61 protein-coding genes (1 of these 61 running past the window's edge) are annotated in these 57,671 nt (G+C 34.7%); 46 read left to right on the top strand and 15 right to left on the bottom strand.

Features of this window, described 5'->3' with window-relative positions; translation table 11 throughout:
• A protein-coding gene (locus tag LC095_RS21935; RefSeq protein ID WP_078434543.1) for a hypothetical protein crosses the window boundary here: on the top strand, nt 1-104 show its 3' portion. Its footprint begins 79 nt before the window's first position; 104 of the gene's 183 nt are visible here — the last part of the coding sequence; its start codon lies off the left edge, out of view; its stop codon occupies nt 102-104.
• Between the two features lie 26 nt (nt 105-130).
• On the opposite strand, the gene LC095_RS21930 is transcribed toward LC095_RS21935, so the two are convergent.
• From LC095_RS21930 to LC095_RS21915, 4 genes are all read right to left on the bottom strand, one after another.
• Nucleotides 131-295: a hypothetical protein gene (locus LC095_RS21930; RefSeq protein WP_226530203.1), complete on the bottom strand. Its 165-nt coding sequence runs from the start codon at nt 293-295 to the stop codon at nt 131-133.
• A 143-nt stretch (nt 296-438) separates the two neighbouring features.
• Nucleotides 439-825: a transporter gene (locus LC095_RS21925; protein ID WP_226530202.1), complete on the bottom strand. Its 387-nt coding sequence runs from the start codon at nt 823-825 to the stop codon at nt 439-441.
• 138 nt (nt 826-963) lie between these two features.
• Nucleotides 964-1,356 (bottom strand): hypothetical protein, encoded by a 393-nt coding sequence (locus LC095_RS21920; protein WP_226530201.1) that lies wholly within the window; start codon nt 1,354-1,356, stop codon nt 964-966.
• Nucleotides 1,357-1,473: 117 nt separating this feature from the next.
• Complete coding sequence (locus LC095_RS21915) at nt 1,474-2,760, bottom strand: NCS2 family permease (protein WP_226530200.1); 1,287 nt, start codon at nt 2,758-2,760, stop codon at nt 1,474-1,476.
• Nucleotides 2,761-3,099: 339 nt separating this feature from the next.
• On the opposite strand from LC095_RS21915, the gene LC095_RS21910 reads away from it, so the two are divergent.
• Complete coding sequence (locus LC095_RS21910; protein WP_226530224.1) at nt 3,100-3,750, top strand: glycoside hydrolase domain-containing protein; 651 nt, start codon at nt 3,100-3,102, stop codon at nt 3,748-3,750.
• Between the two features lie 170 nt (nt 3,751-3,920).
• Nucleotides 3,921-4,826, top strand: coding sequence for a chemotaxis protein (locus LC095_RS21905; protein ID WP_226530199.1), 906 nt, complete (start codon nt 3,921-3,923; stop codon nt 4,824-4,826).
• Nucleotides 4,827-4,953: 127 nt separating this feature from the next.
• Here LC095_RS21905 and LC095_RS21900 read toward each other — a convergent pair whose 3' ends face one another.
• The 3 genes from LC095_RS21900 to LC095_RS21890 form a co-directional block, all read right to left on the bottom strand.
• Complete coding sequence (locus LC095_RS21900; RefSeq protein ID WP_226530198.1) at nt 4,954-5,427, bottom strand: YkyB family protein; 474 nt, start codon at nt 5,425-5,427, stop codon at nt 4,954-4,956.
• 209 nt (nt 5,428-5,636) lie between these two features.
• Nucleotides 5,637-6,935, bottom strand: coding sequence for an MFS transporter (locus LC095_RS21895; RefSeq protein WP_226530197.1), 1,299 nt, complete (start codon nt 6,933-6,935; stop codon nt 5,637-5,639).
• A 102-nt stretch (nt 6,936-7,037) separates the two neighbouring features.
• Nucleotides 7,038-7,532: a L,D-transpeptidase family protein gene (locus tag LC095_RS21890; RefSeq protein WP_226530196.1), complete on the bottom strand. Its 495-nt coding sequence runs from the start codon at nt 7,530-7,532 to the stop codon at nt 7,038-7,040.
• Nucleotides 7,533-7,787: 255 nt separating this feature from the next.
• Here LC095_RS21890 and LC095_RS21885 point away from each other — a divergent pair, with 255 nt between their 5' ends.
• Nucleotides 7,788-9,266, top strand: coding sequence for a Ppx/GppA family phosphatase (locus LC095_RS21885; protein ID WP_226530223.1), 1,479 nt, complete (start codon nt 7,788-7,790; stop codon nt 9,264-9,266).
• Between the two features lie 141 nt (nt 9,267-9,407).
• Nucleotides 9,408-11,519, top strand: coding sequence for an RNA degradosome polyphosphate kinase (locus tag LC095_RS21880; protein WP_226530195.1), 2,112 nt, complete (start codon nt 9,408-9,410; stop codon nt 11,517-11,519).
• 160 nt (nt 11,520-11,679) lie between these two features.
• On the opposite strand, the gene LC095_RS21875 is transcribed toward LC095_RS21880, so the two are convergent.
• The gene (locus LC095_RS21875; RefSeq protein WP_226530194.1) at nt 11,680-12,540 is read right to left on the bottom strand and encodes a metallophosphoesterase; all 861 of its coding nucleotides are present in this window, start codon (nt 12,538-12,540) and stop codon (nt 11,680-11,682) included.
• 188 nt (nt 12,541-12,728) lie between these two features.
• Here LC095_RS21875 and fadH point away from each other — a divergent pair, with 188 nt between their 5' ends.
• From fadH to LC095_RS21855, 4 genes are all read left to right on the top strand, one after another.
• On the top strand, nt 12,729-13,493 hold the full coding sequence (fadH, locus tag LC095_RS21870; RefSeq protein WP_226530193.1) for a 2,4-dienoyl-CoA reductase: 765 nt from the start codon (nt 12,729-12,731) through the stop codon (nt 13,491-13,493).
• Nucleotides 13,494-13,641: 148 nt separating this feature from the next.
• Complete coding sequence (locus LC095_RS21865; protein ID WP_226530192.1) at nt 13,642-14,859, top strand: EAL-associated domain-containing protein; 1,218 nt, start codon at nt 13,642-13,644, stop codon at nt 14,857-14,859.
• A 64-nt stretch (nt 14,860-14,923) separates the two neighbouring features.
• Nucleotides 14,924-15,163, top strand: a complete 240-nt coding sequence (locus LC095_RS21860; RefSeq protein ID WP_226530191.1) for a hypothetical protein — start codon at nt 14,924-14,926, stop codon at nt 15,161-15,163.
• A gap of 430 nt (nt 15,164-15,593) precedes the next feature.
• Complete coding sequence (locus LC095_RS21855; protein WP_226530190.1) at nt 15,594-16,271, top strand: DUF3993 domain-containing protein; 678 nt, start codon at nt 15,594-15,596, stop codon at nt 16,269-16,271.
• A gap of 179 nt (nt 16,272-16,450) precedes the next feature.
• On the opposite strand, the gene LC095_RS21850 is transcribed toward LC095_RS21855, so the two are convergent.
• Nucleotides 16,451-16,684, bottom strand: a complete 234-nt coding sequence (locus LC095_RS21850; protein ID WP_226530189.1) for a glutaredoxin domain-containing protein — start codon at nt 16,682-16,684, stop codon at nt 16,451-16,453.
• A gap of 363 nt (nt 16,685-17,047) precedes the next feature.
• Between LC095_RS21850 and LC095_RS21845 the strand changes: the two genes are divergently transcribed.
• The 9 genes from LC095_RS21845 (at nt 17,048) to LC095_RS21805 (ending at nt 24,103) form a co-directional block, all read left to right on the top strand.
• Nucleotides 17,048-17,284 (top strand): YkuJ family protein, encoded by a 237-nt coding sequence (locus tag LC095_RS21845; protein WP_026562808.1) that lies wholly within the window; start codon nt 17,048-17,050, stop codon nt 17,282-17,284.
• A gap of 24 nt (nt 17,285-17,308) precedes the next feature.
• On the top strand, nt 17,309-17,461 hold the full coding sequence (locus LC095_RS21840; protein ID WP_226530188.1) for a hypothetical protein: 153 nt from the start codon (nt 17,309-17,311) through the stop codon (nt 17,459-17,461).
• Nucleotides 17,462-17,581: 120 nt separating this feature from the next.
• Nucleotides 17,582-18,100: a ribonuclease H-like YkuK family protein gene (locus tag LC095_RS21835; RefSeq protein WP_226530187.1), complete on the top strand. Its 519-nt coding sequence runs from the start codon at nt 17,582-17,584 to the stop codon at nt 18,098-18,100.
• A gap of 251 nt (nt 18,101-18,351) precedes the next feature.
• On the top strand, nt 18,352-18,810 hold the full coding sequence (gene cbpB, locus LC095_RS21830) for a cyclic-di-AMP-binding protein CbpB (RefSeq protein WP_226530186.1): 459 nt from the start codon (nt 18,352-18,354) through the stop codon (nt 18,808-18,810).
• 199 nt (nt 18,811-19,009) lie between these two features.
• Nucleotides 19,010-20,512, top strand: coding sequence for an MDR family MFS transporter (locus tag LC095_RS21825; protein WP_226530185.1), 1,503 nt, complete (start codon nt 19,010-19,012; stop codon nt 20,510-20,512).
• 159 nt (nt 20,513-20,671) lie between these two features.
• Entirely contained in the window at nt 20,672-21,553 is an 882-nt protein-coding gene (locus tag LC095_RS21820; RefSeq protein ID WP_226530184.1) for a LysR family transcriptional regulator, read from the top strand.
• Nucleotides 21,554-21,659: 106 nt separating this feature from the next.
• Entirely contained in the window at nt 21,660-22,370 is a 711-nt protein-coding gene (dapD, locus tag LC095_RS21815; protein WP_026562803.1) for a 2,3,4,5-tetrahydropyridine-2,6-dicarboxylate N-acetyltransferase, read from the top strand.
• 84 nt (nt 22,371-22,454) lie between these two features.
• Nucleotides 22,455-23,582, top strand: coding sequence for an N-acetyldiaminopimelate deacetylase (locus LC095_RS21810; RefSeq protein ID WP_226530183.1), 1,128 nt, complete (start codon nt 22,455-22,457; stop codon nt 23,580-23,582).
• Nucleotides 23,583-23,857: 275 nt separating this feature from the next.
• On the top strand, nt 23,858-24,103 hold the full coding sequence (locus LC095_RS21805; protein ID WP_226530182.1) for a YkuS family protein: 246 nt from the start codon (nt 23,858-23,860) through the stop codon (nt 24,101-24,103).
• A gap of 66 nt (nt 24,104-24,169) precedes the next feature.
• On the opposite strand, the gene LC095_RS21800 is transcribed toward LC095_RS21805, so the two are convergent.
• Nucleotides 24,170-25,000 (bottom strand): mechanosensitive ion channel family protein, encoded by an 831-nt coding sequence (locus LC095_RS21800; protein ID WP_226530181.1) that lies wholly within the window; start codon nt 24,998-25,000, stop codon nt 24,170-24,172.
• 380 nt (nt 25,001-25,380) lie between these two features.
• Here LC095_RS21800 and LC095_RS21795 point away from each other — a divergent pair, with 380 nt between their 5' ends.
• The 7 genes from LC095_RS21795 to LC095_RS21765 all read left to right on the top strand — a co-directional run bounded on the left by LC095_RS21795 (nt 25,381) and on the right by LC095_RS21765 (nt 29,663).
• On the top strand, nt 25,381-25,923 hold the full coding sequence (locus LC095_RS21795; protein ID WP_226530180.1) for a peroxiredoxin: 543 nt from the start codon (nt 25,381-25,383) through the stop codon (nt 25,921-25,923).
• A gap of 104 nt (nt 25,924-26,027) precedes the next feature.
• Nucleotides 26,028-26,639 (top strand): molybdenum cofactor guanylyltransferase, encoded by a 612-nt coding sequence (locus LC095_RS21790; protein ID WP_226530179.1) that lies wholly within the window; start codon nt 26,028-26,030, stop codon nt 26,637-26,639.
• A gap of 29 nt (nt 26,640-26,668) precedes the next feature.
• Nucleotides 26,669-27,949, top strand: coding sequence for a gephyrin-like molybdotransferase Glp (glp, locus tag LC095_RS21785; RefSeq protein WP_226530178.1), 1,281 nt, complete (start codon nt 26,669-26,671; stop codon nt 27,947-27,949).
• Nucleotides 27,928-28,452, top strand: coding sequence for a molybdopterin-guanine dinucleotide biosynthesis protein B (gene mobB, locus LC095_RS21780; protein ID WP_226530177.1), 525 nt, complete (start codon nt 27,928-27,930; stop codon nt 28,450-28,452). The genes glp and mobB overlap by 22 nt, the downstream gene beginning before the upstream one ends.
• Nucleotides 28,445-28,900, top strand: a complete 456-nt coding sequence (locus LC095_RS21775; RefSeq protein ID WP_413467529.1) for a molybdenum cofactor biosynthesis protein MoaE — start codon at nt 28,445-28,447, stop codon at nt 28,898-28,900. Before mobB ends, LC095_RS21775 begins: the two co-directional genes overlap by 8 nt.
• Nucleotides 28,897-29,130 (top strand): molybdopterin converting factor subunit 1, encoded by a 234-nt coding sequence (moaD, locus tag LC095_RS21770; RefSeq protein WP_226530175.1) that lies wholly within the window; start codon nt 28,897-28,899, stop codon nt 29,128-29,130. Before LC095_RS21775 ends, moaD begins: the two co-directional genes overlap by 4 nt.
• A gap of 320 nt (nt 29,131-29,450) precedes the next feature.
• Nucleotides 29,451-29,663 carry a cold-shock protein gene (locus LC095_RS21765; RefSeq protein ID WP_226530174.1) on the top strand — a complete coding sequence of 71 codons (213 nt, stop codon included), beginning with the start codon at nt 29,451-29,453 and terminating at the stop codon, nt 29,661-29,663.
• 26 nt (nt 29,664-29,689) lie between these two features.
• Here LC095_RS21765 and LC095_RS21760 read toward each other — a convergent pair whose 3' ends face one another.
• The gene (locus LC095_RS21760; protein WP_226530173.1) at nt 29,690-29,869 is read right to left on the bottom strand and encodes an H-type small acid-soluble spore protein; all 180 of its coding nucleotides are present in this window, start codon (nt 29,867-29,869) and stop codon (nt 29,690-29,692) included.
• Nucleotides 29,870-30,065: 196 nt separating this feature from the next.
• On the opposite strand from LC095_RS21760, the gene LC095_RS21755 reads away from it, so the two are divergent.
• Nucleotides 30,066-31,139, top strand: a complete 1,074-nt coding sequence (locus tag LC095_RS21755) for a phosphatidylglycerol lysyltransferase domain-containing protein (protein ID WP_319005831.1) — start codon at nt 30,066-30,068, stop codon at nt 31,137-31,139.
• Nucleotides 31,140-31,259: 120 nt separating this feature from the next.
• Here the strand turns inward: LC095_RS21755 and LC095_RS21750 are convergent, their stop codons facing one another.
• Nucleotides 31,260-31,547, bottom strand: coding sequence for a DUF6509 family protein (locus LC095_RS21750; RefSeq protein ID WP_226530171.1), 288 nt, complete (start codon nt 31,545-31,547; stop codon nt 31,260-31,262).
• A gap of 283 nt (nt 31,548-31,830) precedes the next feature.
• Between LC095_RS21750 and LC095_RS21745 the strand changes: the two genes are divergently transcribed.
• The 5 genes from LC095_RS21745 (at nt 31,831) to LC095_RS21725 (ending at nt 38,813) form a co-directional block, all read left to right on the top strand.
• The gene (locus tag LC095_RS21745) at nt 31,831-33,324 is read left to right on the top strand and encodes a glycine betaine uptake BCCT transporter (RefSeq protein WP_226530170.1); all 1,494 of its coding nucleotides are present in this window, start codon (nt 31,831-31,833) and stop codon (nt 33,322-33,324) included.
• Nucleotides 33,325-33,528: 204 nt separating this feature from the next.
• Nucleotides 33,529-34,797, top strand: a complete 1,269-nt coding sequence (locus LC095_RS21740) for an ammonium transporter (RefSeq protein WP_226530169.1) — start codon at nt 33,529-33,531, stop codon at nt 34,795-34,797.
• A 55-nt stretch (nt 34,798-34,852) separates the two neighbouring features.
• Nucleotides 34,853-35,842, top strand: coding sequence for a DUF294 nucleotidyltransferase-like domain-containing protein (locus tag LC095_RS21735; RefSeq protein ID WP_226530168.1), 990 nt, complete (start codon nt 34,853-34,855; stop codon nt 35,840-35,842).
• Nucleotides 35,839-36,543, top strand: coding sequence for an exonuclease domain-containing protein (locus LC095_RS21730; protein WP_226530167.1), 705 nt, complete (start codon nt 35,839-35,841; stop codon nt 36,541-36,543). The genes LC095_RS21735 and LC095_RS21730 overlap by 4 nt, the downstream gene beginning before the upstream one ends.
• A gap of 257 nt (nt 36,544-36,800) precedes the next feature.
• Nucleotides 36,801-38,813, top strand: a complete 2,013-nt coding sequence (locus LC095_RS21725; protein ID WP_226530166.1) for a methyl-accepting chemotaxis protein — start codon at nt 36,801-36,803, stop codon at nt 38,811-38,813.
• A 120-nt stretch (nt 38,814-38,933) separates the two neighbouring features.
• Here the strand turns inward: LC095_RS21725 and LC095_RS21720 are convergent, their stop codons facing one another.
• Nucleotides 38,934-39,125 carry a histidine kinase gene (locus LC095_RS21720; protein WP_226530165.1) on the bottom strand — a complete coding sequence of 64 codons (192 nt, stop codon included), beginning with the start codon at nt 39,123-39,125 and terminating at the stop codon, nt 38,934-38,936.
• A 334-nt stretch (nt 39,126-39,459) separates the two neighbouring features.
• On the opposite strand from LC095_RS21720, the gene LC095_RS21715 reads away from it, so the two are divergent.
• The 13 genes from LC095_RS21715 to LC095_RS21655 all read left to right on the top strand — a co-directional run bounded on the left by LC095_RS21715 (nt 39,460) and on the right by LC095_RS21655 (nt 54,533).
• The gene (locus LC095_RS21715) at nt 39,460-41,214 is read left to right on the top strand and encodes an ABC transporter ATP-binding protein (protein WP_226530164.1); all 1,755 of its coding nucleotides are present in this window, start codon (nt 39,460-39,462) and stop codon (nt 41,212-41,214) included.
• Nucleotides 41,215-41,222: 8 nt separating this feature from the next.
• Nucleotides 41,223-43,043 (top strand): ABC transporter ATP-binding protein, encoded by a 1,821-nt coding sequence (locus LC095_RS21710; protein WP_226530163.1) that lies wholly within the window; start codon nt 41,223-41,225, stop codon nt 43,041-43,043.
• Nucleotides 43,044-43,263: 220 nt separating this feature from the next.
• Nucleotides 43,264-43,422 (top strand): hypothetical protein, encoded by a 159-nt coding sequence (locus tag LC095_RS21705; protein WP_198025724.1) that lies wholly within the window; start codon nt 43,264-43,266, stop codon nt 43,420-43,422.
• 214 nt (nt 43,423-43,636) lie between these two features.
• Entirely contained in the window at nt 43,637-45,076 is a 1,440-nt protein-coding gene (locus tag LC095_RS21700) for an NAD-dependent malic enzyme (protein WP_226530162.1), read from the top strand.
• 295 nt (nt 45,077-45,371) lie between these two features.
• Nucleotides 45,372-46,043 (top strand): Yip1 family protein, encoded by a 672-nt coding sequence (locus LC095_RS21695; RefSeq protein ID WP_226530161.1) that lies wholly within the window; start codon nt 45,372-45,374, stop codon nt 46,041-46,043.
• Complete coding sequence (locus tag LC095_RS21690) at nt 46,043-47,161, top strand: efflux RND transporter periplasmic adaptor subunit (RefSeq protein WP_226530160.1); 1,119 nt, start codon at nt 46,043-46,045, stop codon at nt 47,159-47,161. Before LC095_RS21695 ends, LC095_RS21690 begins: the two co-directional genes overlap by 1 nt.
• Nucleotides 47,158-47,841, top strand: a complete 684-nt coding sequence (locus tag LC095_RS21685; protein ID WP_226530159.1) for an ABC transporter ATP-binding protein — start codon at nt 47,158-47,160, stop codon at nt 47,839-47,841. The genes LC095_RS21690 and LC095_RS21685 overlap by 4 nt, the downstream gene beginning before the upstream one ends.
• The gene (locus tag LC095_RS21680) at nt 47,842-49,035 is read left to right on the top strand and encodes an ABC transporter permease (RefSeq protein WP_226530158.1); all 1,194 of its coding nucleotides are present in this window, start codon (nt 47,842-47,844) and stop codon (nt 49,033-49,035) included.
• Between the two features lie 354 nt (nt 49,036-49,389).
• A complete protein-coding gene (pfkB, locus tag LC095_RS21675) occupies nt 49,390-50,301 on the top strand; it encodes a 1-phosphofructokinase (protein WP_226530157.1) in 912 nt (303 codons plus the stop codon).
• A gap of 13 nt (nt 50,302-50,314) precedes the next feature.
• A complete protein-coding gene (locus tag LC095_RS21670; RefSeq protein ID WP_226530156.1) occupies nt 50,315-52,174 on the top strand; it encodes a fructose-specific PTS transporter subunit EIIC in 1,860 nt (619 codons plus the stop codon).
• Nucleotides 52,175-52,300: 126 nt separating this feature from the next.
• Nucleotides 52,301-52,726: an organic hydroperoxide resistance protein gene (locus LC095_RS21665; RefSeq protein ID WP_226530155.1), complete on the top strand. Its 426-nt coding sequence runs from the start codon at nt 52,301-52,303 to the stop codon at nt 52,724-52,726.
• 192 nt (nt 52,727-52,918) lie between these two features.
• Nucleotides 52,919-53,479, top strand: a complete 561-nt coding sequence (gene lepB, locus LC095_RS21660; RefSeq protein WP_226530154.1) for a signal peptidase I — start codon at nt 52,919-52,921, stop codon at nt 53,477-53,479.
• Nucleotides 53,480-53,597: 118 nt separating this feature from the next.
• The gene (locus tag LC095_RS21655; protein ID WP_226530153.1) at nt 53,598-54,533 is read left to right on the top strand and encodes a DUF4349 domain-containing protein; all 936 of its coding nucleotides are present in this window, start codon (nt 53,598-53,600) and stop codon (nt 54,531-54,533) included.
• Between the two features lie 7 nt (nt 54,534-54,540).
• Here the strand turns inward: LC095_RS21655 and LC095_RS21650 are convergent, their stop codons facing one another.
• Entirely contained in the window at nt 54,541-54,801 is a 261-nt protein-coding gene (locus LC095_RS21650) for a hypothetical protein (RefSeq protein ID WP_226530152.1), read from the bottom strand.
• A 158-nt stretch (nt 54,802-54,959) separates the two neighbouring features.
• On the opposite strand from LC095_RS21650, the gene LC095_RS21645 reads away from it, so the two are divergent.
• The gene (locus LC095_RS21645; RefSeq protein WP_226530151.1) at nt 54,960-55,877 is read left to right on the top strand and encodes an aminoglycoside phosphotransferase family protein; all 918 of its coding nucleotides are present in this window, start codon (nt 54,960-54,962) and stop codon (nt 55,875-55,877) included.
• Between the two features lie 158 nt (nt 55,878-56,035).
• Nucleotides 56,036-56,923 (top strand): CPBP family intramembrane glutamic endopeptidase, encoded by an 888-nt coding sequence (locus LC095_RS21640; RefSeq protein ID WP_226530150.1) that lies wholly within the window; start codon nt 56,036-56,038, stop codon nt 56,921-56,923.
• A gap of 27 nt (nt 56,924-56,950) precedes the next feature.
• Here the strand turns inward: LC095_RS21640 and LC095_RS21635 are convergent, their stop codons facing one another.
• Nucleotides 56,951-57,373 carry a hypothetical protein gene (locus tag LC095_RS21635; protein ID WP_226530149.1) on the bottom strand — a complete coding sequence of 141 codons (423 nt, stop codon included), beginning with the start codon at nt 57,371-57,373 and terminating at the stop codon, nt 56,951-56,953.
• Nucleotides 57,374-57,671: the final 298 nt, after the last annotated feature.

Genomic DNA, 57,671 nt, shown 5'->3' with positions numbered 1-57,671 from the left:
TTTCGAGCGCACATGTTAAATTTTATAAAAATGAAATACAAACGATTATTTCACAAGCAAAACGAAGACAAGCATTTTTAACAAAATATGCTTATGAACTATAAAAGGTTAAGGTTCTCATAACTATGAATCATGTAGAGGAGAACCTTTTTTTAGTGTGATAATTTACTGATTTCGAGGACAAGTTTTTTTCTGCTTTTTTATTAACTGTTGTAAGATCTTTAGAAATTTCAAGATCTGTTATAGGTTTAGCCGACTGTAGTCCGGATTTTGTTTTAATATTGTGCTTTGTCATGATAGGGCCCTCCTAATAAATATTGGGCCTTGCAAAATGACTATGTACAGATAAAGGTGATTATATTTTAATAATTTTTACTTCTGACTCAAAATGAAAAATCATGAAGGTTGCACATATGACAAGCCTTCATGATTTTGCTGTTAACAACTAAACGAGCGGATTTGATCAAGGTCAATTCCAAAGTAAACCCAACGATATTGACGTCTTCTCCAACGGTAACCTGCAACTGAATTACGACCTACAAATGTAGGATAATACCAAAAGGCACGACCATTATTTAAACGAATGTACGTATAGCGGAATAAACATCTACGGATTCCACCGGGATCAACTGCAAAAGTTCCTATTTGACTTTGGGATTGCACTGGCGGTATCTCACCAGGTGGTGGTCCTTGTGGGGGACCACCTTGACCAGGTCCTCCTTGAAAACCCGGTGGTCCAAATGGTGGTTGTTGATCAAAGCCGCCGCCAGGAGGTCCAAATGGCGGGAAACCGGGAGTTGTAAACTGACGATTGTATGGATACATGTGTAATTCTCCTCTCATAAAACCTTCACGTTTACAATATGCCAGTGACAAAAATAGGTGAATGTCCACATAGAGAGTGATTGGAAAATAGTGAATGAAGAAGCTCATTTTGCATGAGCTGCCCCATTCACGAGAACATTAACGAACAAGTGTCTCGACGGTTCTAGTTTGTAAATCCACCATATACCAGGCTTCACTTTTTTCACGATTACCTTCAAGAGAGTAGACATGTACTATATAATTCCCATCTTCAACATGATCGTATTGGACGATGGTATTCTTATCTCTTCTAACTCCAAGCTTCTCTTTTACTAATTCCTCTGCTTGTGTAGGATGAAGAGGGTCACGGTCATTATCATAATTTACTTCTTCTCTTGCTTCTAAAAGAAGATCATCATTTGTTTTGACCCGATTATTTCCAGTTTGTAATAATCCCTCTTCTTGCTTCTCACCTATAGCCTCATTCTCGTTCACATTGTTGCACGCTGTCATCATTAATAAAGTTAATAAGAATACGACATATCTTCTCATGTTTCACCTCTAATATACTTTTTTCACAGTATCTATATTTTGTGAAAAGGAATAAATTTTATACGAAAGATGATGTAGAGGTTAAAGGTAATGAAAAAAGACAGACAAGTGTCTGCCTTAATGAAGAGTATGAAAAACAAAATTAAATAAAAATAGCAAAGCGATAATATAGAGAGCTGGTTTTACTTCATCTTTTCTGTTTAAAATGACTTTTAATATAGGATACATAATAAAACCAAATGCCATACCATCTACGATACTGTATGTGAAAGGAATTAAAGCGATGATAAGAAAAGCTGGAAAGCTTTCACTAAAATCATGTAAATCAATGTGCTGGATATTTTGTATCATTAAACTACCAATTAAAATAAGAATTGGTGCAATAGCACTATCCGGGATTATTTTGATAATAGGTAAAAATAACAGAGAACTTAAAAAGAGCAAACCTGTTGTAATAGAAGTTAAACCCGTTCTTCCACCTGCAGTAATGCCAGCTGCAGTCTCAACCGTACTAACAGTTGGGCTCGATCCGAAAATGCCTGAAGTGATAGTAGATAAGGCATTAGCTTGAAAAGAACGTTTGTAGCGATCAGGGCGATTGATCATATGAACCTGACCAAATACTAACCCAATATTTTCAAAAACAATAACCATTGTTAAAGAAAAAGTAGCAGTCCAAAATGCAAGATCCACTATCCGGCTAAAAGACATGGCAAATAAGACATCCTTGTAGACAAGAAAAGCCTCATGTGGTTTTGTCGAAAAATCAACTTCCAGCAAACCAAAGCATGCAGCTAAAATTGTACCGGCAAAAATACTGATTAGAAAATTTCCAGGCACTTGTCTGGTAAATAAGCCAACCGTAATGAGTAAAGTTAAAAGTGTCACGATCACTCCGGGTTGGCTAAAGTCTCCTAAAGCAACAAAGGTATCACTATTAAGAACAACAATTCCACCCTTTTGCAATCCAATAAATGTTAAAAAGAAACCAATACCCACTGTAATTGCTTCTTTTAATGAAAGAGGAATAGATTCTGATATAATAACAGACAGCTTTGTAAAGGCAATTAGAGTAAAAAGAATCCCGGATACAAACACAACTGCTAAACCTTCTTGCCATGTTAGTCCCATTCCCATGACAATTGTATACGTAAAGAGAGCATTGACACCCATGCCTGGTACAAGGATGATCGGAGTGTTTCCAAAGAAACCCATAATAAGGCAACCTGCTATTGAAGTCAGAACTGTTGCAATAATCCCAGCCTCTAAAGGTATTCCCGCATCTGATAATATAGAAGCATTTACAACAACGATGTAGACAATCGTAAAAAAGGATACTGTCCCTGCAAGTATTTCCTTTTTTATAGTGGTATTGTTTTCATGTAATCGAAAAAACTTTTCCAATGTTACCCTTCCTTATGTGTGTAACCCTCAACCCAACCCGTAATTTGTATTCAAACAATTTACAAATGGATTATATCAGGAGTGTTACAACTTTGCATTATTTTTAATCTATGAAGTGTAAAAATTTCATACATTTACATGTAGGATGGCATTAAAATAATCGAAACATGTACATTTTAGCAGATTGTATAATTTGTTATGACCTTAGTTGGTGTAACAAATGCAAAAATCAAAAAGCTTAATGTAAAAAAAGATCAAACTTTATTTGTTTGCATGCTTTAGACAACCATAGCCATACATATATATGTGTAGAGCTTGGAGAGAAAGGGCGTGATGTCTCTGGCACGTAAGGTTTGGGGAGTAAATTCTACTAGCCCGGTTAATCAGGATTTCTTCAGTTGGGTAAGAAAAAATTTAGGCTTACCAAAATATTGGGGGAGATATCTTACAGAAATCCCCAATGTGTCAAGTGGTTTAACAAAAAAGGAAATGAACTTTCTTAGAAATAACGGAATTAAGATATTGCCAATATATAATATCATTAGTGAAGAAATAGGCTTCGAACATGCTCAAGTTGCAGGTAGAAATGCAGTATATCATGCAAGGAGGTTAGGTTTTCCAAAAGAAACAGTATTGTTTGCGAATCTAGAGAATTTACATAATGTCGATGCCTTATGGATACGTGGGTGGGCGGAAACCCTTATTCCATCAGGCTATAGAGCAGGATTTTATCATGATTCAGAAAAAGGAAGTTTTGCTCAGGCATTTTGCCAGGCAGTAAAAGATAATAATGACATTGCAACACAAACAATACTTTGGAGTGTTGAACCTGAAGCGGGAACTTCAACTGAAAGGAAGGCACCAAGATTTAATCCTGCAACTCCAACTTGCAGAGCCAATGTCTGGTTGTGGCAATATGGTCGAGATATGAATAAGGGTCAGATTGATACAAATTTAGCAGATGAAAGAATATTAAATTTCTTATATTGACAAAAAAGGGTGGAAGTTAAACAAAGCTTTATTTATAGAAATACTTGTACAAACTAGAATCTAAATGCCTTCTTTCCTATCAATCATATTATATGAAAAAGAGGCTATAATTTTTCAATAAAATGCCGATATAAAATATACAAATGTATCTTCATGGAAGGAAGTTTTATATGGATCAACAAAAAGGTATTTTACTTGAAAGTGGCACAAATGAGCTGGAAATAGTCGAATTTAGTATTGGACAAAGTAAGTTTGGTATTAACGTAATTAAAGTTAAAGAAATTATTCAGCCTGTACAAGTTACTAAAATTCCACATTCTCACCCAAATGTGGAAGGAATAATAGAAATCCGGGGAGAGATTCTTCCTGTGGTGGATGTAGCGAAAGCTCTGGGATACCCTCAAAGTGATAGACCATTAGAAGAAAAATATATTGTAACTGAATTTAATCAAACGAAATTGGTTTTTCATGTTCATTCTGTTACACAAATCCACCGTATCTCTTGGGAACATATTGAAAAACCATCTGGAATGTACCAGGGGTTAGAGAGTCAAATAACCGGAGTTGTAAAAATGAATGATCAAATGATATTACTATTGGATTTTGAAAAGATCGTTGTTGATATAAATCCGGATTCAGGGATTAACATTGAAAATGTGAAAAAATTAGGTGAAAGAGAGCGGTCTGAAAAGAAGCTTGTCGTGGCTGAAGATTCACCACTTCTTAGGAAGTTACTTCAGGAAACGTTAAATGAAGCAGGTTTTGTGCATATTGAGTTTTTTGAAAATGGCAAGGATGCCTTATCCTATTTAAATTCAATTGTAGAATCTGGGAAAGCGATTGAAGATGAAGTACAGCTTCTCATAACAGATGTTGAAATGCCGCAAATGGATGGACATCATCTAACTAAGCAAATTAAAGAAAATCAGTCCTTAAGTGTTCTCCCGGTTGTAATTTTTTCATCGTTAATTACAAATGACCTTCGTCATAAAGGACAAATGGTTGGGGCTAGTGCACAAATTAGCAAACCTGAAATAAATCTTCTTGTAGAGCAAATAGACAAACATATCCTATAATTGAAAGGCTATCATGTTGTAATATACATGATAGCCTTTTGTCAAAATATAAAAAATTTAGGGGTGGTAGATTATATGTGGAGAATAGCCACTTATAATAGGGCGTAATTCAAAAGTGTGGCTATTATTACCTGTAACTTTCACCTAATCTTTTAAACACGGGCTTTTCGTATGTACGTGTTTTTTTTGATTGAAAGGATTGAGCTTTTTCTTCTTTCATACCAACATAACCTTGTAAGAGAATTTTAGCCTTTGTTAAAGACATATGTGCTTTGGGATTTCGATAGGTTTTATTTAATGAACCTAAATGTGGAAGTTTATCGAAGTCATCTTTTGTAGGAGGCATATGAAAGTAATACTCTCCAGCTGAAACTAAAACATCTGATTGCTGTTTGCTAAATTTAGGATTGTTTGAAAAATGTAGTCCTTTTTTTACAGCTTTTCCCTCGTGGACAAGTTTCAATAATGCTTTCTTCTTTAATGCATAGAGAAATTTAGGGTTTGGCGCAGTTTTTGCATGTCTATTTACAACATAAATAGCACGGGCGAGGTTTTCTGTAGATTGTTGATGACTTGGATCGAGTCGATTATGATCCTCCATTGGTTCTCTCCTTTTCGTTTTACACTCTCATTTTATAACTTTCTTACTTAAATTATACTTAGTAAAGAGTAAAATGCAACAAGTTACGGTATTTATTTTGAATAATTCAATAGCTATTTCGTATTATTATATAAATCGTTACAGTTGAAATGGTAAAAAATAAGAGTGTCTCTCCTCAATTGTATATCAGTTGAGTAGAGACACTTTGTTTACATAGATGGGATATTACTTGGTTTTTGTGATTTTTGTTTGCGTTGTAGTAGTCTTTGTTTCTTTTCAAAAGCTTCGCTTAACTTAGGTAAGGTAAAAGCATAGAATAGAGAAACCAATAATATAACAAATGCAATACCATAATATAAGTAATCAATTTCTTGAATAAACTTAGGGAAAAGGAGTGCAATTAATCCGAGTGTTGCGGATTGAGCGAACATCATTAAAGGATCAATCCAACCGCTGACACGTCCCATTAGCTTCGGATGTACTATTTTTGGCATCCACCCGCCTATAGCAATATTAATTGGTCCAAGGCATGTCCCAATAATAAACACGATGACAAGGAAGATAGAAAGTTTATCTGTAAAGCCTAAAAAGAAAATGAGTAAACTTGTTAAGAAAATCGGAAAAATCATTAATTGATGAGGCTTGAACTTTGAGGCAATCAAGGTCCCTAAACCACTTCCTGTTAATAATCCAAAGCCTAATGAAACAGCAAATAAAGAAGCGTACCATTCATAGTTCGTTGGTGATAACTCATATTTCATAGTGAACATTGGTAAAATGGCGAAAGCCCCGTTGAAAAATCCGAAAATAAAAAATCCGAAAATAAGGACGGAAAGCAATCGGTTTTTGACAATATAAAGAATACCAGCCTTAAAGTCTCCAAGTGATGATTTTATGTTTACATCTTTCCAGTCTACTTTCCCATTAGGCAGTCGTGCAGAAGTAGGAATTTTGCATGATCGGATTAACAACGCAGAGAAAATAAAACTTAAAAAATCTACAATGACCGCACCATGAACGCCAACTGTTTTATAGATAGCAGCTCCTAAACCAACTCCAAACACCATAAAGATACTAAAAAGCATTTGATTTAATCCAGCAGCTTGTGCATACTGCTCTTTATTTAATATTCCTTGAACAAGGCTGTTCTCTGCTGGGAAAAAGAATTTTGTAACAGCGCTTCTTAAAAATAATACAAGAAAAATAAATGGAATAGAATTGGTGAAAAGAGCTCCGAAAAGAAGAACTGTTAAGGCAGCTCGAATCCAATCGCAATTTTCAGCCACTTTCTTCCGATCAAATCGATCTGCAACAACTCCGACGATAAAAAACACAAGGATGGTTGGTAGTGAATACATTAATTCAGCTATAGTTGCGTAAGAAGGTTGATGACTAAAGTGATCTAAAAGATAAAAGGCAAAAGCCATGTTTCCAATCGTTGTACCCATTTGAGAGAAGAGGGCTGCAAAAAATAATTTTACAAAATTTCGATTACGAAAGATTTTCATTGGTCCGCTCCTTATATGACATCATTCCATTTGTCATTATAAGGTAATATTACTCATTTTGATACGTTAATTACAAAATCTTAATAAAATCTTAAGGTCTAATTAAGGTCTAATTGAAACTTTAGTTCCATTTGGAACCAGGGAAGCCAATTCTACTACATCTTCATTATACATTCTGATACAACCTAGCGATACGGCTTTTCCTATAGAAGCAGGGTTATTTGTACCGTGAATACCATAGTGTATTTTGGATAAAGAAAGCCACATTACTCCAAATGGTCCTCCAGGGTTTGGTTCCCGATTTACGATCACAAAGTCTCCTACAGGTGTAGCAGTAACCATTTTACCAACTGCAATTGGATATTGTTTCATTACCTGTCCGTTCATTATTAAAGTTAACCTTTTCAGTGAGATTGAAATTTCTATAGAATAGGGAATACTAGTAGGATCAGGTAGACCCGGTATTATAATTTTCTGACCTATAAATAGTAAGTTTGGATTGGAAATACTATTAACAGCTATCAGCTGTTGTAAAGATGTTCGATAATTAGCAGCGATTACGGCCAATGACTCTCCTCGTTGAACAGTATGAATCATTAACATCACTCCAATTGAAATTAAATTGCCCAAGGAACAGGGATTTTGTAGGTTAAAACTTAATATACCTTATGAATGAATATGTTATAATGTACATTAATTTATGACTGTTTATTTTTCTTTTTAGTTGACAATCTCTATAAGTTGAAGCTCAATGGCTTGTATGAAAAAGTAAATGTATTTTTTATTCTGAAAATAAGGGTGTTGAATTTGAATAGAGAAAAATATGCAATTGTTGATATCGGCTCAAATACAATGCGTTTGGTTATTTATTTACGTGAGAAAAGCGGTAGATTAAAAGAAATAGAAAATGTTAAGGTTGTTGCACGGTTACGAAATTTTCTTTCCGATGAAGGAGACTTAACAGAGGATGGGATTCGTATACTTATTGATTCACTATTAAGTTTTAGGGAAGTTACGAACCATCATTCTTTAGATGATGTTAAGTGTGTTGCAACTGCTACTATTCGACAAGCAAAAAATCAACAGCAAATTCTTGAACGCGTAAATAATGAAACTGAATTTACAATTCAAATCTTATCTGAATATGAAGAAGCTTATTTTGGTTATTTAGCTGTGGTCAACACAACACCCTTTCAAAGTGGAATTACCATTGATATTGGTGGAGGAAGCACAGAAGTAACGTACTTTCATGACCGGAAGTTAATTAACTATCATAGCTTTCCTTTTGGGGCTTTATCATTAAAAAAACAATTTATATCTGGGGAATTCCCCACAGAATCAGAATTAATAACCCTTCGTAAATTCATTAAAAATCAATTGGACCAGTTAGAATGGGTGAAAGATAAATGTCTACCTATTATCGGTATCGGAGGTAGTGCACGTAACCTGGTCCAAATTCATCAGGAATTCGTTTCCTATCCAATTGCCGGGGTTCATCAATATTTAATGAGCACAGAAGATGTTTTTGAAATGAATCAGTATCTACAGTCCCTTTCATTTAGTGAGTTACAAAAGGTAGAAGGACTTTCAAAAGATCGTGCAGATATTATTATACCTGCTGTTGAGGTGTTTCGTCAGTTAATGAGCATCGTAGGAGCGGACCATTTTGCCTTAAGTCGAAAAGGGTTACGAGATGGAGTTTTCTTTGAGGAATTAACAAGGGAATTCGGTATATCTGTTTTTCCTAATGTTATTGAGGAAAGTTTTTATGAGCTTGCAACAGACTATAACGTTAATTTGAATCATGTTTTTCATGTTACAAATAGTGCTGTAATGATAACGGAATTATTAAATAAAGCTGGAGTTATCTCAACATCAACTGAGGATAAGTTGTTTTTAAAACGGGGTGCATTTGTTTATAATCTTGGATCATATATTGATTCTGAATCAAGCAGTCAGCACACGTTTTATTTATTAGCAAATCGTACAATTGATGGATTATTTCATAAAGATCGTATGATTGTTGCCCTCATCGCTTCTTATACAAGCAAGTCAGGGTTTAAAAGATATGTAACACCATATAGTCAATGGTTCTCAAGAGAAGAGTTACAAACATATAGGATATTAGGGGCAATCTTAAAATTTGCTTACAGCCTAAATGCAACAAAAAGGAATATTATTAAATCAATTGATTTGCATACATATAAAGAAGGATTAACCTTTACTATTACATGTCATCATGACTGGAAACCGGAACAATATCAAGCTGAAAAGCAAAAAAAGCATTTAGAAAAACTATTGAAAAGGTCAATAACCATTATTTTTTCCTGAGGAGGACATTTTAAAAGGGATCATGACAAAACAGATTCTATTTACAAAAAATTAATAATAATTTACAAAATATTTACAATTGAATTAGTCCCTTAGTGCTATTATGAAACAATAGAAATTGTCGAAAAAGGGTGAAGGTACATGAATACAATCAATCAAAAAGCTTTGGATCTTCAAAGTCCGCTATATTATAACAATAGAGAATTAAGCTGGCTTGCATTTAATGAACGTGTTTTAGAAGAGGCTTTAGATGAGCATAACCCTTTATTTGAGAGGTTAAAGTTTCTAGCTATCTTTAGCTCTAATTTAGATGAGTTTTTTATGGTTCGTGTAGCGGGATTAAAAGATCAGGTAAAAGCTGGATTTAATAAGCCTGAAAATAAAGCAGGGATGACACCAAAACAACAATTAAATCAAATTGCTCATAATACACATAGGCTAGTTGGGTTGCAATATGATTCATACAATGATTTGCTTATCCCACAGTTACGGGAAGAAAACATCGAAATATTACATATGTCAGACTTAGCATCTGAACAATATAAAATTCTCGAGGAATATTTTGACGAGCAGATCTTCCCTGTCTTAACACCTATGGCAGTGGATGCATATCGCCCATTTCCGATGCTGCTCAATAAAAGCTTAAACTTGGCCATTGTTATTGAGGATAACGATGAGTTCGAGGAAAATCGCTATAAGACAGCAATCGTTCAAGTTCCTGCTGTTCTAGAACGATTTGTGAAATTACATACTTCCTCTGACCAAAATCGGTTTGTTTTATTAGAAGATATTATCAGTACATTTATTCATAAGCTTTTCAATGGGTATAAAGTAGTTTCAGTTTCAGTTTTTCGGATTACAAGAAATGCAGATATGACAATACATGAAGAAGGTGCTCGGGATTTATTGAAAGAAATTGAAAAAGAGTTAAAGAAACGTAAATGGGGAGCTGCGGTTCGGCTAGAAATTCAAAAAAATGGATTTGACCAAAACATCCTGCGTTATTTAACTGAAGAACTTGAAATCCATGAAAAAGATGTATATGAAATTGATGGACCTCTTGATCTGACCTTCCTATTTAGCTTTGCAAAGGAAATGTCAATACTAAGAGAAGATTTAATATTTGAAGCTCTCATTCCCCAGCCACCGGTGGACATTTCTTCTGATGAGGACATTTTCGAAAAAGTATCAGAACAGGATGTGTTTCTTCATCATCCATATGAATCATTTGAACCGGTAGTAGAGTTTATTTCGGATGCTGCTGATGATCCGGATGTATTAGCGATTAAGCAGACATTGTATCGGGTTAGTGGAGATTCGCCAATCATTGATGCATTAAAACGTGCGGCTGAAAACGGTAAGCAAGTAACAGTTTTAGTTGAATTAAAGGCTCGTTTTGATGAAGAAAATAATGTACAGTGGGCTAAGGAATTGGAAAAAGCCGGATGTCATGTTATCTATGGAATGACATATTTAAAAACTCACAGTAAGATAACACTTGTCGTAAGAAGAAAAAATAATCGGATTGAGCGCTTCGTTCATTTAGGCACAGGCAATTATAATGATCAAACAGCAAAAATTTATACAGATATGGGACTTATCACTTCCAAGCGTAAGTTCGGAATTGATGCAACAAACTTTTTTAATTATTTAAGTGGTTACACTGAAAAGCCCGACTTTCATCATCTTTCAGTGGCGCCTTTTGATATTAGAAAAGATTTTATAAAATTAATAGATCAAGAGATTCAATTTCAAAAGAGATTCTCCAACGGACGTATTATTGCAAAAATGAATTCATTAACAGATAAAGTGATCATAACAAAACTATATGAAGCATCAAATGCAGGTGTACAGATTGATTTAATCATCCGCGGAACTTGCTGCTTACGTCCAGGTATAAAGGGCGTAAGTGAAAATATTAGAGTTCGAAGCATTGTTGGTCGATTTTTAGAACATAGTAGAATCTATTTCTTTCATCATAATGGAGAAGAGAAGACCTTTCTTTCATCGGCAGACTTGATGACAAGGAATATGGAAAAACGTGTTGAAATTTTGTTCCCTATCTATGAGGGGCATATAAAAATGCGTCTAAACCAGGTACTGGCTCTAAACTTAGCCGATAATGTGAAGGCAAGAGAACAAGATCAACATGGTGTATATCATTACGTTAAACGTAATGAACAAGAAGCATTAGTTGATAGTCAGCTCACATTATTTAGCAAAGCCTATCAAGTGCTAGAGGATGAAGAATAAATGAAGATCCAGTAAGACACGACTTGACGCCAAGAATAGAGGGAGTCGCTGTCTTTTCTGATAACCTAATAAGTAAAAAACTTAAAGTATTAAAAGGACAATTTCTTAGAAATTGTCCTTTATTTTGAGGTAAGATATGAAATATGTTCTTGTGCTTTACTTATTCTGAATAAAGAGTTAATTGTGTAATCTCCGGAACAGATAAAAAGCGAAACGGAAGTCTTGTTGTTCCTAAGCCTCTATTAACATAGAGCTTCATGTTATCAATATCATACATTCCTTCAAAGTATTCAGTTGCGAATGGAGGGGTAATAAGAGGGCCGTAAAAAGGTACCTGAACTTGACCACCATGACTATGACCTGACAATTGTAAATGAACATGATATTTTTTTGACTCAAGAGCAGCATCCGGTTCATGTGCCAATAAAATATTAAATGTATGCTTATTTAAATTACCTAAAGTTCCTTCATAACTGGGTTTCCCTAACATTAGATCATCAATCCCGGAAACTGAAATTTTATGTCCATCTAACATGGAAATATTTTGCACTTGGTTTTGGAGTAATGTAAAACCTGACATTGTAATAATGTTTCGATAAATATCAGTTCCATATCCTCCATGGTCGTGATTTCCATAAACAGCAAATTTTCCAAATGGAGCTTCTAATTTTTCAAGTACAGGAACAATTTCATTCATTTGTGTATATTGATTAGGCTCATCCATTAAATCTCCAGTGAAAAACAATAAATCAGGTGATAGATCATTTATTTTATCGACGATTGTTCTTAATCTTCCAATCGTAAAGTATTCACTAAGATGTGTATCACTAAATTGGACAATTTTAAATCCATCGAACGATTTTGGGATCGTTGAATGTGTAATTTTTAGTTGATTTATATCTAAGAAACCAGGTTCAAAATATCGAGCATATGTATATCCGCCGGCTCCAGCCAAGATCCCTCCAATAGATATAGAAAAAAGTCCTTTAAGAAAAGATCTTCTTGAATAAAGTTTTTTCATTACATACCAACCATTCTCAAACATTTTTCAATCGATCATTTATTTTATACTAAATTATAGCACGGTTTTATGACAAAGTTCTAATTAAAAAGTAAAGATGAATCTTCAGTTTCATTAGATAATAGGGCTAAGTTATGATAAAATAGATGAATGAATCGTCATTCATAAATGAGGCAGGGGGAATGAAGATGAAAAATAAAGTGATAATTGTTACTGGTGGTTCTAGCGGTATGGGTAAAGTGATGGCAAAGCGATTTGCAAGTGAAGGGGCTAATGTTGTTATAGTAGGGAGAAATCAGAATAGACTTGATGAGGCTCGAAAAGATATCGAAGGAGAAGCCGGGAAAATTTTTTCTTTTCAAGCAGATATAAGAGAACCTGAAAAAGTATCAGAATTGATTCAATATGTTGATTCAACATGTGGAAGAATAGATGCATTAATTAACAATGCTGCAGGAAATTTTATTTGTCCAGCTGAAAAGCTGACAATTAATGGGTGGAAATCTGTCATTGATATTGTCCTAAATGGTACTTTCTATTGTTCATCAGCTGTAGGAAAATACTGGATTGATAAACAAAAAAAAGGTTCGATTATAAACATTGTGGCTACATATGCATGGGGAGCAGGTGCAGGTGTTATTCATTCAGCTGCTGCTAAAGCCGGAGTGTTATCAATGACGAGAACCTTAGCTGTAGAATGGGGAAAAAAATATGGAATAAGGGTGAACGCTATTGCACCCGGACCTATTGAAAGAACAGGTGGAGCTGAGCGATTATGGGAATCTGAGGAAGCGGCGAAAAGAACGATTGATAGTGTTCCACTAGGTCGTTTGGGTACGCCGGAGGAAATTGCAGCATTAGCATCATTTCTTCTTTCAAATGATGCAGCTTATATTAATGGAGAATGTATTACGATGGATGGTGCTCAATGGTTAAATAAACATCCTTTCTAATACTGAGAATTAAGTCTAATATCGTTGACACATTTATTAAATGAAGTGAAACCATTTTTCACAAAGTATAAATACATCTAATCATTCCCCTTAATATGCTATAATAATGTTGATACAGATACAGATAGAGATATGTGAGGGGATTGCAATGGATCCGTTAGATGTGTTAACGAATATAGATAAGGTTATACCTTACTACCAGGCCATTTTCAGCGCTGATGAACAAAGAATCATCGGATATGAAGTATTAGGAAGAATAAAACTAAATCATGAGATTATAAGTTTGGGTGAATTTTTCCAGGATGAAAACATTCCAGATGAATATCGGATTGAAGTCGACGACTCTATCTTACATACTGCAATAGATGAATTTCTGGAATTAAAGGAATCACATCTTCACCTCTTTATTAACCGTGATGCAAACTTATTAATGATGGATCATGGTGAAAGTTTTTTAAACATCTTACGGGAGAAAGAGGAAAAAGGGTTAAAACTTAATCAGATTGTATTAGAGATTACCGAACATAATTTTCGAGGTGATATTGAACAACTTTATCATCTTTTACTATATTACAGAACATACGGTATTAAAGTAGCGATTGATAATATAGGTAAGGCAAGCAGTAATCTTGATCGGATTGGTCTTTTATCTCCCGATATTTTAAAAATAGATCTACAGCCATTAAGATTAAGTTCTCCATCCCAATCATATTATGATGTACTTTATTCAATCTCCCTTTTAGCAAGGAAAATTGGGGCTACATTGCTGTATGAGGATATTGAGGTCAATTTTCAGCTTCAATATGCGTGGAAGAACGGCGGCCGTTATTATCAAGGATTTTACTTAAATAAACCACAACGGGAATTTGCACAAATTGATGATTGTAAAGATATGCTAAAATATGAGTTCCAGACCTATATATCCTCCGAGAAAAAGAAGCTTGAAAATCTTTATCTTTTTACGGAAGCCTTTAACAACCGTGTGCAACAAGTGCTTCATAAAATAGGGAAGCAATATATTGACTACGAAGACCTGCTACTACAGCTATCAAAGCAGCTAGATGACTGTAGTTTTAGAATTTATATTTGTGATGAAGATGGTTTTCAACAATCCGTTAACATTTTCAAACAGAATAATTGGCAAATTCAGCCCCAATATTACTTAAATAACTGGAGTTGGCGACCTTATTTCTTAGCCAACATTATGAGAATGAGGTTTGATCAAAAAGGGTTTTTAAGTGATGTATACAGTGATATTGAAACGGGAGAATTAATTCGGACATTTTCCTTTCCCTTAAATCAAAAGCATTACCTATTTATTGATTTGTCTTATGATTACCTCTATGAAGAAGAAGGTCTTTTATAAGTTTTTCCAAGGCATATTTATTTATTGAGTGAGTCATCCTATTTATAAAAGGAGTGACAGCAGGGTGACCTATTTAACAATGGTTCTTGGTGTAATCGCATTACTAATATTAGTAACAAGCTTAATATATACCTTTAAAATAGGTAAGCTTGTTAGTGAAAGAAAAGCGAAATATGATACACAATTAAATGAGAAGGTGCAGGATCATCCTTATTCACGTAATCCTGTTTTTCTGGCCTATATGATTGCAGCAGTTCTTTCACTAGCATATATTTTTTATTTGGCTTTTACAATATCTTGGTAAACAGTGGACAATGGTTCACTGTTTTTTTGTCGTCTGGGAATGATAAAATTCTTTGAACGGTGGATAAGTGCGCGACATTCCAGCTCCGAAGCACAGGACGTGCAAGTGCAGTCGTGGAGATGACGTCCCGTTCTCAGACTGCCAGTGGCTAGCCCCTCGAGGTCATAAGCCAATTTAGAGTTGAATGAAAAGAACGCCTTCTATTCTAAATCGTCTTATTTCACGAGGCTGAACAAGGCGCTTGCGCTTTTGTTCTGAATTTTAAAGATTGATTAGACCTTTGTCAAAATGGGTAGAGAATAATGAAAGTTGTTGTCATAATTTGATTGGATTTCACGAACGTTCATACCTCTATATTGACAAATTTGTTGGTAAAATAGGGAAGAGATAAAGATTGTCCAAATTATTAATGAGAAAGGATGGAATAAGAATGAGACAAAATAAAGTATGTTGCAGTTTGCTTATCATAGCTATTCTCCTATTGTTTTCTCATCCAGTATTAGCTTCAGACCTTGAAAATGTGAATAGAGAAAACATCTTATCTCATCTACAAGATGCCTTTAAAGCACAACAATCATTATCAGAAAAGCCAAGAGAAAAAGAGGAAATGGTCCAAATTCTTTCTGAATATTTTAATAAAGATATAACAATCCAATTTTTAAACAAAAATCTATTTGAAGAAGACGGGAAATATATTGTTTATGGTACTGACTTTCCAATTTACACGATTCCATTTTTTACCTATGACGAAGGAACAAAGATTGTTGAAAAAAATGACCAAATCGTTGTTTATGAATTTTTCCCTGCCTCTAATGATGGTCCTGTTAGCTATGATGACCATTATGAGTGGGTAAAATTAACGGAAACACAAAAAGGAATATTGGTAACTGATATTAAAAACTATGCAAAAAATTTAGAAGAAATTGGACAAAATAAAACAAATAGACAAGAAGTTAAAGGTACAAAAAATACAGAAGTGGATACACAAAAAACTGATGATCATAGTGAAAGAGAATACCTTTTAAATCAACACTTAAGCCAGATCTTGTTACCTTATTTTTACTCAAAAACAATTTTGCATAATTTTTTCTATGAGAAAATTATGTGAGTTTTTGAAAAAATCATTGACATTGAAAGTGATAATCATTATCATTATAAATGAGAAAGATAATCAACTACTTCCTATTGCTACGTAGGAACTTGATTAGTCATAAACTCTCGTTTTCCCCAAACCCCTTTAATAGAGCGAAAAAAGCTTGGCTGGTCACCAAGCTTTTTTCTTTTCCTTTACAAACCTAATAGTTCCTCTAGCTTTTTTAAATCAAACCCAATAACAACCTCGTCGCCAACAGTAACAGTTGGTGTTGATGATGATTGTAAATCTTCAACAAGGGTGTTCCATGCATCTTTATCGACACTAATATCTTTATCAATATATGTGATGTTGTGATGGTCTAAAAATTGTTTAACAACTTGGCAAGGAGGGCAACTTGGCTGAGAATATACAATTATTTTTTTCACGTTTATCTCCCCAAACAATAAATATTTCCTATGTAATCATTTATAACATATTTTATTAGAAGATAATCTGTTTTATGAACTTAATAGGAATATGTGTTACAATTATACAGGCTACTGCTTCAAGGGTAAATAAATAAACGACATTTTAATATAATATGTTGAAAAAGTGGACAAAATAAAGGAAGTTTTACATACTTTGATAATTTCCTTGGAAATCCCTACATACATAGTGTAAAATTGACATGGCACAAAAGTAAGATGCTGATTATTGAATCGTCGTTTAGTGGATAGAATGAGTGGTAGAGTAAACAATAAAACGAAGGAATTAGTTATACGTTAACTCTTCCGGAAGGGGGATATCTGGTGTCACAACTTTTAGGTATTATTACAAGACTTCAAAATCTTCAAGAAAATTCTGGTTCAGGAGAACCTGTTCAGCGCTTTTTTGAGGTTGAAGGTGAAAAACGTTGCAGTGTAAAATATTTTGACAAAAATAGTACGTTTGAGCTTGAGGTTTATCAAAAAGGTGAAAAACCTCAATCATATCAATTCGATAATATTGATATGATTGCTATGGAAATTTTTGATCTCCTTCAATAATAGTTTTAAAACTAAGGAGGCAAAATGAAAAAAGATCCTTTTATTATTTGTCCATTTTGTCAAGGAAAAGGACCACTTTCAGAATCATTAACAGCACAATCTAATCAAAATGTGATCTTTACCTGTACTCAATGTCAAGAGTCCATTAGAAACATTGAAACAAGTAAAGGGAAATAGTCATACCACCTGGTATGGCTATTTTTTATTCATATTAGGTCTTGTCTTCTTCATACAGTATAGTAACGGAAAATTTGCTTTCGAAAATACTAACAATGAAACATGACAAGGAGTTGTAAGATGAACGATTCTTTCACCTTTTATAATGTCTCTGAGAAGATGATGTCCTTTCAAACTGTACTTGAGCGTATAAAAGGCTTCATGTTAAAGGACCCACGTTCAGAATATGTATTGTCTATTGGGTCAGATTCACATGTTCATCAAACGGAAACAAAGTTTATTACAGCTGTTCACCTTCATAGGGTTGGCAAAGGTGCGTGGGGTTGTTTAAAAAACCAAACTGTGAAGCGGCCGATTACAAGCATTAGAGAAAAGATTTCAATGGAAACAGCACTAAGCCAGGAAATTGCTTCTTATTTTATGTCAAAATATTTAGTGGAATTATCAGATATTTTAATTCCGTTTGCAGATGAAGGAGCAGATTTAATTTTTGAGATACACTTGGATATTGGCAGAAGAGGAGTGACAAAGGAATTAATTCAAGAAATGACTGGAAGGATTGAGGCAATGGGAATCGAGGCAAAAATAAAACCGGAATCCTACACAGCTTTTAGTTATGCAAATAGATATACCAAATGAGAATTAAATAGTCTTGAATGTAGATACTCCTGGAAGAGTATCATTTTTTTGTCATCAGAAAAGCAAATTGTATAGCTGAATGTTTTGTGAATAACGCATCATAACAGTTAAAATAGTACGTTTTCTTATCTTTTTCAGAATATAGGAGAGTAAACGAAGAAATACAAATTCATTTTATGATATGATAGATTAGGAAACTTTAACACACCTCTTTGTGGATAAAAATAGCTTTTTTAGAGAGGAAGAACAACATGTTTAGCTTAGGTGCCAATGAATTGATGGGTTTAACTATACAAGATTTAATGATTTCAGGGGATAAAGTAGCACATGTCCAGATAGGAAATAATTTAGAGCATGCATTACTAGTATTAACAAAAACAGGCTATACAGCCATACCTGTTTTGGATCCGACTTTTACATTACATGGACTTATTGGGATGAACTTAATAATGGACAATATATTCGGATTGGAACGAATCGAATTTGAAAAGTTAGAGAATATGAAGGTCGAAGAAGTGATGAATACGGATATCCCAAGGCTGTATTTACATGATACCATTGAAAAAGGATTAGACCTTGTTGTGAATCATCCGTTTGTTTGTGTGATAAATGAAAACAACATATTTGAAGGAATATTCACAAGAAGAGCAATACTAAAAAAAGTGAAAAAACAAATTCAACTTGCTAATAATGGTAATGATAGTGAATAAATATGTAGAAAGATTGAATGATGAAAAAGGAGGACTGTCCACATTTTGCAACACAAAATGACAGTCCTTTTTATCTTGATTAATTACTTTTTAATACTTTAAGAAAGTTTAACTCTTTATAGGATAATAGTAGAGAAAAGACATCGCTTCCGTCATTCTTGGCGGTGTGACGTGTTTTTCTAAAAGGAAGGTAATATCAATGGGACAAGAACAATTAGTTATAAAATCAAAAGAACGTAAAACAAAGCGGCCCTATGTGCTTGCTACAGTAATGTTAGCCATGTTTATGGCAGCAATTGAGGCGACAATTGTGGCAACAGCCATGCCTGCCATCGTGGCAGAATTAGAGGATTTTTCCCTCTATAGCTGGGTATTTTCATCGTATTTATTAATGAATGCTGTTACTGTGTTGATATATGGAAAGTTATCTGATCTATTTGGCAGGAAGCCAGTCTTAACCATTGGTATTGTCATCTTTTTAATTGGTTCAATTTTATGTGGAATGGCTTCATCAATGGAAATGCTTATTTTTGCACGTTTTGTGCAAGGTTTTGGTGCAGGTGCGGTAATGCCGATTGCCACAACCATTGTTGGTGATATTTATACAAAAGAAGAAAGAGCGAAGATTCAGGGGTATCTTTCCAGTGTGTGGGGAATCTCAGCGATTATGGGTCCTGCTATTGGTGGATTGTTAGTGGAATTTGTTAGTTGGAGATTTGTTTTTTGGATTAATATTCCCCTAGGAATTCTAGCTATTATAGGATTGTATTTATTTCTACAAGAAAATATCGAAAAACGTAAACCTCAGGTTGATTACGGTGGGGCTATTTTTTTAACAATTGCTGTCACCTCCTTTATGTTTATCCTAGTAGAAGGCGGAGTTCGCTTTGCATGGCTTTCCTTACCAGTCTTATTGCTGTGTTTGCTATCATTATTCAGCTTTATTGTTTTTGTTTACTATGAAAAAAAAGTTGACGACCCGATGATGCCTTTTGAGCTTTGGAAAGAGAGGTCTATTTTAGTAGCAAATCTAACATCGTTAACTACCGGAGTTATCGTAATAGGATTATCGACATTCCTCCCAACGTTCGTACAAGGAGTTATGGAAGAAAAGCCAATCGTAGCTGGATTCACTTTAACAACAATGTCGATTGGTTGGCCAATTGCCGCAATGATATCTGGCAGAGCCATATTGAAGATTGGCTTTAGGACAACCTCAATATTTGGTGGAATATCACTAATTCTGGGAAGTATTGTATTCATTTTCTTATCAAGCGGTGATAGCCCAGTCTTTGCTGCTTTTGGTTCTTTTTTAATAGGTACGGGTATGGGACTAACTACTACAGCCTTTATTGTTTCGATTCAAAGTACGGTTGAATGGAATAAAAGAGGAGTTGCAACAGCGACTAATATGTTTATGAGAAATGTTGGCAGTACTATAGGCGCAGCTTTATTAGGCGGGATTTTAAACAGTCAGTTGATTTCATTCTTTAAAAGCGAAGGTGTAGATAATGAATTAAACCTTGATTCAACAACACTTATTTTAGATGATCAACAAAGAACATCACTAACTTCACAAGCGCTAATGCTCCTCCAAGAAGGCCTTGAAATAGCTCTTCATAATGTTTTTTTAGTTATATTAGGTTTTGCTGTTTTAAGCTTTATCTTGATCACATTTTTGCCTAAAAAGGAAAATATATAATGTGGACTGCCAAATCTGTTTGGCAGTCCTTCTTTTTTAATCTAATTCCTTTACAAAAATCACCTATAACCTTATGATACAATTGATATCTCAATAACTAAATTATTGTCATTTTGATTCTTCCTATAAGGAAAACTTATTATGTAAAAGGGTGAGTGGATGCAAACTTCTGAACTTAGAATGCTGGTTGTTTTAGCAGAAGAAATGAATATGAGAAAAGCGTCTGAACGATTGTTTGTTTCTCAACCAGCATTATCACAGCGTTTACAAACAATTGAAAAGTCTTGGGGATTACAATTATTTATCAGATCACAGAAGGGCCTTACTCTAACTCCAGCGGGTGAAAAAATTGTTGCTTATGCACGGGAAGTCGTTCTAAAAGAAGACAAAGTAAAAGAAGAAATACTAGCGCTGGAAGGTGAGGTACACGGAACATTAAAACTTGCAGTGGCTTCTATCATTGGACAACATTGGCTACCAAGTGTATTAAAAACATATGTTAGAAAATATCCTCATGCAAAAATATCACTCATCACCGGGTGGAGTAGTGAAATTTTAAAAAGTATGTATGAGGATCATGTTCATTTAGGAATTATACGTGGAAATCCTGAATGGAAAGGGATGAAAAAACATCTGTTAACAGACACGCTTTACCTTGTAGATACCGAGATACAGAATATTGAAGAAGTCCTCCATACTGAGAGACCTTTTATTCAGTTTAAAAGCGATTCCTCGTATTATCAAGAAATACAAGACTGGTGGCATCGCCAATTTAATACATCACCGAAGAGAACGATTGTTGTTGATCAAATTGAAACCTGTAAACAGATGGCGTTGAATGGAATTGGATATGCCATTCTCCCTTCCGTCACATTAAAGGATGAGGAACAAGAGGTGTTTAAAATACCACTTCTTGAAGAAGATGGGAAGCCTATTGAAAGACATACTTGGTTATTGGGTTTTGAGTCCTCCTTTGAATTAAAACAAGTAAAAGCTTTTGTCGAAATTGTTGAAGAACATCAAAGGTATGAATGTTATTAGAAAAATAAGAATTCGACAATATGACAAATTTAACAGATCTCTTGTCAACAGTTTGTTCCTTTGATACAGTAAAGAATGACTGACATAGTACAAGGAGGAAATACATATGAACATGATGGATGCAAATGAGATTATCTCATTTATACAAAACAGTAAAAAATCAACACCTGTAAAGGTTTATGTTAAAGGAAACCTTGAAGGAATTAACTTTGGGGATTCAGCTCAAACATTTATTACAGGAAATACAGGGGTTGTTTTTGGTGAGTGGGCTGAAATCGAAGCAGCATTAGAAAGCAACAAAGCAAATATTGAAGACTATGTGATTGAAAATGACCGTCGTAATTCAGCTATCCCTTTACTGGATCTTAAAGGAATTAAAGCACGTATAGAGCCAGGTGCGATTATTCGTGATCAAGTTGAAATTGGGGATAATGCTGTTATTATGATGGGTGCTTCTATCAATATCGGTTCTGTCATTGGTGAAGGAACAATGATTGATATGAACGCAACTTTAGGTGGACGCGCTACAGTAGGTAAAAACTGTCACATTGGTGCAGGTTCCGTATTGGCAGGTGTTATTGAACCACCTTCTGCAAAACCGGTTGTTATCGAAGATGATGTTTTGATTGGTGCTAACTGTGTTGTTCTCGAAGGTGTAACAGTTGGTAAAGGTGCTGTTGTAGGTGCTGGATCAATCGTAACAAAAGATGTTGAACCATATACAGTTGTATACGGTGCACCAGCCCGAAAAATCAAAGATATCGATGCTCAAACACAATCAAAAACTGAAATTATGCAAGAACTAAGACAATTATAAGAATGGTGAGGATGACTCTGGATGGTCTATATAGCAGACTATTTCATATAGTCATCCTCTTCTGTATAGAGAGGATTGGTCATTGTGGGGACAGAACACCTTATTCAAATACGCAGGGATCTACATCGCATACCTGAAATTGGTTTTCAGGAATTTAAAACACAACAATATCTTTTAAATCTCCTAAAACAATTTCCGGAACACCGTTTGGAAGTAAAAACGTGGAAAACGGGTATATTTGCTTTGGTGAAAGGTACCAATCCACAAAAGACGATTGGCTATCGAGCTGATATCGATGGTCTGCCAATAACAGAAGAAACAGACTACGATTTTAGCTCTGAACATCCGGGATTTATGCATGCATGTGGACATGATTTTCACATGACAATTGCGATTGGTATAGTAACATATTTTGTAAAGAATCCCATTTCAGATAATATCCTATTTTTATTCCAGCCTGCTGAGGAAGGGCCAGGTGGAGCAGAGCCAATGTTAAATAGTGATATAGCTAAAGATTGGAAACCAGATATAATCACAGCACTCCATATTGCTCCAGAACTCCCAGTTGGAACAATTGCAACAAAACCAGGCCTGCTTTTTGCCAACACCTCAGAGTTGTTTATCGATCTGAAAGGAAAAGGAGGACATGCTGCATATCCACATACAACAAATGATATGGTTGTAGCTGCGTGTTCATTAGTTACTCAGCTTCAAACAATTATCGCCCGTAATATAGACCCATTAGACAGTGCTGTTATTACTATTGGGAAAATAACGGGTGGAACGGTACAAAATATCATTGCTGAAAATGCAAGATTAGAAGGTACAATACGGACGTTATCCGTAGAATCTATGGAGAAAGTCAAGGAAAGAATCGAATCAATTGTAAAAGGGATTGAAATAGGATATTCATGTAAAACAATGATTGATTATGGTTCAATGTATCATCAAGTAGACAATGATGAGATGTTAACGAGAGAATTTATGGAATATATCTCAGATCAGACGAGCTATGATGTAAGAGAGTGTACAGAAGCGATGACAGGTGAAGATTTTGGATATATGGTAGATCAAATATCAGGCTTCATGTTTTGGCTAGGTGTAGGTTCGCCATATGGGTTACATCATGCGAAATTACAACCAGATGAATCAGCCATTGGAGTTGCAGTTGATATAATGTGTAAATATATTTCTTATAAAGCAAAACAATAATATGAAAAAGCAATCGGTGGGAACCAATTGCTTTTTTTGAGTTCATCCGCGGTGTGGGATTTTGATGAATGATGTCTAATAGTAGATAAATCATAAAAATCGAAGATAAAATTCAATAATCGGAGATAAAACCGGAGAATCGTTGATAAATCATTAAAATCAAAGATAAAAATCTTAAGGACTAATATATTTCGCTCATCGCCACATTTATCACCAATTTACAAAGTATATTTTATCCAACTGTGTACACAATACTTGTAGGAGGTGGATAAATGATGGCAAAAATCGGTGTAGAACAGTCATTATCTGATGTTACTTCAGCATTACAAGAAAAAGGGTATGATGTTGTCCAATTAAACAATGAAAATGATGCAAAAGGCTGTGATTTCTGTGTTATCACTGGTCAAGATTCCAACATAATGGGGATTAGCAATGCAGTAACTGCTGGTTCAGTTATTCAAGCTAGTGGTTTATCAGCAGATGAAATCTGCCAACAGGTTGAAAGTAAAGTAAATCGTTAATAGCAAAGAATGTTGCAAACTACAAAAAGAGCCTGAAAAAAACCTCAGGCTCTTTTTGAACAAAATTTATTTTTTCTCCACGTTCACTTGATGGGGGTATGGAATTTCAATCTCATTAGCATCAAATGCTTCTTTAATGGCTTTACGAAGATTACGTTCGACTGCCCATTGCTCCATATTTTTTGTTTTTGCAAGAACTCTAATGACAACATCTGAAGATCCAAGTGCTTGCACACCCAAAACATTTGGACCATCCACAATATTTTCATCCTCTGCAGAAAGTTTATCACATACATCTTGTAATACTGAAATTGCATTGTCGATATCATCGTCATAGGATATACCAATATCAACTAATGCCCTCATGTTACCACGTGAATGATTGCTTACATTAGTTATTTCCCTGTTTGGAACATAGTGAAGTGTACCGTCAAAACCTCTAATCTGTGTAGTACGAAGTCCTACTTGCTCTACAATTCCATCAAAGCCCGCGACAGTTACATAGTCTTCAACATCGATTTGCTTTTCCAACAGCAGGAAAAAACCAGTCACTACATCACTAACTAATCCTTGAGCTCCAAAGCCGATCGCTAATCCTACAACACCTGCTCCAGCTATTAAAGCAGAAACATTATAATTAAAAACTTCAAAAATCATGACAATAAAAATAAACATTAACACATAGGAAAAAATGTTTAAGGTCAAACTGTGTAACGTTAAAGCTCGTCCATTCGAGATATTTTCCCGTTCTTGCAACCTATTGAACATCTTTCTAATCACTTTGTTTCCGATTGCTTTAACTATTAAAAAAGCAATAATGATTCCAAGTAACTTCAAAATAATAATTCCTGCAGTGGTCATGAGCTCTGACCACTCAATATTTTCAAAAAAATCCATCATTCAACATCCTTTCTCGAAATAGAGTTCTTTCAAAGTGCACGCAATAGCTGGTATTACACTCTAATTTTTAAAGAAAGAACACATTATTAATACCCTGCATCTACCATGTTAAACATATTTTGTTCAAAAATGAAGAGTTTAAGCTAATTTGTCTAAATTACGGGCAATACGTATAGCAGATTTGAATATCGCTTAAACTACTTAAAGGGTTTGTTTCATAAATGTCTCCTTTTACATCTAAGATAAATAAAGCCGGAAAATTGTAAGTAAGCATAAAATTATAAACTTAGTGTTGGTGTCTAGCGCAAGCGCCTAGCCCTCGGATCTATCAATCAAGGCGCTTTTCATGGTATCACATGATTAGGAGGAATGGTATAATGACAGAACGAATGGTTGGTAAACAAGCTCCAAGATTTGAAATGGACGCTGTATTAGCTTCTAAAGAATTTGGTAAGGTGAACTTGGAAGACAACATGAAAAATGATAAGTGGACTGTTTTGTTTTTTTATCCTATGGATTTTACATATGTTTGTCCGACTGAAATTACTGCACTATCTGACCGTTATGAAGAATTTGAAGAATTGAATGCAGAAGTAATTGGTGTATCAACAGATACAATTCATACGCACTTGGCATGGATTAAAACGGATCGAAAAGATAATGGTTTAGGTGCTATTAAATATCCTTTAGCGGCTGATACAAATCATTCTGTCTCTCGTGACTATGGTGTGTTAATTGAGGAAGAAGGAATTGCCCTTCGCGGGTTGTTTATCATAAATCCTGGTGGAGAACTTCAATATGCAGTTGTAAATCACAACAATATTGGGCGTGATGTTGATGAAACATTACGGGTACTTCAAGCACTTCAAACAGGAGAGCTCTGTCCTGCAAACTGGAAGCCGGGACAATCTACGCTTTAATGAAAGTGAATGGATAGCGGTAAAAAATGAAACTAGTCGGTTACCATATGTCGGTAACTGACTTTTTAAATTCCAAGTTAAAAAATCAGGGGGGATGGTGGAGAATGCAACAAATAATAGGGGTTTTACTCGCGGGAGGAGAATCAAGGAGATTTGGTCAGCCTAAAGCATTTGCAGAATACAATGGTAAAAAGTTCTGGCACTATTCCATGCAGGCTTTAAAAGAAACAACTGAAAAACAGGTTATCGTAAGTCATCAAAATTTGTTAACAAAATTTACTGAAGAAACACAAGTAAAAGTAATAACTGATGATCATCAATTTGTAGGAGATGGTCCTAAAGCTGGGATATATACTGCGATGAAAAACGAAGTGTCCGAGTGGTTTGTTATATTGTCATGTGACATTCCTTTCATTTCTGGAGAAGTAATTAAAAAATTACTAACTTATATTTCTTCGGGTAATAAAGTCATTATTCCAAACATTGAAGGAAAGGTACATCCCTTAGTTGGAGTATATCATCACTCCGTTTTTCCACTAATTGAAAAGCAATTAGAAAATAAAGATCGAAAAATGATGACACTTCTAAATCATGTTAACGTATTGTTTGTTACGGAAAAGGAATTAAATATAGATCCTAAGATATTTAGTAACATAAACTCACAAAAAGATTATGGTATGCTATTAAATAATGATAAAATATCAGAATCTAAATAGTAAACTATATTTGTGGCGGAGAGGATTATATGATAAAAAAAAGAAAGCCATTACCTGTAAAAGAAGCAATAAAGAAAGTGATGAGTTTTGCGACTGTTGGGGACATAGAGCAAGTATCGCTTCAGGAAAGTTATGGACGGTATTTAGCAGAGGATTTAATTGCGACTCATCCGGTACCACCTTTTGATCGATCACCTTACGATGGGTTTGCTATACGAGCTCATGATACAGTCAATGCCAAAGCTGATCAACCAGTTGAATTTGAGGTGGTTGATGAAATTGGTGCTGGTAGTGTTAGCAAGGAAAGTGTTGGTCAAAATCAAGCGATCCGCATCATGACAGGTGCGCAAATGCCTTGTGGCAGTGATGCGGTTGTTATGTTGGAATTAACGAAGGTTTATACAAAGGACAATAAAGTATATATGTCGATAAAAAGACCCTTTTCTAAAGGTGACAATGTATCTTTTAAAGGTGAAGATACACCAGAAGGAAGTGTGCTTGTTAAAAAAGGTACATACATCACGCCGGGAACAATTGCGTTACTTGCAACATTTGGTTATGAAAAGGTTCAAGTGGTAAGGCAACCGCGTATCGGCATTATTGCAACAGGTAGTGAATTATTGGAAGTTGGTGAGCCACTTGAACCCGGCAAAATAAGAAATAGTAATTCATTTATGATAGAAGCACAGTCAAAAAGAGCTGGGGCACGACCGATTTACCTCGGTAAATTAGCTGATGACTTTGAAACTTGCTATAAAGCTGTAGTTGACGCGTTAGAAGAGGTAGATATTCTACTCACAACGGGAGGCGTTTCTGTTGGAGATTATGATTATTTGCCGGATATTTATCAACGTTTAGGGGCGAATGTTTTATTTAATAAAGTTGCCATGAGACCCGGGAGTGTGACAACGGTAGCTGAATACAAAGGTAAATTATTATTTGGGCTTTCTGGAAATCCATCTGCATGTTATGTTGGTTTTGAGTTGTTTGTTCGCCCAATTGTTCGACATTACTTATACTCAACCCGCCCACATTTGCAAAAGGTAACAGCTATTTTAGGAAAGGATTTCTTAAAACCAAATCCTTTCACACGATTTGTTAGAGGATCTTTTCAACTAATCGATGGACAAGTTATCGCAAGTCCTGTTGGTTTGGATAAATCAAATGTCGTATCATCATTAGCTGATGCTAATGTCTTTATTGTCTTGCCGGGAGGATCAAGAGGATATAAAACTGGAGATATGATTGATCTCTTGTTATTTGAAGATCAACTAGGAAGTGACATGCATTGGGCAGAATCCTTCAAGTAGTCGGTTACCAAAACAGTGGAAAAACGACATTTGTCACGGAGTATATTAGAGAAGCGGTTAAATATAAATTAAAAGTGGGTACCATCAAGCATCATGGACATGGTGGAGCATTAACCCAAAATGATAATGGGAAAGATACTCAAAAACATCGTGAAGCAGGCGCGCAAGTAACGTTTGTTGAAGGAAATGAATCTTTTATTTTATCTTCAAATCAGATTAAATTAACGCTTTCCCAGATGATATCTTTGTATGATACATTTTGCTTAGATGTAATTTTAATTGAAGGCTATAAATTCGAGAAATATCCTAAAGTTGTAATGCTTCGATCTAAAGAAGATCTCCCGATGTTAAAAAAATTAGTTAATATTAACTGTGTATTGGCCAGTTTCTCATTACCTCTTGAAGTTAGAGAAAAATATTTAATCTTTACTTCTCAAGATAAGTGTATTGAATGGCTTATGATAAATGAAGTAGGTGAATATATTGACAACACAAATGTTTGAAATCGTAAAGAATCCAATTTTAATAGAAGAAATAACTAATAAAGTTATACGAAATGAGGCTGGAGCTGTTACAACTTTTACTGGAACGGTAAGAGAATTTACATATGGAAAACGGACCTTATCCCTTGAATATCAAGCTTATGAAAAGATGGCAGTGAAAAAGCTCGAACAAATAGGGGAAGAAATAAAAGAGAAATGGAGTGACGCGAAGGTAGCGATTACTCATCGAATCGGGAAATTAGAAATTTCGGATATTGCTGTTGTAATTGCTGTGTCAACCCCACATCGTAAAGATGCTTATGCAGCAAATGAATACGCGATTGAAAGAATTAAACAAATTGTTCCAATATGGAAAAAAGAAATTTGGGAAAGCGGAGAGGCTTGGATAGGAGATCAATTAGAAAAAACACCCTATCCAGAAGGAAAGCCAATGGAGGAAGATCAATGATAAAAGTACTTTTGTTTGCACATTTACAAGAAAAGGTTGGACAAGAAAGTATCAATATTGAGAGAAACCAGACAACAGTGAAGGACATTAGAGACTATATGTTATCCGCCTATGACCTAGGAAATTTAGAAAATGTCATGATTGCTGTGAATGAAGAGTATGCTTTGGAAGATGATATGGTTAAAGCTGGGGATATAGTAGCCTTAATTCCTCCTGTTAGTGGCGGGTAATCCTTCTTTCATAGTTTTATCATCTTAGTTTTTTCAAGTGTATTAGATATAAAATAAGAAGGGATTTAATTTGACAACAACCTTGTATTGATATAAAATAGTTTTTTATGCTTGTTTAAAATCCTCACTATATAGTGATTTGTGAATGAAACATATTATGTGCTTTCAATTCACACTGGCGCGGACTAGGAGCCGTAAGGACGGAAGAGAGGTAGGGCTTTCGTTGTTTTGAGTAACGGCAATTTCAATATAAAACAATCGAAATATATTCTAGTAATAATATAGAGCAACGTTTGAAAAAATCTTTGGAGGTTCTACTTATGAAAACAACTGGTACTGTAAAATGGTTTAATTCAGAAAAAGGTTTTGGATTTATAGAAATTGCTGAAGGAAATGATGTATTCGTTCACTTCAGTGCTATAACTGGTGAAGGTTTTAAAACGTTAGAAGAAGGACAAAAAGTTGAGTTCAACATAGTTGAAGGTAACAGAGGTCCTCAAGCGGAAGACGTAGGAAATTATAAGCATAATTAAAAATGGACTGACAAATGTCAGTCCATTTATTCTTCAATTAACCCATCCACTGGAACATTTCTTTCAGCTTGGGGATTACTCAGTGAGAAAATACGAGCAGTTCCTTGCTCCTCATTTACAGATTGGATATAAATTGATTCACCTTCGAATTGTACATTCACCATTTCTCCCATATTTGCAATTTCTTTCGCTCGATTTACATTCATTTTCTCCACTCCTTTTTTAGTCGAAAAAAGTATTAAAGGTAATAGCCTATCTATACATTTTCCTAAACCGGTTAAATTATGCCAAAAAAACTGATGTTAAAATGTATTTTCTAAAACAAGTGAATGTGTTATCTTTTATAGAGGAAAAGGGGGATCAAGTGTATTGTTTCTTGCAATTGTCATATTTTTTACTATCATGGTCGTAATAACCTTTCTGTTTACCAATTTTTTCAAGAAGGATCACCATAAAATCAATGTTTCTTTTACTATGTCTTTTATAAAAAGATTTGGTGGAAATACATTGTCACACTTGCTTTTTTTAGAAGATAAACAGTTATTTTTAGCGCAAGATGATTCTGTGTTAATTTCATATAAACAAATGGGGAAAAAGCTATTCGTTTTAGGTGATCCGATTGGTGATAAAGAAAAGCTTGATGATGGATTAGACGAGTTTTTTGAATTTGCTTTAAAGCAACGTATGACACCAATTTTCTATCAAGCATCTGAACAGTATTCTTCAAAATATCTAAAGCGAGGTTATCGTTTATTTAAAGTTGGCGAAGAAGCAAAAGTTGATTTAAATACCTTTACTATTGAAGGGAAAAAATTCAGTAATATGCGAAACATAAGAAATAAATTTACGAAGGAAGGTTATCGTTTTTCGGTTGTTCATCCTCCTTTTAGAAAAGAATTACTAGAGGAAATGCAATTTGTTTCAGACGAGTGGTTAAATGATCGTGAAGAAAAAGGTTTTTCAGTAAGTTCTTTTTCTGAGGATTATATCGGCCATTTTTCAGTGGCCATATTTCGTGATCCTAATGGCTCTTTATTAGCGTTCGCTAGTCTTCCTTCTGATTTTCAACAGAAGCAAACGATAAGTATTGATTTAATGAGATATAGAAAAAACAGTCCGAGAGCAACGATGGATATGGTGTTCATTTCAACTATTCTTTGGGCGAAAGAAAAAGGATACTCAGTTTGCGGTTTGGGGATGTCTCCTTTATCTAATGTTGGTATAGATCCCAGCTCACCTTACCAGGAGAAATTGGCAAGATATGCTTTTTTGAATGGGTGTAAATACTATAACTTTAAAGGATTAAGAAAATATAAAGGAAAGTTTGCGACTAATTGGACTCCTCGGTATTTGGTCTACAAAAAATCAGTATTGGTTATTATTATCATCCAGCTCATTATAATCGTGAGGAAAGTGCCTAAACAGAATGAACTAATTTTCTTAAGAAAACTTACGCGGAATAAACAGATGGTTTGAGAGGACAACATTAAGTTGTCCTCTTTTGTTTTTGCTTAGGAAACTATAAAATTCTTTGTGCTTTGGATAAGTCTCGGCATCCAGCTCCAGCGCCTAGCCCCAAAGCACTTTCACTTTTGTTTATAAATCTGCCACAAGTTTCTCACAATAGGCTTTTACTTGCTGTTCTTCCTCTTCTTCTAAAGCGAAATCTAAAACTTCTTCTGTTGTGCTCTCGATAAAATCATACTGAGCAATTTTTGATTCGTTTTGATCAATGGCAAAGATTAGTTTCAATTTAATGCCATGTTCACTATATAACTCATCCTCCTCATCAACCTCTAATGTTAGGAAAATTTCATAACGTTGGCCAGATAGGATGCCGAATGGATCTTCCAGTGTTTCGATTGTTGATTCAATAATGTTCATATTAATACCTCTTTCATTATCCATATACAAGGTTTTATTTTGCATTAATATTATAGCCTTTTCATTGGGTTAAGCCAAATTTAAGAAAATTGATTGAAAGGAGTGGTGCATAGTATTGACTTAAAAGCTCCAGTTTTTATGTTATTTTCGTTCTAGTGAAATGGGTAAATTTTCCCTATCGGAGAGATTAGTAATTCTTATAAAAAAGAGAAATGCTACAAAATGAATACACGTACTGTTTTAATGTTTTTTCTATGATTTACATCAAAAGGAGAACAATCTAATGGGAAAAGTAACAAAGGTTTTTTGGATTTCTATCGTAATTGCAACATTATTTGTTGGTTGGGGTGTTGTTGCTCCTGTTCATCTAGGGGGAGTGATGAATAAAACGAAGGCTTATTTTTTAAGTAGCTTTGGTTGGTTTTATCAATTGTCGGCAACATTCTTTTTGATATTTGCTTTGTTTTTAATATTTAGTAAGTATGGAAAAATTAGACTTGGGGCTGATGATGAAAAGCCGGAATTCAAACGACCCACTTGGTTTGCGATGTTATTTAGTGCAGGGATGGGTATTGGATTGTTGTTTTTTGGAGTTTCGGAACCCGTATCGCATTTTGCAAGTCCTCCAATCGGAGAAGGAGGGACCGCTGATGCTGCTAAGGTCGCACTACGCTATACGTATTTGCATTGGGGATTCCATGCATGGGCGATTTACGCAGTGATTGCACTTGTGTTAGCTTATTACAAGTTCAGAAAAAAGCAACCTGGATTGATGAGTGTAACACTAACTCCTTTGCTCGGGAAACGCGCAACCGGAACACTGGGGATAATTATTGATGTTGTAGCAGTATTTGCTACGATTTTCGGAGTAGCCGCATCTCTTGGTCTGGGAGCCGCACAAATTAATAGCGGATTAAACTATATAACAGGAATTCCGATATCTTTTACGGTACAGTTAGTTATTATTTCAATTGTGACTGTCTTATTTATGTTATCAGCAACGACAGGTATTCAAAAAGGGATAAAATATTTAAGTAATGCAAATTTAATACTGGCTGTTATTCTTCTTATCGTTTTTTTATTCCTGGCACCTACTGGTTTTTTATTGGATTTATTTACGACAACTTTAGGTAGTTATATTCAAAATTTACCAAGTATGGGATTAAGGCTTGCTCCATTTAACGAGGAAAACGCTGCATGGATTCAAGATTGGACGATTTTTTATTGGGCATGGTGGATAGCCTGGGCGCCATTTGTAGGAACATTTATTGCTCGTGTTTCAAAGGGAAGAACGGTAAGAGAATTCATGATAGCTGTATTGATTATACCGACACTTGTTTGTGTTTTTTGGTTTGCTATATTTGGTGGTACCGGTATTTACTATGAGTTTTTTGAAGGGCTGGATGTAAGTGGCCAGACATTGGAGACCGTTCTATTCTTTGTTTATCAGCAATTACCACTAACAGGATTATTAATTGTCATAACACTAATGTTAATTACCACATTCTTTGTGACATCAGCTGACTCAGCAACATTTGTTTTAGGTATGCAAACCACTAACGGAAGCTTAAACCCGCCAAATATCGTGAAAGTTGTTTGGGGATTTTTCTTATCGGCATCTGCAATCGTCTTAATGCTATCAGGTGGATTAAATGCGATGCAAACAGCAATTATTGTTAGTGCATTTCCTCTAACTTTTGTCCTAATTGCGATGTCGTTTTCAATTCTTAAGGACTTTAGTAAGGAAATGAAAAGGAAGAAAATCATAAAACAATGAATCGTCTTAGGAAGCATCCCATTTTGTTTGGGGTGTTTTTTATTTATTTTGTTTTTATGTAGTGTTAGATATTCTTACATAAAATTATCAGAAACTTTAAAAAACAGGTTGACACTTATGAAATATCGTATAGAATAGTAAATAAGAAACAGATGTTATATTTTCTAACATCTTAAGTTAAGTATACAGACGGGAGGAAATAGTATGGAAGACACTTTGTTTTTGATGAATAGTGTTTGGATTATGTTAGGAGCAATTTTAGTTATTTTTATGTTAGGTGGGTTTATTTTACTAGAAGCAGGATCAACAAGAATGAAAAACGCCGGTCATATTGCTGGTAAAACCATTTTCACAGTTGGTTTGGCATCATTAGTTTATTGGGCAGTTGGTTATGCATTTACATTTGGTGGAAATGGTAACTTTTTCGTTGGATTAACAGATTTCTTCTATTCAGGAGCTCAAGCAGAAGGTGCAAGTTATTCAACTTCAGTATTCTTTGTATTTCAATGTGCGTTTGCTTGTATCTCAATTACAATTGCTTTAGGTGGATTCGCTGAACGTGCTAAATTATCTGTTTATCTTGTATTTACTATTCTATTCTCAGCACTTATTTATCCTGTAATAGCTCATTGGATCTGGGGTGGCGGCTGGTTAGCTGAACACGGTAAGCAAGACTTTGCAGGATCAACTGTTGTTCACTTAACTGGTGCAATGGCTGCATTTGCAGCAACAATTCTTTTAAAACCGCGTATCGGAAAATACAATAAAGATGGCTCAGCAAACAATATTCAAGGACATAACCAAGTCTTTACAGCTTTAGGTGTGTTAATTCTGTGGGTAGGTTGGTTTGGATTTAATGCAGGTAGTACTGTAGCAGTTGATGAAGGGTTCTTTGGATTTGTTGCACTGAATACAAACTTAGCTGCCGGAGCAGGTGCAGTTTCAGCACTTCTAATCTCTTGGATGGTTTTAGGAAAATCAGATGTACCTACTATGCTAAACGGTGCATTGGCAGGATTAGTTGCAATCACGGCATCATGTGCATTTGTAGACACATGGGCAGCAGTTGTAATTGGATTTATTGCTGGTATTCTCGTATTCTATAGTGCAAGATTCTTCGAAAAGAGAAAAATTGATGATCCAATCTTTGCACTTTCTGTTCACGGTGTAGCAGGGGTTTGGGGCACATTATCAACAGGATTCTTCGCAACACCGGAGCTGGCTACTGTTGGTAAACCAGGCCTATTCTACGGCGGTGGTTTCGATCAATTAGGTGTACAATTCATGGGTGTAGCTGTTTCAGGAATTTATGCATTTGTTGTATCATTTGTTATCCTTGCTATTGCGAAGAAAGTGATGAACGGTTTACGTGTAACTGAAGAAGAAGAAGTGATGGGATTAGACATGAGTGAGCATGGAAGTTATGGTTATCCTGAATTATTTGCTTCCAAAGATCAAAATGTTGGTTCATAATCAGGATAAGTGGTCTAGAACACTCATTTTGACAAAACGTGAGGAAGTGTCTCTCATGAAAGGAAATTTCGATTCCTATGAATCAATTAAAAAATGGAAAGACGAACATGTCCACAATTATGAGTCTGAAACAAGAGTCTTGAATGAATTTCATGATGAGATGATGAGGAGTGCTAGTCAAATAGCACTCTTTCATCATGAAAGAACTTATGGAAAACCTCCATGTCCTTATTCTTGGTTTATAACTGGAAGTGGAGGTCGTTATGAACAAGGAATTATAAGTGATCAGGATCATGGTTTAATTTATGAGCAACATTCTAATCAGGCAAAGGAGTATTTTAATAAGCTTGGTGAAGAATTATCTAAAGGATTATTTCTCATCGGTTATCCATATTGTGAAGGAAAAGTTATGAGCTCAAATCCGTTGTGGTGTAAATCATTTCAGGATTGGAAAGATCAGCTTATTCATTGGATGGATGAAAGAAGTTGGGAGTCCATAAGATATTTGCAAATTTTTTATGATTCCCGAAGTTTGATAGGCAATGATGACCTTGTGAAAGAGTTGAAGAAAATCATCTTTGATTATCAACAAAAGGAACCAAAGCTTTTGAAGCGGCTTATGGATAATATACAGCATATTAAACAATCCGTAGGGCCACTGGGGCAAATTTATGTGGAGCAAAGCGGTCAATACAAAGGATCGATTGATTTAAAGAAAACAGCATTTTTACCTTATGTAAATGCTATAAGAGTATTGGCAATGAAAGAAGGTATTTTAAAAACTTCAACTTTAGACAGGTTAGAGTGTCTATCCGAAATTGGAAGATACAAAAATGATATGCTCTATTACAAACATAACTTTGAAAAATTACTCAAATACAGAGTAATGTTATTTAAAAGTGCTACTTCTTATGATGATGTCCATTACTTGAATATAAAAAAGATGTCAAAGGAAGAAAAACGTGACATGAAAAGTATTTTGAGGGATGGGAAAAAACTTCATTATTATGTAGAAGGGATTATTGACAAAGGGTGTTTATCATGACATTTGACCCGTTTTTTTTTATGAAAGGAAGGCTTGGTGGATCACAAGGGAAGCAATCTCATCAGCAAGTTGCATATATGAGACAATTGCAACGAGAAATGAAGGTTGAAGAAACGTTAAATATTCCGCTTACAGACCTTAATGTCATTGTTTTTGATATTGAAACAACAGGGTTTTATCCTGATCAAGGAGATCAAATAATTTCGATTGGTGCTGTTAAGGTAAAGGGGGATAAAATCAAAGAGAGTGAGACGTTTTATTCTTTGGTCCGCTCAGAAAAAAAGATTTCTGAAGAAATAAGTCAACTAACAGGATTAACAAATAAAGAGTTGGATCATGCTCCATTATTATCTGAGGTACTATTTGAATTTTTTCAATTTACTCAAGACTTCACGCTTGTCGCACATCATGCAAATCATGAGAAAATCTTCCTTCAGCATGCATCTTGGAAGTTATATCGTGCTCCGTTTAAACATCGTCTTGTTGATATGTCTTTTCTGTATCGAATTGCAGAACCTGATCAAAAGTTGGTCACTCTTGAAGAATGTTGTGAGCATAATGGTATTCCTATCCATGGAAGACATCACGCTCTATATGACGCAAAATTAACGGCTGAACTTTGGAGTATATACGTAAATAAACTTCGTCAAAAAGAATGTTATTCATTAAATGATCTTTATGAGAGATATACGATTGCTTGAATTATTAGAGGGATAGTCTTAGGTGGATCATAAAACCGGGGCTGTCTCTCTTTTTTTGTATTCCTAAAAAATAGGTAGATAATAATAGTAGTAAAATATTAAGAAGTTGTCATTAAATTCAGAAAATACATAATTGAGATTATTTTGTAGTCAAATTGAGTTCACCATAGTATGATTGACCTATAGGATTGTTAGTCTAATATAACGATGGAAATGAAAGTTTTAAAGTTACAAATGAAAAAGAGGAGAATGGCATCTTGAAAGATTTATTCGAACGTATAAAAAAATTTCAAAATAAATGGGATTCCAATTTAACAATAAGAAAAAAATTAATCATTGCTTTTGTATCTATATTACTGATACCGAGTTCTATGATAGGGCTAATTTCGTATAAATCGGCACAATCAGAGCTGGAAAAAAGCATGTTGCAAACCGCCCGGGAAAGTGTACAACTTATTAATTCTTCTTTAAATGCTCAACTTGAGCCTATAAAAGAGGATATCGAATATTTTGCTAAAACTGCAAAAACAGCTAACTCAAAAGTAGAAACTAATGATATTGAGAAAATCATGATGAAATTTAATCAGTATATCCAAACAAAGCCAAGTGCTCAGGCAATTTATATCGGCTTTAATACAGGTGATATGGTTGTTTCGCCTATGTCTGTCCAGCTACCAGATGACTATGATCCAAGAGATCGTCCTTGGTATACCCTAGCAATGGAAAATAAGGGGGAAGTTGTCATAACAGATCCATATATTGATGCCGACACGAATGAAATATCTGTGACGTTTGCAAAAGTTCTTAACGATGCTTCTGGTGTTATAGCGGTTGACATTGATATTAACTCTTTAAGTGAGTTGACTAGTGAGGTAAAGGTAGGGAGTGAAGGATATGTCACGATTATTGATAAGACTAAAAACTATATCATTCATCCAACAATGCAAGGCGAAAAGGTTAAAGGAAATTGGATAGATAAATTATTTGAAAGTGAAAAGGGGGTTTTCGCCTATCGAATAGATCGTAATGATATGCAAATGGATTTTACTACTAATAAGCTTACTGGATGGAAAATTGCTGGTACCCTTTATTCAAGTGAAACAACAGAGAGTGCGAATGAAATTCTGCAAGACACTTTAATTGTCATTATTATTTCCTTTGTAGTCGGCGGGATCATCATTTTTATGATTATACGATCAATTTTACAGCCGATTCGTAAGTTGGTTCACACATCTGAAAGTATATCGAATGGTGATTTAGGCGTAGCGGTTGATACAAACACAAATGATGAGATTGGCAAACTGTCTAAAAGCTTTAAAATAATGGTTGAAAACCTGCGTAGTATGATCACTAATTTACAGTCTGCTTCTGAACGAGTTAGTTCATCTTCTGAAGAACTAATTGCAAGTGCTGATCAAACAACGGCAGGGACAAAGCAAGTAACAGAAGTTATCCAAGAAGTTGCTGCAGGTGCGGAACAGCAAACTTTAAAAATCGAGGCAAATAATGCAGCGTTAGAAGAAGTTCTTCAAGGGGTTTTTCGCATTTCTTCAAGCTCTCAAAGTGTCTCGAATTTAGCGCGAGATACAATTAATGAAGCTGAAATCGGTGGGGAATATGTAAAGAATAGTTTAGAACAGATGAGATTTATTCATGCCTCTGTTACAGAATCTAACAAGGTCATTCAGTCACTTTCTATTCGTTCTCAAGAGATTGGAAAAATATTAGACGCAATATCAGATATTGCGAATCAAACAAATTTATTAGCACTTAATGCGGCTATTGAGGCTGCAAGAGCTGGAGAACATGGGAAAGGATTTGCAGTTGTTGCGGATGAGGTACGGAAATTGGCTGAACAATCTCAACAATCAGCCGGGCAAATCTCTGCACTTATCTCTTCTATACAAAATGATACGGACCAATCTGTTGAGGTTATGAATGAAGTATCCAAAAACGCTGAACAAGGACTTTCTATTTCAACAGAAACCTCAGAAAAGTTTGATTTAATAATGAATCGAATGAATAGGATGACTCCACAGATTGAAGAAGTATCAGCAGTTGTCCAGCAAATTTCTGCTGCTGTACAGGAAGTAAGTGCTTCAGCCAATGAACTAGTTGTTATCGCGAAAGAAAGTTCAGCCACTTCTGAAGAAGTAGCTGCGACAACAGAAGAGCAGCTTGCTTCCATGGAGGAAATTACGATGGCAGCTAAATCATTAACGGATATGGCTGAAGAACTTCAATCAATTATTGATCGCTATAATGTATAAATCTTCTAAACTAGCTAATTTCACAATTGTTGAATTAGCTAGTTTTTTTGTTTTAAAGGAATATGGGATAGGATCGTCATTTCGAAGGTTAACATAATTGATGTACCTTCGAAATAATAATTAATGTTGTTTTTGATTCTGATTATTTGGAAATAGAAAATAGGAGATAACACCAGAAAATAAAGCTCCTCCTAACGCTATTAAGGTTCTTATACCGATTGTAATATCCTCACCATAATTTTGATCAAGAATTCTAATCGCAAAAATAAAGACAATAATTGAAATAGGGATGACGATTTTTAACCTTTTCAATATGACACATCCTTCAGGAAAAAGTAATATGCTCAAAGTTTAACATAAAATTGGGAGGATCGTGATTTTAATAAGTAATTACAAGTGTTGTGATGAAGGGGAGTTAGAAGATATGTATTGTACATAGTAAACACTAATTAGAGGTCGAGATGGTTTAGTATGTTTTTTTGATTTCCGTCCTTTGGAGTAGGTCCGTTCATTCTATAGTTGTGTTTTTTAAAAGATTCAGATAAATATATGGAAAAATATTTCGATTCCCGATATATTTAAACGTATCACGTTATATGTATAGATAATGTGTTAAAAATGGAACATGTGAACGGGGAGGGTATATATGGAAACCTTTAAAAAGCTGAAAAGCTTTTATTGGCCATATAAAAAGTATTTTTTATGGTCATTGTTTTTTGTTTTATTTATTACCACCATTACTGTGGTCTATCCAATTGTTCTTCAATTAACAATTGATGAAATTGTTTTAAAAGGACAGTATGAATATATTCCATGGATTGTAAGTGGATTTTTAGCATTAATGGTTGTTAAAGGGGTATCTGCATTTTTTCATCAATATTTAGGAGATATGTTTGGAATTCAATCTGTTTACCGACTTCGGAATGCATTGTACGAGAAGCTCCAGAAGTTGCCTTTTATGTATTATGACAATGCAAAAACGGGTGACTTAATGTCCCGACTAACTGCTGATGTAGAAGGATTTCGTTTCTTTTTATCTTTCGGGTTTTCAGAACTAGTTCGTTTTATCCTTTTAGTGTGTGGGACATTAACGGTGATGTTTATTTATTCTGTACCATTAACTTTTGCAACGATTGCTGCATTACCGTTTTTAGCCTTGACAGTTTATCGTTTTGATAAAAGAGTTCATCCGGCCTTTCGGAATATTCGTAAATCGTTTGGGAAATTGAATACAAATGTTCAAGAGAATATTAGTGGGATTCAAACCGTAAAAGCACTTTCTCGTGAGGAATTTGAGATAGGGAAATTCAATCAAGCAAATGGGGATTATAAAGATAAATCTTTAACAACTTCATATGTTTGGGCGAAGTTTTTCCCGCTTATGGAGCTAATAGGGAATATTTGTGTTGTTGCCTTACTCGCATACGGAAGTATTTTAGTCATTCAAGGGAGTCTTCAACCGGGAGAACTTGTCGCATTTTTTAGCTTAGTTTGGTATTTAATGGGGCCAATTATGCACTTGGGATTTGTTATTAATCTATTCTCTCAATCAAAAGCTTCTGGAGAAAGATTGCTGGAAATTCTCGATGCCAATGAGACGATTAGAGATATGGATACATCCATTTCCGAGACAAAGATAAATGGCAATGTGGAGTTTCATCATGTTAGCCTTCGGTATAAGGATGAGGATGAGCTTGCCTTAAATGACATTTCATTTAACGCAACATCTGGAAAAACAATAGGATTAATTGGTGCAACCGGGTCTGGAAAAACGAGCTTAACTCAACTTATAACACGGTTTTATACTCCGTCAAGTGGGCAGATTGTTATCGATGGCAAAGATATTAGAGATTATTCTTTACATGCATTACGTTCAAATATTGGCGTAGTCTTACAAGAATCATTTTTATTTTCTTCAACAATAAAATCCAATATTTCATATGGCAGACCAGATGCTTCAATGGAGACCATTATTGATGCAGCAAAAAGAGCACAGGCACATGACTTTATTATGGAACTTCCTAATGGGTATGACACAATGCTTGGTGAGCGGGGGTTAGGTTTATCAGGTGGACAAAAACAAAGGATTGCGATTGCTAGGGCTATTTGTTTGAATCCAAGTATTTTAATTTTAGATGATTCCACGAGTGCGGTTGATATGACTACAGAATTTAATATTCAAAAAGCGTTAAAAGAAGTCATGAAAGGTAGAACAACCTTCATTATTGCACATCGAATTTCTTCTTTAAAACATGCTGATGAAATTCTTGTTCTTGAAAACGGTTTAATTACAGAAAGAGGAAAGCATGAGGATTTGATAAGAAATGATGGCTATTACAAACGAATTTATGATATTCAATATAAGGACCAAAAGGCTGTTTTACAGTCAACGGCAGGGTAGGTGAAAGAATGGATCATAAGCAAAAAAAAGAAAAAATTATGGAAAGGTTTCACTATTCCACAGACACAATTATTGATAAACCATTTAACTGGAAGCAAATGTGGAGACTTTTCAGCTATTTAAAGCCGTACTCAAAAAACTTGCTTCCAGCAGCATTTGTTGCGGTATTCATTTCAGCACTTGTCAGGTTAGTTGCTCCAATCTTAATTGGAAAATATACACTTGACTATGCTATTGCTAATAAAGATATAAATCTATTAACAGTATTAGTTGTTACAATTGCAGGGTTGTATATCTTGTCTTATATTGCAAATAAATTCCGCATTAAATGGATGAATATGTTGGGTCAGAATGTAATATATGATATACGGAAGCATTTATTTACACATGTTCAAACCTTGTCACACCGATTTTTTGATCAACGTTCGGCAGGTTCGATTCTTGTGCGAATTATGAATGATATTAATTCACTTCAGGAATTGTTTACTAGTGGTGTTATTAATCTATTGATGGATTTTATCCTTTTAATTGGTGTAGTTGCCTTATTGTTTACGTTAAGTCCACAACTAACGTTAGCCATCTTAATTATTGTTCCATTAATGTTTTTTATTTCTACAAGCTTACGAAAAAAAATACGCCGTTCTTGGCAAACAGTTAGATTAAAACAATCAAAATTAAATTCTCATTTAAATGAGTCCATTCAGGGAATCCGTGTAACACAATCATTTACACAAGAAAAAGAGAATATAGAATTCTTTGATGGTGTGAATAGTGAAAACTTCCGTGCTTGGCAAAATGCAACAAAAAGAAATGCAATGTTTACGCCGATGGTTGAAATGACGAATGCAATTGGAACAGCAATTTTAATTGCATACGGTGCTAGTCTAATAGCAAATGAATCAATTACGATCGGAATCTTCGTTTCGTTTGCCTTTTATTTAGGCATGTTTTGGGAACCTATCTCACGTTTAGGGCAGGTATATAATCAGTTACTGATGGGGATGGCTTCATCTGAACGGATTTTTGAATTTCTGGATGAAAAACCGATTGTGGCTGAATCTCATAGTCCGATTTCTCTAACAAATATGGATGGGAAAATAACGTTTGAATCTGTAGAATTTGCCTATGATTCCTCTCGAAAGGCATTACATGATGTCTCTCTCTCCATTGATGCTGGGCAAACAGTAGCCCTTGTAGGACATACAGGATCAGGTAAAACGACGATAGCGAACTTAATTAGTCGTTTTTATGATGCAACAGCTGGAAAGGTAAAAATTGATGACATTCATATAAAAGATTTATCGATTCAGGAACTCAGGTCACAAATAAGTGTTGTTCTTCAAGATACTTTTATATTCTCAGGAACGATTATTGATAATATCCGCTTTGGTCGTCCTGAGGCTTCTGATGAAGATGTTATTGAAGCAGCTAAAGCAGTAGGTGCAGATGGTTTTATTGAAAATTTGTCAAATGGTTATTTTACTGAGGTAGAAGAAAGAGGCAACATTTTATCAGTAGGTGAAAGACAATTAATTTCTTTTGCAAGAGCACTGCTTGCAGATCCGCGCATCATCATCCTTGATGAGGCAACGGCTAGTATTGATACAGAAACAGAAGTGAAAATTCAACATGCATTGAGAACACTTTTAAAAGGAAGAACTGCAATTATGATAGCGCATCGACTTTCAACCATTCGAGAAGCTGATAATATCATTGTCCTTGATCATGGTCATATTATGGAACAGGGAAGCCATCAACAATTGATGGAGAAAAAAGGTATTTACTATGGATTAGTGAAAGCACAATTTAATATGTTAGAAGTAGGATAAAAAGTGTCAACCTGACGCTTTTTTTCTTGCAATGGAAAGAGTTTTATTCGTTTAACGGTGATAAAGCTTAAGTAATCTAGCTTCAATGCTATAGTCCATAAATTTGAACATTATGTAAAATATATATCTACCTATTTACAATACTTAAAATTAGAGATATTATTTTTGTGGAAGTAAAACTATTTTTAAATCCACTAATTATTGGAGGCACAACAGGAAAATGTGGGTCATAACCTTGTATGATGAAGAGAGTATTAAAATGTATGAGTTTGATAATGAAGAAGAAGCAAAACAATCTTTGAAGAAGATGAAAGGTCAAACCATTCTCTCACATGTTGTCTATTTTAATGATCAAATTTTAGAAGCTGTTCATCCATAAAATGATGATACCGGCACCCTTTACTAAAAAGGGTGCCGGTTTTTTGTTTGTGAAAATTAGTTTTTAGATAAACATGTAGAAAACAGTTACAATTTATAAAAGTTGTACTAAAATGGAAATAGGATATTTAAAACGCTTACAATGGAAGTTTATTAGTGAGTTGTATCATTTTTAAATTATCCCCATTTAAAAGTAAAAGATATGGAGGTCAGAGATGTCACAATTAAGTAATGCTAGCACAAATATTATTATTCGATTGCACTTTCAAAAAAACTTAATTACCTTTAGTGAAATTGCAAAAGTAATAGGTGAAGTTGGTGGAGATATAATAGGGATTGATGTGATCTCTACAAGCAAAACACAGACAGTACGAGATATTACGATAACAGTAAAAAATCAGAAGCATGGTCAAAATGTAATGGATGTCCTGGGGTTACTAAAAGGTGTAAAAGTCATCTCGGTCTCCGATCGTACATTTCTCTTGCACCTTGGAGGGAAGATTGAAGTTACACCAAAAAATCCTATTAAAAACCGCGATGATTTATCAAGAGTTTACACTCCAGGTGTTGCACAGGTTTGTCGTGCGATTGAAGATGAACCACAAAAAGCTCACTCATTAACAATTAAGCGAAATACCGTTGCGGTTGTTTCAGATGGTACAGCCGTTTTAGGCCTAGGTGATATTGGTCCATTAGCAGCGATGCCGGTAATGGAAGGGAAAGCAATGTTGTTTAAGCAAATGGCAGATGTTGACGCATTTCCAATATGTCTTGACACGAAAGATCCTGATGAGATTATTAAAATTGTTAAAGCAATTGCACCTGCATTTGGTGGTATAAATTTGGAGGATATTTCTTCACCAAGGTGCTTTGAAATTGAGGAAACACTTAAATCTGAATTAAATATTCCTGTTTTTCACGATGATCAGCATGGTACAGCTGTTGTATTGTTAGCAGGGCTTTATAATGCATTGAAGTTGACAGGAAAGAATATAGAAGAAATTAAAGTTGTTCTTAATGGAGTGGGAGCTGCTGGGACAGCTTGTGCCAAAATGTTGCTAGCAGCAGGTGTCCGTCAAATTATTGGAGTTGATCGCATAGGTGCCCTCAACAAAAATGAATCCTATGAAAATCAAAATTGGACAGCCTTTTCTCAGATGACTAATCCGGATAACTTAAAGGGTTCGCTTACAGATGTCATTAAAGGCGCTGATGTTTTTATTGGAGTATCTGCACCGGGAGTTTTAACAGTAGAGCACCTTCAATCAATGGCAAAGGATCCTATTGTATTTGCATTAGCGAATCCGGATCCAGAAATTGATCCGGAAATTGCAGAACCGTATGTAAAAGTATTGGCCACCGGACGTTCCGATTATCCAAATCAGATTAATAATGTTTTATGTTTTCCAGGTATTTTTAGAGGTGCATTAGATTGTCGGGCTTCAGAAATCAATGAACAGATGAAGATTGCTACAGCAAAAGCAATCGCTGATGTTGTTTCAGATGATGAATTAAGTGAAACATATATTGTTCCAAGTGTTTTTAATCAAAAGGTTGTTGAGAAAGTTAGAAAAGCAGTTGTCAAAGCTGCTCATGAATCAGGTGTCGCAAGAAAAGATTTGTATAAAGAAGAAAATAGTTTCCAAGAAAATTGATGCGTTAATACTCTTAGGTACATTTTCTATATAATCTTCATGATGGCATATTTGAAGGTTATATAGATCATGTTACTTAAGAGTTTTTTTATACAATCAGTAAGTGTAAGATTTTTATTGATTGATAATATAATAAACTCTAAGGATATCTCCAATAAAACTAGGTGATGAGTTTAGTTTTTCTAATGGAAAATTAGTATTTAAGAAATTTTTTACAAATAAACACCTTTTTTATGAAACTATTTCCAATCACCCTCGTATAAGTATATGAAAATATATTTTGGAGGGAAAAAAGATGGAACAAGAAACGATACAAACAAAGAAACCATCATTATTTGGAATGATTTTTCAACCTGGGGAACAGTTTGAAAGAATGCGTGAAAAACCGACAATTTGGCTTCCTTTAATTATTCTTTCTATTTTAGGTGCACTTGTGGGTGTTTTAGCCGCTTTAAATGTTGATTACGCAACAATGCCAGGCATGGAAGGAATGCCGGATGATCAGATAGAAATTTCAAAAATGTTTGGGATTATTTTCGGTGGCATTGGAGCATTGTTTGGTACTCCGATTGGATTTTTAATTTTTGGCGGTATATTATTTGGGATCACAAAGATCGCTAAATCAACAGTTACGTTTAAACAAGTGTTATCATTAATCCTTTTTACAAGCTTTATTTCTACTATTGGGCAAATATTAAACCAAGTTATTATTTATGTTATTGGTTCAGATCCATATATCATGTTAACAAGTATTAACAGTTTTGTAGGTGCTGAAGGAGCAATTGGAGGTATTCTCGGTACTATCGAGGTATTCCAAATATGGTATTATATTTTACTTGGATTCGGTTTAGTGAAAGTAGCGCAACTTTCTAAACCGGCAGCATATACAATTACAATTATCTTCTTTGTATTAGGTCTTATCTTTGCTGCAGCCTCTAGAGCTTTAGAAGGGCTGGCACAATTTTAATGAAGAAAAAAGTTTGGATATCAATTGCTGTAGTGTCTTTGATCATACTATTAGTTGGAGTAAACATCTACAGGGCATCAAATCAGGAAGTCCTTTCAGTGGAGACGGAGACTGTAAAGAAGCGAGAATTGACCGGGAGTGTTATGGTTCCCGGTACACTTTCTTTAAGTCAAGAGAACTTTGTATATTATGTGCCTGAAAATGGTAAGGTAGCCGAGGTCCTTGTAAAAGAAGGAGATAAGGTAGCCGAGGATACCCCATTAATAAAATATGAAAATGAACAGTTACAATTAGAAAAAGAACAAAATGCTCTTTCCCTTGAATCCTCCTACTTACAAATTAATCGAATTAAAGATCAAATTGATGATTTAGATGATAAAGAAAAGGATTTAAAGGAACAAGTAGGAGAAAAGGAAGCTGAAAAGCAAATAGAAGCTGAACGAGATCAGCTTAAGACGGATTTAAAAGTCGCAGATCTTGATGCAAGGCAGATTCTACTTCAAAAGGAAACGATTGAAAATAATCTTGAAGATCTTGTTGTCAAAAGTGAGAGTGCTGGAACAGTGCTTACTATTAATGAAGAAGCGATAAAAGGGATTTCACAAGCCCCTATTTTACATATAGGTAATTCGGAAGAATTAATTGTTAAAGGGACAATATCGGAATACGATTCCTTGAAAATAAATGAAGGGCAAGCCGTTACTTTGCGTTCAGATGTTCTTGCTGACAAGGAATGGAAGGGAAAAGTAGCAAAAGTTAGCTATTTACCTGTACAAAGTGAAACAGCGATATCAGGTGAAGAAACGGCTGTTCAATATTCAATTGAAGTTTCTATCGATGATAAAAATATTGAGGCAAAGCCTGGATTTAAGCTAATTATGGATATTGAAACAGAGAAACGATCTGCAGTAGCTGTGCCTTTAGAGGCTGTAAAACAGGATGGCGAAAACTACTATGTATACACCGTTGTAGAAGGAAAAGCCGTTCATAATGAGGTCGAAATTGGAACAACCAGTAATGAGTATATGGAAATCAAATCAGGTCTTAAATCAGGATCAAAAGTCATTATTAATCCTTCAGAAGAAGTCCGGGATAACTTGGAAGTGAACGAAAAATGATTGAGCTAACGTCAATTACAAAAAGCTATAAAGTAGGTCAAGATACGTTAGAGGTGTTAAAAAATATCAATCTTACGATTCATAATGGAGAGTTTGTTGCCATTATGGGTCCATCGGGTTCCGGAAAATCAACTTTAATGAACGTAATAGGTTGTCTAGATAATCCCACTTCAGGAACCTACCTTTTAGATGAAGAGGACATCTCAACATACAAGGATGAAATGCTTGCAAAAGTAAGAAACCTCTCGATCGGATTTGTTTTTCAACAATTTCAATTATTACCCAGGTTATCTGCCTTGAAAAATGTGGAACTTCCAATGGTTTATGCCGGGTACAAGAAGAAAGAGCGGGAGGAACGAGCAAAACAAGCTCTTGAAAAGGTAGGTTTAGGTGATAGAATAAATCACCTGCCAAATGAATTATCTGGAGGACAAAAACAACGGGTTGCTATAGCTAGGTCAATTGTGAATGAACCGAAAATTATCTTAGCTGATGAACCTACTGGTGCTCTGGATAGCAAAACAAGTATTTCCATTATGGAGCAATTTACACAATTGAACAAAGAAGGTACCACTGTCATCCTTGTTACCCATGAACAAGAGGTTGCAGATTACGCAAACCGAATTATTACAGTTAGAGATGGAATTATTCTCTCTGATGAAGAGCGGGGGAGAGTATAGATGAGTTTAATGGAAAATATTAAAATGGCATTAAGCTCAGTTCTCGCTCACAAATTACGTTCCATTTTAACTATGCTAGGGATCATTATTGGTGTTGCGTCAGTCATTCTTGTTGTGGCAATAGGACAGGGGGGCGAACAATTATTAAAAACTTCGATAACAGGACCGGGAAATACTATAGAAGTATATTATGAACCGAGTGAAGAAGAATTGTTATCAAACCCAAATGCCTATATGAATGCAGCATTCACCCAAGCTGATGTAAATGCATTAAGTGAGATTCCTGAAGTGAAAAAAGTCGTTGCATCATCAACCGAATACTTCCAAACAAGTTTCCGTGAAGAAACAGCTGATACAAGTGTTTATGGTGTAAACCAAGCATATATGGAAGTGAATAATTTAAATGTTCAATCTGGCAGAAACCTATTAGAAAGTGAATATATAGGAGGAACCAGAGTAGGTGTTATTAGCCATGAGCTAAGCACAGAAATTTTCGACGATAAGTCTGCAATAGGTGAAGTAATTTGGGTTAAAGGTCAGCCAATTGAAATTGTTGGAGTATTGGAAAAACCGAGTGGGTTATTTGCCTTTGGAGCTATGGAAGTATATATTCCTTGGAATACTTTTCGTAATTCTTTTGGTAAAAATGAATATAACCAGGTGACATTACAAGCCAAGAATGCAGATGTGATGAAAGAAGTTGGCGAGAAGGCAACAACTCTATTAAATACCTCCCATAATACAGAAGAGTCATACAAAGTGTTTAATATGGAAGAAATGGCAGAAGGAATAGGACAAATTACAACGATAATGACGTTAATCATTGGCTCAATTGCCGGAATATCCCTTGTAGTTGGAGGGATCGGTGTTATGAATATTATGCTTGTTTCTGTAACAGAAAGAACGAAGGAAATTGGTATAAGAAAAGCTCTGGGTGCCACTAAGCGGCAAATTCTAACCCAATTCCTAATTGAATCTGTTACCCTCACTCTAATAGGAGGGATTATAGGTATAATTTTAGGTGCTGTGGCAGCGAATATCGTATCCATTTTTGCTGGATGGCCACCATTGATTTCGTGGGAAGTTGTTGTCGGTGGACTACTTTTCTCCATGATTATAGGAATTGTGTTTGGCATGCTCCCTGCAAATAAAGCAGCCCGATTAAGTCCAATAGAATCTTTACGATATGAATAAATATGAATGAATATGAATGAATTAAGGGAACCTCACAATCAGATTATTTCTGTGTGAGGTTTTTTGTTATACATTCGAAGGAATAAATACAGGTTTAGATAGTGATAATCGTATTAAAATTCTAAACTATGATTGTTTGTGATTGATAAAATACTATATAGATATAAAAAATGATAGTTTTTGATATTTTACGATTGATTTTGACTGAAAGTGAAAGTATAATAAGATGTAAGCAAGCGGTGAATTCGCTTACAAAAATTAGTTGCAATGAAAAGTTACAAAATACTTGTAATGGATAATAGGGGAAAAACTTTATCCATATATAAAAAATAAAGCAATAAAGGTAGTGAATTCATGATTTATACTGTTACGCTAAATCCTTCGGTGGATTACATTGTTAAACTAGAACAATTCGAAATAGGCTCTTTGAACAGAATGACAGATGATTCTAAGTTTCCTGGAGGAAAGGGAATTAATGTATCAAGAGTTATGAAGCGACTAGGAGTAGAATCTAAGGCAATAGGTTTTTTAGGTGGCTTTACGGGTGTCTTTATTGAAGATTTTTTAACTGCTGAGAATATTAATCATCAATTTATAAAAGTATCTGGTGATACACGAATTAACATTAAATTAAAAACCGATGTTGAAACAGAAATCAATGGTTTAGGTCCAAGTGTCTCAGAAGATCAATTAAATCTGTTTTTACAGCAATTTGAAAGAATGGATCGTCAAGATATCGTTTTATTAGCAGGAAGTATCCCTGGAACATTACCATCCTCCATCTATAAGAGAATTATGGATATTTGTAAAGAAAAAGAGATAAAAGTGGTTGCAGATGTTTCAGGAAATGCATTGAAAGAAGTTGTATCCGGAAAACCTTACTTAATTAAACCTAACCATCATGAATTGGGCGAATTATTCGGTACAAAAATTGAATCGGTGGAAGAAGCACATGAATATGCGAAGAAGCTAGTTTCACAAGGAGTTCAACATGTTATTGTGTCATTAGCTGAAAAGGGCGCATTGCTTGTAACTGAAAAAAATAGTTTTGTTGCGAATGTTCCAAAGGGAAAAGTGTTGAATTCAGTTGGTGCAGGTGATTCTGTAGTTGGAGGATTTATTAGTGCGTATTCAACAAATCATCCAATTGAAGAAGCTTTTAAGATTGGAGTCGCTTCAGGAAGTGCAACAGCTTTTTCAATTGAGTTATGTACAAAAGAGGAAATGGAAGAATTATTGCCTCAAATTGAAGTGAAGAAGGTATAGAGGGGGAAGAAAGATGAGAATAACAGAGATATTAACAAAGGATACAATTATATTAAATATCCAATCATCATCTAAAGGCGATGTTGTAACAGAATTAGTGGAAGTATTAAACCGTGCCGGCAAGCTATCTGATAAGGTTGCTTACGAACAGGCGGTTTTAGAACGTGAAAAGCAAAGTACAACTGGAATTGGTGATGGGATTGCAATTCCACATGCTAAAACAGCAGCTGTTAAAGAACCGTCTATTGTATTTGGACGATCAATTGAAGGGGTAGATTATGAGTCATTAGATGGTCAGCCCAGCTATTTATTTTTTATGATAGCAGCTCCGGATGGTGCGAACAATACTCATTTAGAAGCATTATCGAAACTATCCAGTATTTTAATGAAACAGGAAGTAAGAGATCAATTAATGGCTGCAAAAACAATTGAAAATGTGTTGGCTACTATCGATAAATACGATGTTCAAGATGAGGATGGAGAGGTAGAAGGCACCAATAAAGGGAAAATCCTTGCAGTTACTGCTTGTCCAACAGGAATTGCCCATACGTATATGGCAGCAGACGCGTTAAAAGAAAAAGCAAAAGAGATGAATCTTTCTTTTAAGGTTGAAACTAATGGCTCTGGTGGAGCAAAAAATGTGTTAACAGCATCAGAAATTGAAGAAGCTACTGCCATTATTGTTGCGGCAGATAAGCAAGTTGAAATGGAACGTTTTAAAGGAAAGCATGTTATTATTGTTCCTGTAGCAGACGGAATTCGTAAAACAAAGGAACTTCTTGATCGAGCTGTTAAACAAGATGCTCCTATATATAAAGGAACGGGTGACGGGCGAAAAGAAGAGGGCAGCAGTGAAAGAACCGGTTTTTATAAACATCTAATGAATGGTGTTTCAAACATGCTTCCATTTGTTGTTGGAGGAGGTATTCTCATTGCACTATCTTTCTTATTTGGTATTCATGCTTCAGATCCCAATGATCCTTCACATAATGTTTTAGCAGAAGCGTTAAGTACGATTGGTGGCGGAAATGCTTTTGGTTTAATGATACCAGTATTAGCCGGATTTATCGCATTAAGTATTGCTGATCGCCCTGGCTTAGCACCCGGTATGGTTGGTGGGTTTATGGCAGCACAAGGTGGGGCTGGTTTCTTAGGAGGTTTAATTGCCGGTTTCTTAGCGGGTTATATTGTTGTTCTTTTGAAGAAACTACTTTCAGGTTTACCAGCATCATTAGAAGGAATTAAACCTGTTCTTTTATATCCAGTTTTAAGTATCTTATCTGTTGGAATGATCATGTTCTTCGTGGTAAACAAACCAGTAAGCGCATTAAATGCTGGTATTAGTGATTTCTTAGGTGGATTAGGAACTGGTAACTTAGTATTACTCGGATTATTGCTGGGTGGAATGATGGCGATTGATATGGGTGGTCCTGTCAATAAAGCTGCTTTTACTTTTGGTATTGCGATGATTGATTCAGGAAATTTTGCTCCACATGCAGCAGTAATGGCTGGAGGAATGGTTCCACCGTTGGGAATCGCTTTAGCAACAACTTTATTTAAGAACAAATTTACAAAACGTGAACGTCAATCAGGTATTACATGTTATATAATGGGTGCATCCTTTATTACAGAAGGAGCAATACCGTTTGCGGCGGCCGATCCAGGTCGTGTCATTCCTTCAATTGTAACAGGCTCAGCTGTTGCTGGTGCATTAGCGATGTTTTTCGGAAATGGATTACGTGCTCCTCATGGTGGCGCATTTGTTATTCCATTGGTAGAGGGAAATCCATTTTTATATCTTCTTGCAATTGTCATTGGTGCAGTTATAACAGCTATTATGCTTGGAATTTTAAAAAAACCAGTTAAGGAATAATAATAAGTAAGCTGATTTGTCTCGGATAAACTCGAAACAAATCAGCTTTTTTGATTAGGAATGCGTAAAATAGGGTACATTCTAGTAATGGTCAAACTAAAGAAAATGGAAAGGTGGAATATATTCATGTCAGAAACATTGTTTACATCAACTGCAAAAGCTGTTGGTGGTAGAGATGGAAGAGTAGAGTCTTCTGATGGGAAAATTAACTTGAAATTAGCTATGCCTGGTTCACCTCAGGCTAAAGAAAATCCTGATGCTACAAACCCAGAACAATTATTTGCAGCAGGATATTCTGCATGTTTCGATGGTGCACTCCAATTAATGGCGAAAAAAGAAAAAGTTCATTTCGAATCTGAAGTAACAGCAAATGTATCTTTATTGAAAGATGATACAGATGATGGTTTTAAAATAGGGGTAACCTTGCAAGTAAAAGGGACAGGCATTGAAAAAGAAAAGCTAAAGGAGCTAGTTGATAAAGCTCATGAATTCTGCCCTTATTCAAAAGCAACACGAGGTAATATTGATGTAGAGCTGGAGGTTGTTGACTAATCAAATATAAACATTTCAAATATAAACATTTAGTAGCAGGTCCTAGTTATACTGGTAGGGCTTGCTTTTTTATGTTTATATACTCTTTTTGGAAGTATCATTCAATAAAAGATAAAGGATTTTTAAATATTTAACAAATAGGCATATAAAGAGTTATAATATAGAAGAGGATTGAATTTAGGAGGACTTTTCATGTCACAAACAGAAACTGAAACAACAAAATCTAAAATATGGGAATGGACTAAGGCCATCGTTTTAGCTGTGGGGCTTGCAATGATTATTCGTTTCTTTCTATTTGAGCCGTATCTTGTAGAAGGTTCATCAATGGACCCTACATTACATGATGGTGATCGTCTATTTGTAAATAAAACTTTAAAATTTATCGGTGAAATTAATAAGGGTGATATTGTTATTATTGATGGTGAAGAAGAAAATATTCGGTATGTAAAGCGAATAATCGGATTGCCAGGTGATAAGGTTAGTGCTGAAGAAGGACAAGTATATGTGAATGATCAGCTTATAGAGGAACCTTATTTAACAGAAAATCGTGAAGAAGCTGAGCAGCTAGGCATGATGCTAACAGGAGATTTTGAAGAGGTTGAAGTACCTGAAGGAAGTTATTTTGTGATGGGCGATAATCGTTTAAATAGCATGGATAGTCGGAACGGATTGGGTCTTATTGAATCAAGCAGGATACTTGGTAAGTCTGAATTCATTTTTTATCCATTTGATCATTTTCAAAAAACAGAGTAAAACAAAGAGTCGATACTTTAGGTGTCGGCTTTTTAATTTATTCACATTTTTGTAACATTGAATCTTTTCATACGTCTACTTCTAAGAGATAAAAACCTATTAGGGGAAGTGTTGTGAAATGAAAAATTGGATGGTTATCATATGTTCATTTTTACTAGCAATTGTCATTGGCGGATGCAGCAATATTTCTAGGGAAGAAAGTCAAGCAGATCAAGCTAATTATGCATCTGAAGGGGGTACTGTAGAAGAAAAGACAGTTGAAACAGAAAACAAGGCAGAGATAACGTCAGATCCTACTGAACAAAAGGACACGGAAACTAATTCTCAGGTAACAAATATGAGTGATCGAATGGTCATTTATACTGCAAACCTTTCCATTCAAGTTAACAGCTATACCGATGCTATATCCTCTATCCAACACGAACTTCAAACATATAACGGTTATATCGTAAATACAAATTCTTATTCAGTAGAAAATGAATTAATGGAAGGGACAATTACGGTAAGAATTCCTCAAGAAAACTTCCAAAAATTTTTAAAGACTGTTGAAAGTGAAAGTACAAAAGTAATAGATGAATCCATAAATGGTCAAGATGTGACAGAAGAATATGTGGATTTGGAATCAAGGCTTAAATCAAAAGAAGTAGTTGAAAAGCGTTTACTTGAATTTATGGAGAAAGCCGAAAAGACAGAGGACCTATTAAAAATATCAAATGATTTAGCTGCTGTTCAGGAAGAAATAGAACAAATAAAAGGTAGAATGAATTATTTAGATAATCAGGTAAGTTTAGCAACCATAACAATTCATATACAAGAGAGTAAGGTCAATGTTCCCGAGCTTGAAAACAATGACTTAAATACCTGGGATGAAACGAAAAAGCAATTTATGGAAACTCTAAATTTCGTCATAAGAGCCATATCTTCAGTTATTGTATTTATTGTAGGCAGTATACCTGTATTCATTGTATTAGGTGGCATTCTCATTGGCATTTGGTTCATTTTAAAAAGAAAGCGAAGACAGCAAGAAGAACCACCTGAAAATAAAGGAGAATAGGTTATCATTAAGTTGCTAAAATCGTTAAAATAAGCATTGTAATAAATATACTTCCACTTAATAAAGCGACACTTACTAAAATTGAAAGTTTTTTATTTTCAATTTGGTAATGTGGGAGTAGCCGTTTCAATAACAATGTGATAATTATGTAAATAAAGATTACACCAATAATAAAGGTACTTCCATTTGATTGAAAGCCAAGAAATGCAAAATAAATCCCGGAAAAAAGAATAAGTAAACAATATTCAATAAGTGTATGTAATTTCATGTTGTAGCTCCTCATATGATTAAGATAATCTATTTTAACATAGTTTGTTTCTTTGTTTAAGTAAATCGTATCTTTTGAGAATAACGGTCAATTTGGGCAGAAAGGATTGTAGAGACGGATATCGAATATATAGTTAAATAAAAGTTATGGGGGAAGCGATGAGTTATTTACCAGATCACTTTGTCAGGACTATTAAGTCAATTCATCAGCAAAAAGGAGATAAATGGCTAGAAGATTTTGATAATTTAAAGCGTTACTGTGAATTTAAATGGGATTGTGACATTCTCCAACCATATGAATTATCTTATAATTTTGTTGCTCCTGCAGTAAAAAAAGATGGGAGTTTTATTGTTGTAAAATTCGTTGTGCCCTATGGAAAAGAATTTTTACAAGAGGTTGAAGCGTTAACATATTTACAGAGTAGCACGATAGTTAGATTACTAGATGTAGAGGTTGAAAAAGGGATAATGGTTTTGGAACATATTTCGCCAGGAGAAAAGCTATATACCGTTAACGATGATGATGATGCAACATTCATTATGGCAGATGTTATGAAAAATTTGTGGACTGATGCTCCTCCAAAAAGTTCAATATTAACTATTTTTGAAAGAGAAGAAGAGTTTAAAAAGATTCGTTTCCTTCATAAGGATGGAATAGGACCGATTACAGCTGATATGTTAATTGAAGCAGAAAAAATTTTCTCAGAACTTACAAGTTCAATTGAGAAGTTATTTTTGCTACATGGTGACCTTCATCATCATAATGTTTTATTCTCAAATTATCATAAATGGATTGCTATCGATCCTAAAGGCCTTATTGGAGAAAGAGAATATGATGTTATTCAATTTCTCTTGAATAAAGTACCTTCAGAGAATTATTTAGAGGTTTTGGAAAGGCGGATTGACATACTAGTAGACCAATTACTTTTAAAAAAATATCGAATCATATTATGGGGCTTTTGCCATTCTATCCTAAGTTTATATTGGGATATCGAGGACTTTGGTAAAGTAAATGAACATACATGGAGCATCGTTAAATCATTTGAATATTTAATGAACAACAGTAAACGGTGCTAATTCACAGATTAATCATTTTATTGAATAGCTTCAAAACCCCGTCAATTACTAATAAACTAAATATATATCTAAATTGTCCTAAAATCTTTTATGATGTTAATTTATGTAAAACTAAGTTAAAATTAGTAAGGTAAAACATTCATAAAAGGAGATTGATGATGAGTCAAAATTTTATAAACATTGAAGAAGGAAAAAATACTCATAAACGCTATATTAGTTCACTTCTTGTTATATTAGCTTTTATGGTTATTTTAGGTACTCTGGCATACATAGTTGCTTTAATTATTGGTGAAGTCATAAACCCTGGTCTTCTTGATATCGAAACAGGTTTAGTAACAGATCCGCTTGTAGACCTTTATTTATTGCATCTTCAGAGTATCTTATTGGTTATTGGGATATTTATTGCTGTTAAATGTATATTAAAAAGAAGATTTATTTCGATTATTACTCCAGCCGATAAGCTTAATTGGGGGAAAATTGGGTATGGCTTTCTGGTTTTCCTTGTCATTCTGGGTGTTTTTTCTTTTATTGATTATATAATTTTCCCAAATGATTATCACTTAAATGACTTTGATATGTCGAGGTTTCTATGGTTATTAGTAGCTGTTATTTTCCTTGTACCTATTCAAACAACTTCCGAGGAATTATTGTTTAGGGGATTTTTACTACAATGGGGAGGGAAATTTACTCAAAATCCAATAATATTAACTATTATTGTTGGGGGAATCTTTGGAAGTCTTCACTTCTTTAATCCCGAGATGGAATATGGAGCATTTTGGGTTGCGTTAGATTACCTTTCTATGGGCTTTATATGGACCTATATTTCGATCAAAACAAATAGTTCTGAATTTTCAATTGGTGCTCATGCAGCAAATAATATGTTTCTCTGTCTATTTTTAACAATGGAGGACACTGTATATGGTGATATTCCTTCCTTGTTTGTCACGACAAATGTAAACGCCATGATATCAACTTTAACAACAATCGTGACCGGGATTATATTCTCTATTATTGTTTTTAGAAAAAATAAAAAAGCTACATTCTAAAAAAGCGTGCAAACAATGCATGCTTTTTTAAATAAAGCTGTTATTCCGACCTTCCAGGATATGTTTGATTAAGGTCAAATGAATCGTGGCCCATGCCTTTTCTCTAAAGTGTAAGATTACGCTAAGGATTAAAATGGACAGATAAACTGTAATAAAAATGAAAAACGGCATACTTCCGTTTTTAAATAAAAATTCTTGAAGTTGTTTGGAGAATAGAAACAGCAGCCAAGGTCCTGCCGAAACAAAGACAGGTATCATTCCCATTCCGTTTTTTTCTTTTAACATTCGGTAATAGATTTTCTCCAACGTTGCGGTATCGATTTTTTTATAAAAAGATTTCATTGCAGATATTTCTCTTAATTCATTTAATTCATGTAAGGGTTCACCGTTTTCTGATATCCTTTTAAATTTCAAGTATAATTTATGTGCATCCCCACGTGTTGAAAACATTAATGTAAACCTCCATTCTATACCCTAAAATCGTTTACAAATTTAAGATGAAATATACTTGAAAAGAGGAATAGAATAAAAGGAAGGATAAGAATTAGGTTTATTTTTAAATATGTGGTATCCTTGAGGTACCATTTTAATACTTGTAGCAAGACGTCGACCACTCATTTTTGAGTGGCCAGGCTGTCGAGAAACCTCGGCAGCCTATTATTTTCATCTGAATACTTTAACTTTTCACCGCGTTAATTTGGTATAATATAGATAACTAATTGGGAGGGTGATATTTATGTTCAATACA

It is taken from the genome of Metabacillus niabensis, assembly GCF_020524345.1.
Taxonomy (GTDB): Bacteria; Bacillota; Bacilli; order Bacillales; family Bacillaceae; genus Metabacillus; species Metabacillus niabensis_B.
Note: the sequence above shows the minus strand (reverse complement) of the source record. Positions and strands in the feature narration are given on the sequence as shown.

Excerpts from the sequence above, each read along its gene's own strand:
- LC095_RS21930 (WP_226530203.1), bottom strand. The coding sequence starts at position 295 with ATGACAAAGCACAATATTAAAACAAAATCCGGACTACAGTCGGCTAAA.
- LC095_RS21925 (WP_226530202.1), bottom strand. The coding sequence starts at position 825 with ATGTATCCATACAATCGTCAGTTTACAACTCCCGGTTTCCCGCCATTT.
- LC095_RS21920 (WP_226530201.1), bottom strand. The coding sequence starts at position 1,356 with ATGAGAAGATATGTCGTATTCTTATTAACTTTATTAATGATGACAGCG.
- LC095_RS21905 (WP_226530199.1), top strand. The coding sequence starts at position 3,921 with ATGGATCAACAAAAAGGTATTTTACTTGAAAGTGGCACAAATGAGCTG.
- LC095_RS21900 (WP_226530198.1), bottom strand. The coding sequence starts at position 5,427 with ATGGAGGATCATAATCGACTCGATCCAAGTCATCAACAATCTACAGAA.
- LC095_RS21895 (WP_226530197.1), bottom strand. The coding sequence starts at position 6,935 with ATGAAAATCTTTCGTAATCGAAATTTTGTAAAATTATTTTTTGCAGCC.
- LC095_RS21890 (WP_226530196.1), bottom strand. The coding sequence starts at position 7,532 with ATGATTCATACTGTTCAACGAGGAGAGTCATTGGCCGTAATCGCTGCT.
- LC095_RS21885 (WP_226530223.1), top strand. The coding sequence starts at position 7,788 with ATGCGTTTGGTTATTTATTTACGTGAGAAAAGCGGTAGATTAAAAGAA.
- LC095_RS21880 (WP_226530195.1), top strand. The coding sequence starts at position 9,408 with ATGAATACAATCAATCAAAAAGCTTTGGATCTTCAAAGTCCGCTATAT.
- LC095_RS21875 (WP_226530194.1), bottom strand. The coding sequence starts at position 12,540 with ATGAAAAAACTTTATTCAAGAAGATCTTTTCTTAAAGGACTTTTTTCT.
- fadH (WP_226530193.1), top strand. The coding sequence starts at position 12,729 with ATGAAAAATAAAGTGATAATTGTTACTGGTGGTTCTAGCGGTATGGGT.
- LC095_RS21865 (WP_226530192.1), top strand. The coding sequence starts at position 13,642 with ATGGATCCGTTAGATGTGTTAACGAATATAGATAAGGTTATACCTTAC.
- LC095_RS21855 (WP_226530190.1), top strand. The coding sequence starts at position 15,594 with ATGAGACAAAATAAAGTATGTTGCAGTTTGCTTATCATAGCTATTCTC.
- LC095_RS21840 (WP_226530188.1), top strand. The coding sequence starts at position 17,309 with ATGAAAAAAGATCCTTTTATTATTTGTCCATTTTGTCAAGGAAAAGGA.
- LC095_RS21835 (WP_226530187.1), top strand. The coding sequence starts at position 17,582 with ATGAACGATTCTTTCACCTTTTATAATGTCTCTGAGAAGATGATGTCC.
- cbpB (WP_226530186.1), top strand. The coding sequence starts at position 18,352 with ATGTTTAGCTTAGGTGCCAATGAATTGATGGGTTTAACTATACAAGAT.
- LC095_RS21825 (WP_226530185.1), top strand. The coding sequence starts at position 19,010 with ATGGGACAAGAACAATTAGTTATAAAATCAAAAGAACGTAAAACAAAG.
- LC095_RS21820 (WP_226530184.1), top strand. The coding sequence starts at position 20,672 with ATGCAAACTTCTGAACTTAGAATGCTGGTTGTTTTAGCAGAAGAAATG.
- dapD (WP_026562803.1), top strand. The coding sequence starts at position 21,660 with ATGAACATGATGGATGCAAATGAGATTATCTCATTTATACAAAACAGT.
- LC095_RS21805 (WP_226530182.1), top strand. The coding sequence starts at position 23,858 with ATGGCAAAAATCGGTGTAGAACAGTCATTATCTGATGTTACTTCAGCA.
- LC095_RS21800 (WP_226530181.1), bottom strand. The coding sequence starts at position 25,000 with ATGGATTTTTTTGAAAATATTGAGTGGTCAGAGCTCATGACCACTGCA.
- LC095_RS21795 (WP_226530180.1), top strand. The coding sequence starts at position 25,381 with ATGACAGAACGAATGGTTGGTAAACAAGCTCCAAGATTTGAAATGGAC.
- LC095_RS21790 (WP_226530179.1), top strand. The coding sequence starts at position 26,028 with ATGCAACAAATAATAGGGGTTTTACTCGCGGGAGGAGAATCAAGGAGA.
- glp (WP_226530178.1), top strand. The coding sequence starts at position 26,669 with ATGATAAAAAAAAGAAAGCCATTACCTGTAAAAGAAGCAATAAAGAAA.
- LC095_RS21775 (WP_413467529.1), top strand. The coding sequence starts at position 28,445 with ATGTTTGAAATCGTAAAGAATCCAATTTTAATAGAAGAAATAACTAAT.
- moaD (WP_226530175.1), top strand. The coding sequence starts at position 28,897 with ATGATAAAAGTACTTTTGTTTGCACATTTACAAGAAAAGGTTGGACAA.
- LC095_RS21765 (WP_226530174.1), top strand. The coding sequence starts at position 29,451 with ATGAAAACAACTGGTACTGTAAAATGGTTTAATTCAGAAAAAGGTTTT.
- LC095_RS21760 (WP_226530173.1), bottom strand. The coding sequence starts at position 29,869 with ATGAATGTAAATCGAGCGAAAGAAATTGCAAATATGGGAGAAATGGTG.
- LC095_RS21755 (WP_319005831.1), top strand. The coding sequence starts at position 30,066 with ATGGTCGTAATAACCTTTCTGTTTACCAATTTTTTCAAGAAGGATCAC.
- LC095_RS21750 (WP_226530171.1), bottom strand. The coding sequence starts at position 31,547 with ATGAACATTATTGAATCAACAATCGAAACACTGGAAGATCCATTCGGC.
- LC095_RS21745 (WP_226530170.1), top strand. The coding sequence starts at position 31,831 with ATGGGAAAAGTAACAAAGGTTTTTTGGATTTCTATCGTAATTGCAACA.
- LC095_RS21740 (WP_226530169.1), top strand. The coding sequence starts at position 33,529 with ATGGAAGACACTTTGTTTTTGATGAATAGTGTTTGGATTATGTTAGGA.
- LC095_RS21735 (WP_226530168.1), top strand. The coding sequence starts at position 34,853 with ATGAAAGGAAATTTCGATTCCTATGAATCAATTAAAAAATGGAAAGAC.
- LC095_RS21730 (WP_226530167.1), top strand. The coding sequence starts at position 35,839 with ATGACATTTGACCCGTTTTTTTTTATGAAAGGAAGGCTTGGTGGATCA.
- LC095_RS21715 (WP_226530164.1), top strand. The coding sequence starts at position 39,460 with ATGGAAACCTTTAAAAAGCTGAAAAGCTTTTATTGGCCATATAAAAAG.
- LC095_RS21710 (WP_226530163.1), top strand. The coding sequence starts at position 41,223 with ATGGATCATAAGCAAAAAAAAGAAAAAATTATGGAAAGGTTTCACTAT.
- LC095_RS21705 (WP_198025724.1), top strand. The coding sequence starts at position 43,264 with ATGTGGGTCATAACCTTGTATGATGAAGAGAGTATTAAAATGTATGAG.
- LC095_RS21700 (WP_226530162.1), top strand. The coding sequence starts at position 43,637 with ATGTCACAATTAAGTAATGCTAGCACAAATATTATTATTCGATTGCAC.
- LC095_RS21695 (WP_226530161.1), top strand. The coding sequence starts at position 45,372 with ATGGAACAAGAAACGATACAAACAAAGAAACCATCATTATTTGGAATG.
- LC095_RS21690 (WP_226530160.1), top strand. The coding sequence starts at position 46,043 with ATGAAGAAAAAAGTTTGGATATCAATTGCTGTAGTGTCTTTGATCATA.
- LC095_RS21685 (WP_226530159.1), top strand. The coding sequence starts at position 47,158 with ATGATTGAGCTAACGTCAATTACAAAAAGCTATAAAGTAGGTCAAGAT.
- LC095_RS21680 (WP_226530158.1), top strand. The coding sequence starts at position 47,842 with ATGAGTTTAATGGAAAATATTAAAATGGCATTAAGCTCAGTTCTCGCT.
- pfkB (WP_226530157.1), top strand. The coding sequence starts at position 49,390 with ATGATTTATACTGTTACGCTAAATCCTTCGGTGGATTACATTGTTAAA.
- LC095_RS21670 (WP_226530156.1), top strand. The coding sequence starts at position 50,315 with ATGAGAATAACAGAGATATTAACAAAGGATACAATTATATTAAATATC.
- LC095_RS21665 (WP_226530155.1), top strand. The coding sequence starts at position 52,301 with ATGTCAGAAACATTGTTTACATCAACTGCAAAAGCTGTTGGTGGTAGA.
- lepB (WP_226530154.1), top strand. The coding sequence starts at position 52,919 with ATGTCACAAACAGAAACTGAAACAACAAAATCTAAAATATGGGAATGG.
- LC095_RS21655 (WP_226530153.1), top strand. The coding sequence starts at position 53,598 with ATGAAAAATTGGATGGTTATCATATGTTCATTTTTACTAGCAATTGTC.
- LC095_RS21650 (WP_226530152.1), bottom strand. The coding sequence starts at position 54,801 with ATGAAATTACATACACTTATTGAATATTGTTTACTTATTCTTTTTTCC.
- LC095_RS21645 (WP_226530151.1), top strand. The coding sequence starts at position 54,960 with ATGAGTTATTTACCAGATCACTTTGTCAGGACTATTAAGTCAATTCAT.
- LC095_RS21640 (WP_226530150.1), top strand. The coding sequence starts at position 56,036 with ATGAGTCAAAATTTTATAAACATTGAAGAAGGAAAAAATACTCATAAA.
- LC095_RS21635 (WP_226530149.1), bottom strand. The coding sequence starts at position 57,373 with ATGTTTTCAACACGTGGGGATGCACATAAATTATACTTGAAATTTAAA.